This is a genomic window from Sphingomonas sp. UYEF23 (genome assembly GCF_040546165.1).
Lineage (GTDB): Bacteria > Pseudomonadota > Alphaproteobacteria > Sphingomonadales > Sphingomonadaceae > Sphingomonas > Sphingomonas glacialis.
The window spans coordinates 391511-448225 of record NZ_JBEPNG010000002.1; the positions used below are offsets into that span (position 1 = coordinate 391511).

At 66.2% G+C, this 56715-nt stretch carries 50 protein-coding genes and 1 riboswitch (2 of these 51 only partly in view); of the genes, 32 read left to right on the forward strand and 18 right to left on the reverse strand.

All coding sequences use genetic code 11. From position 1 onward, the window contains the following. The 3 genes from ABIB28_RS05140 to ABIB28_RS05150 all read right to left on the reverse strand — a co-directional run. On the reverse strand, positions 1 to 274 hold the 5' portion of the coding sequence (locus tag ABIB28_RS05140; protein ID WP_133189583.1) for a hypothetical protein. Its footprint begins 32 nt before the window's first position; only the first 274 of its 306 coding nucleotides appear in the window; it begins with the start codon at positions 272 to 274; the stop codon falls past the left edge of the window. 56 nt (positions 275 to 330) lie between these two features. Then, positions 331 to 1110 carry a transglutaminase-like domain-containing protein gene (locus ABIB28_RS05145; RefSeq protein ID WP_354286835.1) on the reverse strand — a complete coding sequence of 260 codons (780 nt, stop codon included), beginning with the start codon at positions 1108 to 1110 and terminating at the stop codon, positions 331 to 333. Between the two features lie 75 nt (positions 1111 to 1185). Further along, entirely contained in the window at positions 1186 to 1920 is a 735-nt protein-coding gene (locus ABIB28_RS05150) for a Bax inhibitor-1/YccA family protein (protein WP_133189579.1), read from the reverse strand. A gap of 257 nt (positions 1921 to 2177) precedes the next feature. Between ABIB28_RS05150 and ABIB28_RS05155 the strand changes: the two genes are divergently transcribed. Further along, the gene (locus ABIB28_RS05155) at positions 2178 to 3737 is read left to right on the forward strand and encodes a spinster family MFS transporter (RefSeq protein WP_133189577.1); all 1560 of its coding nucleotides are present in this window, start codon (positions 2178 to 2180) and stop codon (positions 3735 to 3737) included. A 3-nt stretch (positions 3738 to 3740) separates the two neighbouring features. Here ABIB28_RS05155 and ABIB28_RS05160 read toward each other — a convergent pair whose 3' ends face one another. From ABIB28_RS05160 to ABIB28_RS05175, 4 genes are all read right to left on the reverse strand, one after another. After that, positions 3741 to 4274, reverse strand: coding sequence for a superoxide dismutase family protein (locus ABIB28_RS05160; protein WP_133189575.1), 534 nt, complete (start codon positions 4272 to 4274; stop codon positions 3741 to 3743). Between the two features lie 128 nt (positions 4275 to 4402). Continuing rightward, positions 4403 to 5422: a ferritin-like domain-containing protein gene (locus ABIB28_RS05165; protein ID WP_133189573.1), complete on the reverse strand. Its 1020-nt coding sequence runs from the start codon at positions 5420 to 5422 to the stop codon at positions 4403 to 4405. 32 nt (positions 5423 to 5454) lie between these two features. Beyond that, complete coding sequence (locus tag ABIB28_RS05170) at positions 5455 to 6450, reverse strand: ferritin-like domain-containing protein (protein ID WP_133189571.1); 996 nt, start codon at positions 6448 to 6450, stop codon at positions 5455 to 5457. 219 nt (positions 6451 to 6669) lie between these two features. Continuing rightward, positions 6670 to 8424 (reverse strand): aspartyl protease family protein, encoded by a 1755-nt coding sequence (locus ABIB28_RS05175; RefSeq protein WP_354286839.1) that lies wholly within the window; start codon positions 8422 to 8424, stop codon positions 6670 to 6672. Positions 8425 to 8745: 321 nt separating this feature from the next. On the opposite strand from ABIB28_RS05175, the gene acnA reads away from it, so the two are divergent. The 5 genes from acnA (at position 8746) to ABIB28_RS05200 (ending at position 16993) form a co-directional block, all read left to right on the forward strand. Continuing rightward, positions 8746 to 11418 (forward strand): aconitate hydratase AcnA, encoded by a 2673-nt coding sequence (acnA, locus tag ABIB28_RS05180; RefSeq protein ID WP_354286841.1) that lies wholly within the window; start codon positions 8746 to 8748, stop codon positions 11416 to 11418. Between the two features lie 492 nt (positions 11419 to 11910). Beyond that, positions 11911 to 13296, forward strand: coding sequence for a helix-turn-helix domain-containing protein (locus ABIB28_RS05185; RefSeq protein WP_354286843.1), 1386 nt, complete (start codon positions 11911 to 11913; stop codon positions 13294 to 13296). 130 nt (positions 13297 to 13426) lie between these two features. After that, a complete protein-coding gene (locus tag ABIB28_RS05190) occupies positions 13427 to 14209 on the forward strand; it encodes an SDR family oxidoreductase (protein ID WP_354286845.1) in 783 nt (260 codons plus the stop codon). Between the two features lie 150 nt (positions 14210 to 14359). Beyond that, positions 14360 to 15955 (forward strand): isocitrate lyase, encoded by a 1596-nt coding sequence (locus ABIB28_RS05195; RefSeq protein ID WP_354286847.1) that lies wholly within the window; start codon positions 14360 to 14362, stop codon positions 15953 to 15955. A 213-nt stretch (positions 15956 to 16168) separates the two neighbouring features. Beyond that, positions 16169 to 16993, forward strand: coding sequence for an ATP-grasp fold amidoligase family protein (locus ABIB28_RS05200; protein ID WP_354286849.1), 825 nt, complete (start codon positions 16169 to 16171; stop codon positions 16991 to 16993). Between the two features lie 11 nt (positions 16994 to 17004). Here ABIB28_RS05200 and ABIB28_RS05205 read toward each other — a convergent pair whose 3' ends face one another. Genes ABIB28_RS05205 through ABIB28_RS05215 form a run of 3 tightly spaced genes read right to left on the reverse strand, consistent with a single transcriptional unit; the run spans position 17005 to position 18463 of the window. After that, on the reverse strand, positions 17005 to 17955 hold the full coding sequence (locus tag ABIB28_RS05205; protein ID WP_354286851.1) for an aldo/keto reductase: 951 nt from the start codon (positions 17953 to 17955) through the stop codon (positions 17005 to 17007). After that, the gene (locus tag ABIB28_RS05210; RefSeq protein ID WP_354286853.1) at positions 17952 to 18161 is read right to left on the reverse strand and encodes a hypothetical protein; all 210 of its coding nucleotides are present in this window, start codon (positions 18159 to 18161) and stop codon (positions 17952 to 17954) included. Before ABIB28_RS05210 ends, ABIB28_RS05205 begins: the two co-directional genes overlap by 4 nt. Further along, entirely contained in the window at positions 18161 to 18463 is a 303-nt protein-coding gene (locus ABIB28_RS05215) for a hypothetical protein (RefSeq protein ID WP_133189555.1), read from the reverse strand. The genes ABIB28_RS05210 and ABIB28_RS05215 overlap by 1 nt, the downstream gene beginning before the upstream one ends. Positions 18464 to 18619: 156 nt before the next feature. Here ABIB28_RS05215 and ABIB28_RS05220 point away from each other — a divergent pair, with 156 nt between their 5' ends. From ABIB28_RS05220 to ABIB28_RS05240, 5 genes are all read left to right on the forward strand, one after another. Further along, positions 18620 to 19579, forward strand: coding sequence for an ArsR/SmtB family transcription factor (locus ABIB28_RS05220; RefSeq protein ID WP_189675306.1), 960 nt, complete (start codon positions 18620 to 18622; stop codon positions 19577 to 19579). Further along, on the forward strand, positions 19576 to 20520 hold the full coding sequence (metF, locus tag ABIB28_RS05225) for a methylenetetrahydrofolate reductase [NAD(P)H] (RefSeq protein ID WP_354286856.1): 945 nt from the start codon (positions 19576 to 19578) through the stop codon (positions 20518 to 20520). The genes ABIB28_RS05220 and metF overlap by 4 nt, the downstream gene beginning before the upstream one ends. Before the next feature lie 127 nt (positions 20521 to 20647). Then, the gene (locus ABIB28_RS05230) at positions 20648 to 21694 is read left to right on the forward strand and encodes a homocysteine S-methyltransferase family protein (protein WP_354286858.1); all 1047 of its coding nucleotides are present in this window, start codon (positions 20648 to 20650) and stop codon (positions 21692 to 21694) included. A 158-nt stretch (positions 21695 to 21852) separates the two neighbouring features. Continuing rightward, a complete protein-coding gene (gene metH, locus ABIB28_RS05235) occupies positions 21853 to 24564 on the forward strand; it encodes a methionine synthase (protein WP_354286860.1) in 2712 nt (903 codons plus the stop codon). A gap of 160 nt (positions 24565 to 24724) precedes the next feature. Then, complete coding sequence (locus ABIB28_RS05240) at positions 24725 to 25654, forward strand: right-handed parallel beta-helix repeat-containing protein (protein ID WP_354286861.1); 930 nt, start codon at positions 24725 to 24727, stop codon at positions 25652 to 25654. A gap of 165 nt (positions 25655 to 25819) precedes the next feature. Here ABIB28_RS05240 and ABIB28_RS05245 read toward each other — a convergent pair whose 3' ends face one another. Further along, on the reverse strand, positions 25820 to 27466 hold the full coding sequence (locus tag ABIB28_RS05245) for an alkaline phosphatase family protein (protein WP_354286863.1): 1647 nt from the start codon (positions 27464 to 27466) through the stop codon (positions 25820 to 25822). A 75-nt stretch (positions 27467 to 27541) separates the two neighbouring features. Between ABIB28_RS05245 and ABIB28_RS05250 the strand changes: the two genes are divergently transcribed. The 5 genes from ABIB28_RS05250 (at position 27542) to ABIB28_RS05270 (ending at position 33801) form a co-directional block, all read left to right on the forward strand. Continuing rightward, positions 27542 to 29581, forward strand: a complete 2040-nt coding sequence (locus tag ABIB28_RS05250) for a protein-disulfide reductase DsbD family protein (protein WP_354286865.1) — start codon at positions 27542 to 27544, stop codon at positions 29579 to 29581. Then, the gene (gene bla / locus ABIB28_RS05255; RefSeq protein ID WP_354286867.1) at positions 29578 to 30429 is read left to right on the forward strand and encodes a subclass B3 metallo-beta-lactamase; all 852 of its coding nucleotides are present in this window, start codon (positions 29578 to 29580) and stop codon (positions 30427 to 30429) included. The genes ABIB28_RS05250 and bla overlap by 4 nt, the downstream gene beginning before the upstream one ends. Positions 30430 to 30519: 90 nt before the next feature. After that, positions 30520 to 32013, forward strand: a complete 1494-nt coding sequence (locus tag ABIB28_RS05260; protein WP_189675300.1) for a circularly permuted type 2 ATP-grasp protein — start codon at positions 30520 to 30522, stop codon at positions 32011 to 32013. Between the two features lie 40 nt (positions 32014 to 32053). Continuing rightward, positions 32054 to 32989 (forward strand): alpha-E domain-containing protein, encoded by a 936-nt coding sequence (locus tag ABIB28_RS05265; RefSeq protein ID WP_354286869.1) that lies wholly within the window; start codon positions 32054 to 32056, stop codon positions 32987 to 32989. After that, on the forward strand, positions 32989 to 33801 hold the full coding sequence (locus ABIB28_RS05270; RefSeq protein ID WP_354286871.1) for a transglutaminase family protein: 813 nt from the start codon (positions 32989 to 32991) through the stop codon (positions 33799 to 33801). The genes ABIB28_RS05265 and ABIB28_RS05270 overlap by 1 nt, the downstream gene beginning before the upstream one ends. A gap of 13 nt (positions 33802 to 33814) precedes the next feature. Here ABIB28_RS05270 and ABIB28_RS05275 read toward each other — a convergent pair whose 3' ends face one another. Next, entirely contained in the window at positions 33815 to 34618 is an 804-nt protein-coding gene (locus ABIB28_RS05275; protein ID WP_133189532.1) for an arginyltransferase, read from the reverse strand. A gap of 220 nt (positions 34619 to 34838) precedes the next feature. Next, positions 34839 to 36077 (reverse strand): threonine ammonia-lyase, encoded by a 1239-nt coding sequence (locus ABIB28_RS05280; RefSeq protein ID WP_354286873.1) that lies wholly within the window; start codon positions 36075 to 36077, stop codon positions 34839 to 34841. Positions 36078 to 36131: 54 nt separating this feature from the next. On the opposite strand from ABIB28_RS05280, the gene ABIB28_RS05285 reads away from it, so the two are divergent. The 5 genes from ABIB28_RS05285 (at position 36132) to ABIB28_RS05305 (ending at position 40430) form a co-directional block, all read left to right on the forward strand. Continuing rightward, the gene (locus ABIB28_RS05285; protein WP_354286875.1) at positions 36132 to 37793 is read left to right on the forward strand and encodes an amidohydrolase; all 1662 of its coding nucleotides are present in this window, start codon (positions 36132 to 36134) and stop codon (positions 37791 to 37793) included. A 71-nt stretch (positions 37794 to 37864) separates the two neighbouring features. Then, complete coding sequence (locus tag ABIB28_RS05290) at positions 37865 to 38827, forward strand: IS1595 family transposase (protein ID WP_354286877.1); 963 nt, start codon at positions 37865 to 37867, stop codon at positions 38825 to 38827. 152 nt (positions 38828 to 38979) lie between these two features. Next, positions 38980 to 39786, forward strand: a complete 807-nt coding sequence (locus ABIB28_RS05295) for a hypothetical protein (protein ID WP_354286879.1) — start codon at positions 38980 to 38982, stop codon at positions 39784 to 39786. Next, the gene (locus tag ABIB28_RS05300; protein ID WP_354286881.1) at positions 39779 to 40303 is read left to right on the forward strand and encodes a type II toxin-antitoxin system VapC family toxin; all 525 of its coding nucleotides are present in this window, start codon (positions 39779 to 39781) and stop codon (positions 40301 to 40303) included. The genes ABIB28_RS05295 and ABIB28_RS05300 overlap by 8 nt, the downstream gene beginning before the upstream one ends. Beyond that, positions 40284 to 40430, forward strand: coding sequence for a hypothetical protein (locus ABIB28_RS05305; protein WP_354286883.1), 147 nt, complete (start codon positions 40284 to 40286; stop codon positions 40428 to 40430). The genes ABIB28_RS05300 and ABIB28_RS05305 overlap by 20 nt, the downstream gene beginning before the upstream one ends. 252 nt (positions 40431 to 40682) lie before the next feature. Here the strand turns inward: ABIB28_RS05305 and ctrA are convergent, their stop codons facing one another. The 3 genes from ctrA to ABIB28_RS05320 form a co-directional block, all read right to left on the reverse strand. Then, positions 40683 to 41387, reverse strand: coding sequence for a response regulator transcription factor CtrA (gene ctrA, locus ABIB28_RS05310; RefSeq protein ID WP_133189526.1), 705 nt, complete (start codon positions 41385 to 41387; stop codon positions 40683 to 40685). A 107-nt stretch (positions 41388 to 41494) separates the two neighbouring features. Beyond that, entirely contained in the window at positions 41495 to 42559 is a 1065-nt protein-coding gene (locus ABIB28_RS05315; RefSeq protein WP_354286885.1) for an AI-2E family transporter, read from the reverse strand. Then, on the reverse strand, positions 42556 to 43461 hold the full coding sequence (locus ABIB28_RS05320; RefSeq protein ID WP_133189522.1) for a LysR family transcriptional regulator: 906 nt from the start codon (positions 43459 to 43461) through the stop codon (positions 42556 to 42558). Before ABIB28_RS05320 ends, ABIB28_RS05315 begins: the two co-directional genes overlap by 4 nt. A 125-nt stretch (positions 43462 to 43586) precedes the next feature. On the opposite strand from ABIB28_RS05320, the gene ABIB28_RS05325 reads away from it, so the two are divergent. Further along, positions 43587 to 44285, forward strand: coding sequence for a pirin family protein (locus ABIB28_RS05325; RefSeq protein ID WP_354286887.1), 699 nt, complete (start codon positions 43587 to 43589; stop codon positions 44283 to 44285). Positions 44286 to 44423: 138 nt separating this feature from the next. Continuing rightward, positions 44424 to 45026 carry an NAD(P)H:quinone oxidoreductase gene (gene wrbA / locus ABIB28_RS05330; protein WP_354286889.1) on the forward strand — a complete coding sequence of 201 codons (603 nt, stop codon included), beginning with the start codon at positions 44424 to 44426 and terminating at the stop codon, positions 45024 to 45026. On the opposite strand, the gene ABIB28_RS05335 is transcribed toward wrbA, so the two are convergent. Continuing rightward, complete coding sequence (locus ABIB28_RS05335) at positions 45016 to 45834, reverse strand: M15 family metallopeptidase (protein WP_354287128.1); 819 nt, start codon at positions 45832 to 45834, stop codon at positions 45016 to 45018. The two genes, wrbA and ABIB28_RS05335, sit on opposite strands and share 11 nt — an antisense overlap. A gap of 55 nt (positions 45835 to 45889) precedes the next feature. On the opposite strand from ABIB28_RS05335, the gene ABIB28_RS05340 reads away from it, so the two are divergent. The 9 genes from ABIB28_RS05340 to ABIB28_RS05380 all read left to right on the forward strand — a co-directional run bounded on the left by ABIB28_RS05340 (position 45890) and on the right by ABIB28_RS05380 (position 56623). Further along, complete coding sequence (locus ABIB28_RS05340) at positions 45890 to 46582, forward strand: RluA family pseudouridine synthase (RefSeq protein WP_133189514.1); 693 nt, start codon at positions 45890 to 45892, stop codon at positions 46580 to 46582. 32 nt (positions 46583 to 46614) lie between these two features. Further along, positions 46615 to 46724: riboswitch (TPP riboswitch) on the forward strand. A 30-nt stretch (positions 46725 to 46754) separates the two neighbouring features. Further along, positions 46755 to 49058: a TonB-dependent receptor gene (locus ABIB28_RS05345; RefSeq protein WP_354286891.1), complete on the forward strand. Its 2304-nt coding sequence runs from the start codon at positions 46755 to 46757 to the stop codon at positions 49056 to 49058. Between the two features lie 4 nt (positions 49059 to 49062). Beyond that, positions 49063 to 50205, forward strand: a complete 1143-nt coding sequence (locus ABIB28_RS05350; protein WP_354286893.1) for a phosphotransferase enzyme family protein — start codon at positions 49063 to 49065, stop codon at positions 50203 to 50205. Continuing rightward, positions 50205 to 50762 (forward strand): nicotinamide riboside transporter PnuC, encoded by a 558-nt coding sequence (gene pnuC, locus ABIB28_RS05355; RefSeq protein ID WP_354286895.1) that lies wholly within the window; start codon positions 50205 to 50207, stop codon positions 50760 to 50762. The genes ABIB28_RS05350 and pnuC overlap by 1 nt, the downstream gene beginning before the upstream one ends. Positions 50763 to 50951: 189 nt before the next feature. Then, positions 50952 to 51317 (forward strand): CsbD family protein, encoded by a 366-nt coding sequence (locus ABIB28_RS05360; RefSeq protein ID WP_133189506.1) that lies wholly within the window; start codon positions 50952 to 50954, stop codon positions 51315 to 51317. A gap of 4 nt (positions 51318 to 51321) precedes the next feature. Continuing rightward, positions 51322 to 52854, forward strand: a complete 1533-nt coding sequence (locus ABIB28_RS05365) for a PAS domain S-box protein (protein WP_354286897.1) — start codon at positions 51322 to 51324, stop codon at positions 52852 to 52854. Beyond that, the gene (locus ABIB28_RS05370) at positions 52851 to 53024 is read left to right on the forward strand and encodes a CsbD family protein (protein WP_354286899.1); all 174 of its coding nucleotides are present in this window, start codon (positions 52851 to 52853) and stop codon (positions 53022 to 53024) included. Before ABIB28_RS05365 ends, ABIB28_RS05370 begins: the two co-directional genes overlap by 4 nt. Before the next feature lie 36 nt (positions 53025 to 53060). After that, entirely contained in the window at positions 53061 to 53939 is an 879-nt protein-coding gene (locus ABIB28_RS05375) for a hypothetical protein (RefSeq protein ID WP_189675288.1), read from the forward strand. Between the two features lie 422 nt (positions 53940 to 54361). Continuing rightward, positions 54362 to 56623 carry a glycoside hydrolase family 3 C-terminal domain-containing protein gene (locus tag ABIB28_RS05380; protein ID WP_354286901.1) on the forward strand — a complete coding sequence of 754 codons (2262 nt, stop codon included), beginning with the start codon at positions 54362 to 54364 and terminating at the stop codon, positions 56621 to 56623. A 69-nt stretch (positions 56624 to 56692) separates the two neighbouring features. Here the strand turns inward: ABIB28_RS05380 and ABIB28_RS05385 are convergent, their stop codons facing one another. Then, positions 56693 to 56715, reverse strand: partial view of a hypothetical protein gene (locus ABIB28_RS05385; RefSeq protein WP_354286903.1) — the final stretch only. It continues 142 nt past the right edge of the window; only the last 23 of its 165 coding nucleotides appear in the window; its start codon lies off the right edge, out of view; the stop codon is at positions 56693 to 56695.

Here is a 56715-nt window from a genome sequence, read left to right on the forward strand (position 1 = left end):
CGTCCGAGTCATAGCCCGAAGACTTGGGCGCAGCGCCATTGTCGCCCGGCTGGGTGTTCGAGGGCGGATCCGATGCGTCCATCGACTCGTCGAGCGCATTGTCGAGGGCCGCATCGGGGCTGTCGGGATTGCGTTCGAGCCGCTTGGCGATCGACTCGTCCTGGCCAGCATTCTGCCGCGGATCGTGAATATCCTTGGCATCGTCGGGGTTGCCGGGCGCGACCGACAGGCTGTCGAGCGCTTTTTGATCAACCAGTTTGGTGTCTTCGGTCATTTTGGCTCTCCTGAATAACAGAAAGCCCCAACACTCGAGCGCGCTGCGGTGTTCCCTCAGGACAGTTTCGTGACCGCAACATTCTGCCAGTTGAGCGTAGCGGTGCCGAACACGGTCATGAACGCGATATCGGTGGCATCGCGCCCCACCGCGACGCGGGCAAGGTCGGCGCACGATGCCATTCCGGTCGCGTCGATCAAGTGCCAGCCGCCATCGATCCACAATTCTGCGACGGCGTGGAAATCGGGCGGATCGACGCCGCGCGCATAGGCCGAGACGCAGCGCGCCGGGATGCCGCCAGCGCGCGCGAGCGCGACGAGCAAATGTGCGTAATCGCGACATACGCCGCGGCGTTCGGCAAAGGTCATCATCGCGGTGGTGGTGCCGGTCGATGTCCCGCAAGCGTAGGTGAGATGATCGCCGACCCACTGCGTCAGCGCGATCGCGAGCGGCCCGGCCGCAAGACCTGGAAATTCCTGATGGACGAAGCCCTCGAGCCGGTCGGATTCGCAATAGCGACTCGGGAGGAGATACGGGATCGTCTCGCCCGGCATCAGTCGGATCGGCGTATCGCCGAGCGTCGCGAGGTCGATCGGCGTTCGGGCGATTTCGACGATCGCCTTGTATTCGGCGCGGAACGGACCGTCGCCGCGCGCCCAGCAGCGCTGGCCGATCCCGGCTTCGCCCGGCACCGCGCGGAGCGGGGTGTCGGTGTAGACTCGCATGTCCTGCAGTTCGAGCCGCTGGTCGATGCCTTTTGCCGCCTCGATCAGCAGCAGCACATCGGCCGCGCCATCGATCGTATAATCGAGCGTCACATCGATCCCGAGCCGCATGCTGGTCTTTCGCGCAAAAGAAAGGGCCCGACGGAGCGGTCCGCCGGGCCCTGTAAGATGGTATCCCTGATACGCTTAGTTGCGGTTGCCGAACAAGCGCAGGATGAACAGGAACATGTTGATGAAGTCGAGATAGAGGCTGAGCGCCGACATGATCGTCACGCGCTGTTCGTCCGACGTGCCCGCGACCTGCGCGTAGAGGCTCTTGGTGCGCTGCGTGTCGTAGGCGGTGAGGCCCGCGAACAGCAGCACGCCGACCAGGCTGATCACGAAGCCGAGCGGGCCCGACTGCAGGAACATGTTGAGGATGCTCGCGACGAACAGGCCAACGACGCCCATGATCAGGAAGGTGCCGAACGCCGACAGGTCACGCTTGGTGGTGTAGCCGTAGAGGCTCAGCGCGCCGAACGAAGCCGCCGTCGCAAAGAACGCCTGCGCGATCGCGACGGGCGAGTAGACCAGGAAAATCGTCGAGAGCGACAGGCCCATCGCGACCGCGAAGCCCCAGAACATCGCCTGCAGCGTGCCGTTGGTCATGCGTGCCTGGCCAAAGCTCATGCCGAACACGAAGCCGAGCGGGGCGAGCGAGATGACCCACTTCAGGATGCCGGGGCCACCGAAGACCTGCGCGGCAAAGCCGCTGGCGACGAAACCGAGCGCGACGATACCCGTCAGCAGCACGGCCGACGCCATGTAATTATAAACAGAGAGCATGTAGCGCCGCAGACCCGCGTCATACGCGTCGGTGCGCGTGGTCCCGGCCGTCTGGAATGCCGAGGCATTCGAACGGGGATCAGACCAGTTTGCCATTGCGAAAAGCTCCTAATGACCGGCCAAGTGCCGGATGACAGCAATATCGGCCTTCACCCGGACCATTTCAAGCGAATCCGCAGAGCGTGAGCGGTAGCGTTTTGTGGCAGCAGCACTTTGTTACAAACGCGCTTCCCCGGCGTGTGTGCGATCGTCCGGTCGCACACACGCCGAGGACGTGCGAAAATCGCTTTCGTATTTCGGGTATGGTCTGCTAGGTCCATCGGCAGAGCAGAAAATGCCGAGAGGATCGATTGATGGCGACCATTCCGGGTTCCGCGCCGACGCGCGCGCCGGCCTATGCCTGGTATGTGCTCGGCATCCTTTTCCTCGTGTACGTGCTCAATTTCGTCGATCGGCAGATCATTTCGATCCTCGCCGAAGACATCAAACGCGACCTGCATTTGAAGGACGAGGATCTCGGCTTTCTGTACGGGACGGCGTTTGGCGTGTTCTATTCGTTGTTCGGGATTCCGCTCGGCCGGCTCGCCGACAATTGGCACCGCGTCCGCTTGATGACGCTCGGGCTCGCCTTGTGGTCGGCGATGACCGCGTTTTCGGGGATGGCGCGCAGCGGCGGGATGTTGGCGACCGCGCGGATCGGCGTCGGCATCGGCGAGGCCACCGCCAGCCCGTCGGCCTATTCGCTGATCTCGGATTACTTCCCCAAGCGGCTGCGCGCGACCGCGCTCGCGATCTATTCGTCGGGCCTGTACGTCGGCGGCGGGCTGTCGCTCGGGATCGGCGGGCTGATCGTCCAGCGCTGGAACCACGCCTATCCCGATGGCGGACCGTTCGGGCTGCACGGCTGGCAAGCGGCGTTCATGATCGTCGGCATTCCGGGTCTGGTGCTCGCGCTCGTGATCGCGACCTTGCGGGAGCCGATCCGCGGCGCGGTCGAAGGCCTGCCCGAGCCGCCGGCGCATCCCGCGCCGTTCAAGGAATTCCTCGCCGAGCTCGTCACGATCCTGCCACCACTGACGCTGATCGGCGCGGCGATGGGCGGGGGCAGGGCGCTGCTGGTCAATCTGCTCGGGCTGGGCGTCGTGGTCGGCGCGGTGACGCTGTTGATCGCGTTCGGCGAGCCCTGGCCGCAATGGGTCGCGATCGGGATCGGCGCCTATGCGGTGTTTTCCTGGGCATGTGCGCTCAAGCGCCGCGATCCGCCGACCTTCCGCTTGATCGTCGGCAATCCCGCCTTCCTGTGCGTCGTCATCGCGTACGGCCTCAACGCCTTTGTCAGCTATGCGGTGAGCTTCTGGGCATCGCCCTATGTCCTGCGCACGCTGCACGAGACGCCGGCGATGGCGGGGCTGTTGGTCGGGTCGAGCGGGGCGCTCGGCGGGTTTCTCGGCGTGACGCTTGGCGGCATCGCGGCCGACCGCTTGCGGCGGCGCAACCCGGCGGGGCGGTTGATCGTCGTGCTGTTCGGGGCGACCGTCCCGCTGCCGTTCGTGATGCTGGCGTTCACCGCGACGTCGACGATGGTGTTCTATCCCGCGGTATTCCTGTCGGGGATCTGCGCCAGCACCGCGCTCGGCGCGGCGGGGGCGACGATGCAGGATCTCGTGCTGCCACGGATGCGCGGCACCGCGACGGGGACGTTCTTCATCGGCACCACGCTGCTCGGGCTGGCGATGGGGCCATATCTCGCCGGGCGGATCTCGACGCTGTCGGGAAGCCTCTCGACCGGCGTGCTGTCGCTGCTACTCGTCGCGCCGATCACGATCGCCGCCGCCATCGGCGCGTACAAGCTCGTCCCGCGCGCCGAGGCCAATCGTGAGGCCTGGGCGCGCGCGGCAGGGGAAGCGATCTAACGGCTAGCTCGCGGCGAACACGCCGCAGGCGATCCGCCCGCCGCTATTGCCCGATGGGTCGGTCATCAGATCGTCGGGCTTGTCGTGAATGACGATCGCGGCGCCATCGGCATCGAGCAAGGCCGCCATCGTCGCGGCGGGCAGCACCGCGCCGATCGTGCCGCGCCCGTTCGCCCCGACGATCAGATTGGGCATGTCGCCCTCATGCGGGCCTTGCGGGTTCATCGACCCATGCTTTGCGCCAAGCGGATTGAAGTGGCCGCCCGCGGTGGCGAAATCGGGGGCGTCGCAGCGCCCAACGGTGTGGATATGCGCGCCGTGCGTGCCCGGCGGCAGGCCCTGCAGGTCGAGCGTCACACGCAGCCCGCCGGTGACCTCGGTCACCGTCGCGCGCCCGACATCGGCGCCATCGGCAGTGCGCAGCATGGCGACCGCACGCGCGCCTTGCGCGATCGGCGCGCCGGTCTTGCCGGGGTGCTCGGTATTGCAGGCTGCCAGGCCCAGCAGGGCCGTCGTCGCGATCATCACCTTACGCATCGGATCCTCCTTGTTCAGGGCTGCTTGCTGCGCGCGAACGCCGGGTTGCGCAACCGCGCACGACGTCGCCCACGAAAAAGGCCCGCGCGACAGGTGTCGCGCGGGCCATGAACGTGCGGTGCGGCGGTTTAGTTCGCTGCGCTCGTCCGGATATTGCCGTTGATGCCGTTCGGGAAGAACCCGCCACCGACCAAAGCCGACTTCGACAGATAGACGATGTTGAGCACCTGGCCCGTCGTCCGGCTGTAGGCGAGGCCGTTGGCATCGGTCGGCACGATGTTCGACTGGCTCGCGTCTGGGCCAGCGATGCCCTGATCGTCGTCGCTTGCGCCATCGAGGCTGTCGCGCGCATCGCTGATCTTGCCGGCCGCGGTGACGAGCGACGGCGTCGCCAGACCCTTGGCATAGAGCACCGTGCGGACGAGGCCGGCGTGATAGGCCTCGGCCGCGAGGATGCCAGCGGCCGCCTCGAGATAGGTCTTGTTGGTGATCAGCGGCGACGCGCCCTTATAGGCCGACACGCCGACGTCTTCGAAGATGAAGGCGCCGAGCAGGAAGTTGACGTCGCTGGCATAGGGATCGAACGTGCCGGCGGTGTTGTCGATCGCGCCGCTCGCGTTGGTCGCGATCCCGGCAGCGCGCGCCGCCATGGTGAAGGCGCCATTGGCACCGCCGTCGATATTGATCGCCGGTTGCGCCACCGCTGCCGACCCAAGCGCCGAGCGCAGGAAGGTGACGTGCGCCGCTTCGTCGGCCGCGATTTCGCGGGCGTATTGGGCGACGACCGGGTCGGTGAAGGTGACCTGGCGGCCGCCGACGACGGCGCCCTGCGTTCCCGTGCCGGTCAAGGCCGACGCCGGGAGGCCCTGGCCGTACACCGCGTTCACGTAGAATTGCGCCTCGAGATATTCGAGGTTCAACGCGAAGTTGAGCACGTCGAGATCGGTCTGCATGCTCGACGATGTCGTCGGCGTTGGGGTCGGGGTGGGCGTGGGTGTCGGGGTCGTGCTGTCGTTGCACGCTGCAAGCAAGGACAGGCCACCGGCCGCTACGGTCGCGGTTGCGGCGGTGCGCATGAAGTGACGACGCTCCTGGCGGCGGCGTTCACCGGCCTCGAGGACTTGCGCGAGTATGGTCTGATCGGTCATGTCGATATCTCCCCAAATGGGAACGGCGCGGCTTAGTTCGCGGCGCTCGTCTTGATGTTGCCATTCACGCCAGCCGGGAAGAACCCGCCCATCGTGACCGAAGCATTGTTCAGATAGACAATGTTGAGCACCTGGCCGGTGGTCCGGCTGAACGCGATGCCGTTACTGTCGAGCGGCACGATGTTCGATGCAGCGCCGCCGTTGATCGTCGTCGGGGAGATGCCTTGATCGAGGTCGGTCGCCCCGTCGAGCGAATCGCGGGCGTTCGAGATCGCATCGGCTGAAGTGCGCAGCGACGGCGTCGCAACGCCGCGCGCATAGAGCGCGGTGCGCACGAGTGCGGCATGATACGCCTCGACCGCGAGGATACCGGCGGCCGCCTCGATATACGTCTTGGTGAGCAGCGGGGCAGCGCCCTTGTACGCGGTGACGCCGACGTCTTCGAAGATGAACGCGCCAAGCAGGAAGGCGTCGTCGTTCGCATAAGGATCGAACACCGAAGTCTGCGCGGTGCCGGCAGGGGCGGAGGCGATCAGGCCTGCGGCGCGGGCGGCCGAGCTGAATGCGCCGGTTGGCGTAATGCCGATGTCGATCGCGGGCTGCGCGACCGCCGAACTGCCGAGGGCTGTACGCAGGAAGGTCACGTGCGTGATTTCATCCGCCGCGATTTCCTTGGCATAGGCGGCGACGAGCGGGTCGGTGAAGACGACCTTGCGGCCACCGACCGCGGCACCTTGCGTACCGGTGCCGGTCAGCATCGATGGCGACAGGCCGACGCCGGTAACGGCCACGCTGTAGAACTGTGCCTCGAGATATTCGAGGTTGAGCGCGAAGTTGAGGATGTCGGGATCGGTCGGGGTGGTCGGGTCGGCTGCCGAGGCGCGGCTGCCCATCGACATCGCGCCGATGCCGGCGCCTGCGACGGCTGCGGCGCCAAAGGCGGTCTTGAAGAAATCACGGCGTTCGTTGCGGCGTTCGACACGCCGATCCAGAACGTCGATCAGTTGCTTGCTTACATCGTCGGTCATCGGTTCAGACCTCCCCTGCTGCGAGTGCATCGTCGAACCACGACCGCGACGTCTCCGTGGCGGACCTTGATTTGCGATGTCACCGCTTCGCCTACACACGACAGGACGCTAACCGCCGCGAGACCGCTTTGGCTGTTCTTGTCGGCGCAGGTACGAGCGCAAGCGTGCGTAAGACGCACGCGGCATGAACAAATTTGCAGTTTGTCGGGCGTTGCCCGGTCAGAGGCCGATCTTGCGCGCGCGCTCGACCACGTTGGGGTCGAGGCTCAGCGCCAGCGCGCGGTCGCTCTCGGCTTTTACCGTATCGCCGCTCTTCGCCGCGACAAGGCTGCGCATGTACAGCGTCCAGGGGTTCTTGGGCGCGACCGCCAGGGCGGCGTCATAATCGGCGAGCGCCTGGCGGAGCTCACCGCGCCGCAGCCGGATCAGCCCGCGACTGTCGAGGTACGACGGGTTCTTGGGCTGGATCCTAATCGCGGCGTTGCAATCCGACAGCGCCTTGTCGGTCTCGGTCCCGAGCAAGCCGCGCGCCCAGCAGCGCCCGTTGAGCGCCGATGCGCGACCGCTGTCCTCCGGATGGCTGGCGAGCCATTGATCGTAATTGGCAAGCGCGGCGGCGGGTTCGTCGAGCCGGTCGTACAGGCTCGCAACGGCGAGCCGCTTGTCCGACGAGGGGGCGATCGCGCGATCGGCGGCTTTGACGTCGTCGAGCACCTCGGCGCGTGGCGCGATCGAGACTTTCAGCCGCGCCCGCGCGATCCGTGCGTCAGGGTCGCCCGGCGCGAGCCGGATCGATTCGGCGAGATCGCCGAGCGCCGCGTCGCGCTGGCGATTGGCGAGCCGCGCCATCGCGCGCTGATAGAAATAGCGGCCCTCGGTCGGGGCGAGCGCGCACGCCTTGGAGAAATCGAGCAACGCCTCGGTAACGCGGTGGTTGGAAAACAAGACCGCGCCGCGCCGGCTATATTCCTCGGCAGTGGTGGGTTCGGGGGCGGTGTTGGTCAAGTTTAGCGCCTTGCCCTCGGCCGACATCGCGCCCTTCGGCGTCAAGTTGAACACCGGGCCACCCTCATAGGTGATGAACAGCGCGCGATTGGCGTTCGAGACGAACATGCGGTGCGTCAGGAAGAAATCGGCACCGACCAGCATGTCGATATCCTGCATCCCGATCTCGGAAATGGTCAGGCGAGGGCGGCGGATCGCCTCGCCGCCAATGTCGATCGTGTCGAACGGCGCGAGCCACGCCGGCACCTGCCGCGCGCCGAGGCCGCGGCTGAAGCCTGTCCGGATAACACCGGGGGATTCAGGCGTTACCCCCGCGCGCTTGGCCGCGGCGAGCGACACCAGCGAGCTTTGCGCACCACTGTCGAACATCGCGCGGATCTTGACGCCGTTGAGCAGGATCGTGCCAATCGTGTGCGGCTTCCACGGCCCCGGACCCGGCGCGGCGAGCGGGACCATCGTGCTGGGCTTGTCGCCTGCCCAATACGCCAGGTTGGCCTTCGCGCAGCCGGTCACCTTCATCAACCGGACAGCGCCATGCGGCAAATCATATTCGACATCGCCGATGCCGAGGACGTTCTGACCAAGCAGCCCCGCGGTCCCGGTGTCGCTACCGGCCACGACAAAATCGGCTTTCGGGATGGCGATCCCGCCTAGCGAGAAGTCCTTGGCGGTGATGAAGGCGGCAGAGGCATCGCCGCCAATGCCCGTGATCCGGAAATAGCTCGGCAGGGGCAATACGCGTTCGCCGAACTCGGCGGCGTTCGCCCGCGAGATCGTGCTGTAGAAGGCTCCGCTGTCGAGGATGAAGCGCGCATCCTTGGCGCCGAATTTGGCGAGCACCATCGGTGATCGGCCGTTCATCGTCACGGGAAGCTCGAGCATTTTGGCGATCTGACACCCCGCCGGCGTTCTGGCGAATGCCGGCATCGGTGCGATCAGCGCTGCCGCAGGAAGGATAAGGCGCAACATTTGCATCGACGGCCCCCTCGTATCGCAGTCTCGAGCTGTTGCGCCGGAGCGAAAATCTCCAGTCTGCTCAATGCTAAGCCGCCATTCGGCCCGCCCGAGACGTAGCGCGCCCGGCGCCTGCGAGAATAGTGAAAAAGCGCTCATGCGCCGAAGATTGCGCGCGTCGCGCCTGCGCGCGGCCGTCACGCCCTTCCCCAAGCGACACCTCGCTGCTATCGGCCTCCCGACTCTCGCATTCGCATAGTCGGTCGCGCCCGCGCGGAACCTCCAAGGTTTCGCCTCCCCGCCGCGGCCTGACGCAAAGGGAAGGACCCGCTGCTTATGACCGCCATCGGCCAGGATACCCTCGGTACACGCACCACGCTCGACGTGGGTGGCGTGCACTACGACTATTACAGCCTCGCCACGGCGGCCGAGAAGCTCGGCGACATCAGCCGTCTGCCGTTCTCGATGAAGGTGCTGCTCGAAAATCTGCTGCGCTTCGAGGACGGCAAGACCGTCACCACCGAGGATCTCCAGGCGATCATCGACTGGCAGCAGGAGCGCAAGTCCGACCGCGAAGTCCAGTATCGCCCCGCGCGTGTGCTGATGCAGGATTTCACCGGCGTGCCTTGCGTCGTCGATCTCGCCGCGATGCGCGATGCGATCACCAAGCTCGGTGGCGACGCCGCCAAGATCAACCCGCTCGTGCCGGTGCATCTCGTGATCGATCACTCGGTGATGGTCGACGAATTCGGCACGCCCAAGGCGTTCGAGGATAACGTCGAGCTCGAGTACCAGCGCAACAACGAGCGCTACGAGTTTCTCAAGTGGGGCTCCAAGGCGCTCGACAATTTCAAGGTCGTGCCCCCCGGCACCGGCATCTGCCACCAGGTCAATCTCGAGAACCTCGCCCAGACGGTGTGGTCCTCGGCCGCGCCCGACGGCAAGACGATCGCGTACCCCGACACCTGCGTCGGCACCGACAGCCACACGACGATGGTCAACGGCCTCGGCGTGCTCGGCTGGGGCGTCGGCGGGATCGAGGCCGAGGCCGCGATGCTCGGCCAGCCGGTGTCGATGCTGATCCCCGAAGTCGTCGGCTTCAAGCTCCACGGCTCGCTCGCCGAGGGCATCACCGCGACCGACCTCGTGCTCACCGTCACGCAGATGCTGCGCGCCAAGGGCGTGGTCGGCCGCTTCGTCGAGTTCTATGGTCCGGGCCTCGATGCGCTGTCGCTCGCCGATCGCGCGACGATCGCCAACATGGCGCCCGAATATGGCGCGACGTGCGGCTTCTTCCCGATCGATGACGCGACGCTCACCTATCTGCGCCTGACCGGCCGCAGCGAAGAGAACATCGCGCTGGTCGAGGCCTATGCCAAGGCACAGGGCATGTGGCGTCTGGCCGATGCGCCCGACCCCGTCTTCACCGACACGCTCGAGCTCGACATGGCCAATGTCGTGCCGTCGCTCGCCGGTCCGAAGCGCCCGCAGGACAAGGTCATCCTCACCGAGGTCGACGACACGTTCAACGCCGACCTGGCGAAGATCTATCATCATTCGACCGCCAAGCGCGTTCCGGTCGAAGGCCGTGACCATGACATCGGCGACGGCGACGTGGTGATCGCCGCGATCACCAGCTGCACCAACACGTCGAACCCGTCGGTGCTCGTCGCCGCCGGCCTCGTCGCGCGGAAAGCCAATGCGTTCGGTCTCAAGCCCAAGCCTTGGGTCAAGACCTCGCTCGCGCCGGGTTCGCAGGTCGTCACCGACTATCTCGACAAGGCCGGGCTGACCGAAGACCTCAACGCGGTCGGCTTCAACCTCGTCGGTTATGGCTGCACCACCTGCATCGGCAATTCGGGCCCGCTCGCACCCGCCATCTCGGCAGCGATCAACGGCAACGACATCGTCGCTGCCTCGGTGCTGTCGGGCAACCGCAACTTCGAGGGCCGCGTCTCGCCCGACGTGCGCGCCAATTTCCTCGCTTCGCCGCCGCTCGTCGTCGCCTATGCACTCAAGGGCACGGTGACCGAGGACTTCACCACCACCCCGATCGGCCAGGCAACCGACGGCACCGACGTCTATCTCAAGGACATCTGGCCGACCAACGCCGAAGTCCGCGACGTGATGGACGCGAACATCGACCGCGGCATGTTCCAGTCGCGCTATGCGAGCGTCTTCCTCGGCGACAAGAAGTGGCAGGCGATCGCGATCGAAGGGTCGGACACCTATGCCTGGCCGCCGGCATCGACCTACATCGCCAACCCGCCGTACTTCGAGGGCATGTCGATGACCCCGGCGCCGGTGCAGGACATCATCGAGGCGCGTCCGCTCGCGATCCTCGGCGATTCGATCACCACCGACCACATCTCGCCGGCCGGCTCGATCAAGGCAGATTCGCCTGCGGGCGCGTGGCTGATGGAGCGGCAGGTCACCCGCGCCGACTTCAACTCGTACGGCGCGCGTCGCGGCAACGATAACGTGATGGTCCGCGGCACCTTCGCCAATATCCGCATCAAGAACGAGATGGTCCCCGGCGTCGAGGGCGGCATGTCCTCGTACAAGGGCGAGACGATGCCGATCTATGACGCAGCGATGCGCTTCAAGGCCGATGGCGTTCCGCTGATCGTCATCGCGGGCAAGGAATATGGCACCGGCTCGTCGCGCGACTGGGCGGCGAAGGGCACCAATTTGCTCGGCGTGCGCGTCGTCATCACCGAGAGCTTTGAGCGCATCCACCGCTCGAACCTGGTCGGCATGGGCGTGTTGCCGCTGCAGTTCGCCGAAGGCGTCGATCGCAAGACGTTGAACCTGGATGGCTCCGAGAGCTTCACGATCATGAAGGTCTCGGAAATCCGTCCGCGCCAGGACGTCGAGGTCACGATGACCCGCGCCGACGGCACGGTCGAGACGTTTATGACGAAGTGCCGGATCGATACCGTCAACGAGCTGGAATATTTCCTCAACGGCGGCATCCTGCAGTACGTGCTGCGCAAGCTCGCGGCCTGATCTGCGGGGACTGAAGAGGGGACGGGTGGCGCTGCCGCCCGTCCCTTTTTTGTGTCTGGGGTTTAGAAACTCCCTCTCCCTGCGGGAGAGGGAAGGGGCCCGCTCGGCGAAGCCGGGTGGGAAGGGTGAGGACAGCGCGCTCCAGCGATGGGTGCTGCCCTCACCCGACCTCGCTTCGCTCGGCCACCCTCTCCCGAAGGGAGAGGGGTAGAAACAGGAAATGCCCGCCGCGCACGAGGCGCGGCGGGCATCCTTTCCTCCCCAGGAAACTCTCAAAGCCATTCAAACTGTGGCGCTTTTTACAAGCCTGCTCACCAGTCGTGGCGCCACTAGGAGCGATTGCGTGCCAACCGCCAGCGGGATTCGGCTGCGGTATCGGTAAAGGCGTGACCAATCCTGACGCAAACTCGAGTGATCTTGTAAAGATGTGACAGTTAGGGTCATGTACGCCTGCGACTCCGCCGGAGCGCCGAGCAGATCCGAGGACGTGTCATGGCCGATCGCAAACTCTTCGCTGGCCACGCCATCCGCCGCTTGCGGCGTCAGGCGGGGCTGACCCAGGCGGCGATGGCCGAAGTGCTGACGATTTCGCCGAGCTATCTCAACCTCGTCGAGAAGAACCAGCGCCCGTTGTCGGGATCGCTGATCGTCAAGCTCGCCGAGAGTTTCGACTTCGATCCGCGCGCGCTCGCGGCAGGCGAGCCGGGTGGGGGCGAGGCCGCGCTCAGGCGGCGGCTTGCCGATCCGATGTTCGCCGATCTCGAGATCGACCGCAACGAACTCGAGGAATGGCTCGCCGGCGCACCCGGCGGCGCCGAAGCCTTTGCGCGCGCCTTCGACCGGATCGGCGCGGGCAGCGCGGCCGCGCCCGGCGCGCTCGATTCGGTCGGCGAGGTACGCCGCGAGATCGAACGCTGGCGCGGCTATTTTTCGGATCTCGACACGATCGCGGAGAAACTCGCCGACGAGTTGCGGCTTGGAGCCGGCGATCTCTACGGCGCGATCTCGGAGCGATTGCGCGTCAAGCACCAGCTGACGATCCGCGTGCTGCCGGTCGACGTGATGCCCGACCTGCTGCGCCGTACCGATCTCCACGCGCGGCAATTGCAGGTGTCGGAAATCCTCGACCCGGCCTCGCGCACGTTCGCCGTTGCCTATCAGCTCGCCGAGATCGAGGCGCGGAGCGAAATCGACGGGCTGGTCAAGGGCGCGGGCTTTACCGATCGCGCCGCCGAGCGGCTCTACCGCCGCCACCTTGCCAGCTATTTCGCCGCAGCGGTGATGATGCCGTACGCCCGCTTCCTGCGCGCGTGCGAGGCGACGGGATACGATATCGAGTTGCTCCAGCGCCGCTTCGGTGCCGGGTTCGAGCAAGTCGCGCACCGGCTGACGACGTTGCAGCGCGTGGGCGCGCGGGGGCTGCCGTTCTTCTTCGTGCGGATCGACCGCGCGGGGCAAGCGTCGAAGCGCTTTTCGGGCGCGAGTGCGTCGCCACTGGCGGAGGCCGAAGGGCGCTGCCCGTTGTGGCAGATTCACGCCGCGTTCGATCGGCCGGGCAAGCTCGTCGTGCAGCTCGTCGAGCTCGAGGATGGTGCGCGCTGGTTGACGCTCGCGCGGACGGTGGCGCCACAAGGGCGTCGCTTCGGCGCGGTGGCGGCCGAGTTCGTCGTCGGGCTGGGCGTGGCGGCGGAGCATGCCGGGGCGCTGGCGATCGCGCGCGGAGTCGATCTCAAGGGGGAGGCGACCCCGATCGGCCTCGGGTGTCGCGCGTGTGGGCGCGGGCATTGTCCGCAGCGTTCGCTGCCGCCGGCGGGGCGTGCGCTGGTGCTCAACGATCGCGAGCGTGGGGTAAGCGCGTTTACCTTCGGCGGGGATTGAACTGGGATTTGCCGCCCGTCATGCCAGCGGTTAGACTGCACGGCCAACTGGAGTGAGATCGATGAACACGCAGCCGACTGCCTGACCATCCTGCCGCCCGAGCGCGGCCTCTCATCTCTGGAATTCTCGCGTGAAACGATTGGAAGACAAACTGTGCGTCGTGACCGGCGCAGGGCGCGGCATCGGCGCGGCGATCGCGCGCGCGTTCGCGGCACAAGGCGCGCGCGTCGTGGTGACCGACAAGGATGGCCCGCGGGCGCAGGTGCTCGCCGCCGAGCTCGACCAGGCCTGGGCCTTGCTCGACGTTGCGCTTGAAGCGGATTGGGCGCGGTTCGCGGTGGCGTGGCCAGCGATCGACGTGCTGGTCAACAATGCCGGAGTCACCGGGTTCGAGGACGGCGTTGCCGCGCATGATCCCGAACATGCCACGCTCGAGGATTGGCGGGCGGTCCACCGCGTCAACCTCGACGGCACCTTCCTCGGCTGTCGCTATGCGATCGGCGCGATGCGGGCGAAGGGTGCTGGGTCGATCATCAATATCTCTTCGCGTTCGGGGATGATCGGGATCCCGGCCGCGGCAGCCTATGCCTCGTCAAAGGCGGCGATCCGCAACCACAGCAAGACCGTGGCGCTCTATTGCGCGCAACAGGGGCTGGCCATTCGGTGCAACTCGATCCACCCCGCGGCGATCCGCACGCCGATGTGGGATCCGATGCTGGGTGACGGGCCGGATCGTTCGGCGCGCGCGGCGGCGCTGGTCGCAGACACGCCGCTGCGCCGCTTCGGCGAGCCCGAGGAAGTTGCCGCACTCGCGGTGCTGCTGGCAAGCGATGAGGCGCGCTACATGACGGGGACCGAATTGACGATCGACGGCGGCATTCTCGCCGGGTCGGCGGCAAGCCCAGCGCGATAGCAGCCGCCCGGTGTGGTGTGATATTTACAATATTACATTGCTCCGGCGACGGGTTTTACAGGATAACGCGGTAGTCAGTCGATGAACGGCTTACAGCGCTGTCAATTCATGTACCTATCTCGCCATACACACAGAGCGAGGGGCACCCCCATGACCTACCAGACCGACATCGCCCAGACCAAGAGCCTGATCCAGCGCTACAACGGCACCTGGGATGGCATCGATGCCGAGAGCGTCGCGCGGATGCGGGTGCAGAACCGGTTCCAGAGCGGGCTCGACATCGCGCGCTACACCGCCGCGATCATGCGCAAGGATATGGCGGCGTATGATGCCGACCCGTCGGCCTACACCCAGTCGCTCGGCTGCTGGCACGGCTTTATCGGCCAGCAGAAGATGATCAGCATCAAGAAGCATTTCGGCTCGACCGAGCGCCGCTATCTTTACCTCTCGGGCTGGATGATCGCCGCGTTGCGGTCCGAATTCGGCCCGCTGCCCGATCAGTCGATGCACGAAAAGACCAGCGTTCCCGCGCTGATCGAGGAGCTCTACACCTTCCTGCGCCAGGCCGATGCACGCGAGCTCGGCATGATGTTCCGCGATCTCGATGCGGCTCGCGCCAGCGGCAACCAAGTCGAGGAGCAGCGGCTGCTCAACGCGATCGACGGCTATCAGACGCATGTCGTGCCGATCATCGCCGATATCGATGCGGGCTTCGGCAATGCCGAGGCGACCTATCTGCTCGCCAAGAAGATGATCGAGGCGGGCGCCTGCGCGCTCCAGATCGAGAATCAGGTGAGCGACGAAAAGCAGTGCGGCCATCAGGACGGGAAGGTCACCGTGCCGCACGAGGACTTCCTCGCGAAGGTCCGCGCGTGCCGCTACGCCTTCCTCGAACTCGGCGTCGAGGACGGGATCATCGTGACGCGCACCGATTCGCTCGGCGCGGGGCTGACCAAGCAGATCGCTGTGTCGAAGGAACCGGGTGATCTCGGCGACCAGTATAACAGCTACCTCGATTGCGAGGAGATCGACCCGGCGACCGCGCGCAACGGCGACGTCATCCTCAACCGCGACGGCAAGCTGCTGCGCCCGAAGCGGCTCGCATCGAACCTGTTCCAGTTCCGCGCCGGCACCGGCGAGGACCGCTGCGTGATGGATTGCATCGCTTCGCTGCAGAACGGCGCCGACCTGCTGTGGATCGAGACCGAGAAGCCGCATATCGAGCAGATCGCGGGCATGGTCGACCGCGTTCGCTCGGTCATCCCCAACGCCAAGCTGGTCTACAACAATTCGCCGAGCTTCAACTGGACGCTCAACTTCCGTCAGCAGGTCTATGACGCCTGGGCGGGCGAGGGGAAGGATGTCTCGGCGTATGACCGGGCGCGGCTGATGTCGGTCGATTATGACGGGACCGAACTGGGCGACGAGGCCGACGAGCGGATCCGCACCTTCCAGAAGGACGCCGCCGCGCGTGCGGGGATCTTCCATCACCTGATCACGCTGCCGACCTATCACACCGCGGCGCTGTCGACCGACAATCTCGCCAAGGAGTATTTCGGCGATGCGGGGATGCTCGGCTATGTGAAGGGCGTCCAGCGCAAGGAAATCCGCGAGGGGATCGCCTGCGTCAAGCACCAGAACATGTCGGGCTCGGACATCGGCGACGATCACAAGGAGTATTTCGCGGGTGAGGCGGCGCTCAAGGCGGGCGGCGCGCACAATACGATGAACCAGTTTGCGGCCTGACGCAGCCGGCGGAGCGAAGCTCCGCCGCGCCCGCGGCAGGCCCGGCCGGCGGGGCCTGCAGCCCCGTCCGACGACGCGGCTTTGCCGCGGCGGGGTTTGAGCTCCCCCTCGAGCCCGCCGCAGCTTTCGGCCGGTCCGGAACCAACAGCATCCATCGCGGCTTGTGCTGCGATGGATGTTGCGTTTCCGGCCTCAGCGCCTCGACTTGCCAGGGTGCGCGCACGGTGGCGGATCTACCTGACCTATTGGTGGCGACACGGGCGCTGGCCCGCGCTCGATGATTCGCGCACCTTCACCGAGCTGGTCCAGGCGCGCAAGCTGGCCGGCGCCGACCCCGCGATGGTGCGAATGGCGGACAAGCTGGTGGCGAAGACGATCGTGACCGAGCGGCTCGGCGCCGACTGGGTCATCCCGACGCTGTGGCAGGGGACCGAATTACCCGAGGCACCGGCATGGCCCACGCCATTCGTCGTCAAGGCGCGGCACGGCTGCAACCAGACCGCCTTCGTCTTCGACGATGGCGCCAACTGGGCCGATATCCGCAGGCGTGCGGCCGGATGGATGCGATCGACCTATGGATATTGGCTCGATGAGGATCTCTACGCGGGCATCCCACACGGGCTGATGGTCGAGCCGTTCATCGGCGCGCCGCCGGTGCTGCCGATCGACTATAAATTCTACGTGTTCGGTGGGCGCGTCCGCTACGTCCAGGTTCATCTCGGTCGCGGCGGACGGCATCGCTGGATCCTGTTCGACCGTCACTGGCAGCGCGTGTCGTCGGCAAGCGCCGATCCCGACCCAACGCCGCCGGTCACGCTCGGCCAGATGATCATGGCCGCCGAGCGCCTGTCCGACGGGCGCGATTTCGTGCGGGTCGATCTCTACGAAATCGACGGGCGGCCGTTGTTCGGCGAAATGACCTTCTATCCGGGTTCGGGGCTCGATCCGTTCAGCCCCGTCGCGCTCGACGCCGAGCTTGGCGCGCACTGGCTGCGCGCCAAGCTTGCCATGCTCGAACCGCTACGCGCGGTTGCCTGACGCCTGGGCGTTCAGGCGCCCGCAACCGCCAAGCGCTCGATCTGCTCCGGGCTCAGCACGAGGTCCATCGATCCCAGCAATTCCTCGACCTGCGCGACACTCGTCGCGCTGGCGATCGGCGCGGTGACGGCGGGCTGTTCGGCGAGCCATTTGAGCGCGATCTGCGCGAGGCTCGCGCCGGTTTCCGCAGCGATCGCGTCCATCACGGCAAGGACGGCCGGTCCGCTGCCGTCGAGGAACGCCTGCATCCGTCCGCCGCGCACGCTCTTGCCGAAATCGTCGGCGCTGCGATATTTGCCCGTCAGGAAGCCCGAGGCGAGCCCGTAATAGGGCACCACGCCGATATTGTACTCGACGCAATACGCCTGGAGCTCGCCCTCGAACTTCTGGCGGCTGACGAGGTTATATTCGGGCTGGAGCACATGATAATGCGGCAGTCCGTGCGCCTTGGCGGCATCGTTTGCCGATTTCAGCCGCGCGGCGTGGAGGTTCGATGCGCCGAGCGCGCGGATCTTGCCCGCGTCGATCAGCTTGCCGAACGCGGCCAGCGCGTCTTCCTGCGCGACCACGTCGTCGTCCTGATGTGCGAAATACAGGTCGATCGTCTCGACGCCGAGCCGCTTGAGCGAGGCGTCGCAGGCAGCGGCTATCCGGGCCGGCGCGAGCTTTTCGCCGCCTTCGCCCGGCAGCATGCCGACCTTGGTCGCGATCTGCACCTGGTCGCGCTTGCCCGATTGCTTGAGCCACGCACCGATCACGGTCTCGGACTCGCCGCCTTTGTGGCCGGGAACCCAGGCGGAATAGACGTCGGCGGTATCGATCATCGTGCCGCCACCCGCGACGAAGGCGTCGAGCACGGCGAAGCTGGTCGCCTCGTCGGCGGTCCAGCCGAAGACGTTGCCGCCGAGCACGAGCGGGGCGATGCGGAGGTCGGTGGCACCCAGGCGGCGAAGAGTGGTCATTGCGGCTGGTCCTCATTGCCGGGCGCGTCGTCATTGACGATCACGGCGGCGTTGGTGTCGGGGGAATTGGCGTCGAGCGAAGCGGCCGCCTCGTCGAGCGCCTGGTCCTCGCCCGGCGGTGCGCCGGTCGAGGAGGTGCCGCGCGAGCAGGCGGCGAGCAGCAGCAACGAGACGAGCAGGGCGCGTCGCTTGAAACCGATACGCATCAATCGCGGATGTCGTTGCCGAAGTCGGAAATTGCGGCCCCGGCGCGGTCGGCCGCGCGATCGGCCTTGTCGGACAGCCGGTCGGCCTTGTTGCTGAGCACCGCACCGGCATTGTCGAGTCGCGTTTCGGCAGCACCCAGCGCCGCGTCGGTATCGTCGACAGCCTTGGCGCCGGTCGCGTTTGCGTCGGCGGCGACGCTGTTGGCGGCCTCGCCGATATCGTTCTGCGCCTTGGGGCTGCACGCGGCGAGACCGATGGCGGCGACGATCGTGAGCGGCAGCAGGATGCGGGTCTTGATCATGATAGGTCCTTGGCTCCCAGCAATGGGCGCACGCTAGAGGATGGGGTCGGGGGCTTCAACTCCGCGGACGGCATGTTGTTGCGCTGCCAGTCTCGGAATAGGGGCGTTCGAACCGCGTTGACCTCATATAAAGATATCTTTATATGTGATGCCACAATGACCATTGCCCTCGATATCTTTCGCGCGCTTGCCGACGCCACGCGGCTGCGGATCGTCGCCTTGTTGCGGACGATGGAGCTGTCGGTCGGCGAACTCGCGCAAGTGCTCGGGCAGAGCCAGCCGCGCGTTTCGCGGCACGTGAAAATCCTGTGCGACGCGGGGCTCGCCGAGCGGCGCAAGGAAGGCAGCTGGGTATTCGTCGCGCTCGGCAGCGGCGCCACCGTCGGCCCGATCGCGACCGCGCTCGATGCGTGGGGCGAGATCGAGCCCGATCATTGGCGGGTCGCCGATGCGGCGCGGCTCGCTGCGGTCCGCGCCGATCGCGCGGCGTCGGCGGCAAGCTGGTTCGAGGCCAATGCCGGGCAGTGGGACGCGATTCGCTCGCTCCACATCGCCGAGAGCGAAGTCGAGGCGGCGATGTCGGCAGTGCTTGGCGACGCACCGATCGGCCAGTTGATCGACATCGGGACCGGGACCGGGCGGATGCTCGAGCTGTTCGCGGGACGGGCAGGGCAAGCGCTCGGGATCGATCGCAGTTCCGAAATGCTGCGGCTCGCGCGCGCGAAACTGTCCGAGCGCGGGCTGAGCAATGCCGAACTGCGCCAGGCCGATCTCTATGCGCTGCCGCTCGGCGACGACGCGGCGGACGTCGCGATCGTCCACCACGTGCTGCACTTCGCGCAGCAGCCGGGCGCGGCGATCGCCGAGGCCGCGCGCGTGCTGAAGCCGGGCGGGCGGTTGCTGATCGCGGATTTTGCGGCGCATGACCGCGAGGATCTGCGCGCCAAGGATGCGCATACCCGCCTGGGCTTCGCGGACGATCAGATCGAAACGTGGTTCGCCGCGGCGGGGCTGGCGCCGGCCCGGATCGAGACGCTCGAGGGCGGGGAATTGACGGTCAAACTGTGGCTCGCCCGCAAGGTCGGCCAACGCGTAGCAGAGGTGAAGGCGGCATGACGGTTTCGGTAAAGCAGATGCAGGAGGCGCGGCTCGCGCTCGCAGCGCCGTTGTTCGCCGATATCGCGGGCGACGCGCGGGTGAGCTTCGAATTCTTCCCGCCCAAGACCGAGAAGATGGAGGAGACGCTGTGGGAGTCGGTTCAGACGCTCGCGCCGCTCGGCCCGCGCTTCGTCTCGGTCACGTACGGCGCGGGCGGCACGACGCGCGAGCGGACGCATGCGACGGTCGCCCGGATCGCGCGCGAGACCGACATTCCGGCAGCGGCGCACCTCACCTGCGTCGATGCGACGCGCGAGGAGATCGACGCGATCGCCGATGAATATTGGAAGGCGGGGGTGCGCCACATCGTCGCGCTGCGCGGGGATTCGCCCGTCGCGGGTCAGAAGTTCCAGTCGCCGGTCGGTGGGTATGAGAATGCCGCAGCGCTCGTCGCGGGGCTGCGCAAGCTCCACCCGTTCGAGATTTCGGTTTCGGCCTATCCCGAATGCCATCCCGATTCGGCGAGCGAGGCGGCCGATCTCGACAATCTCAAGCGCAAGCTCGATGCCGGCGCGACGCGCGCGATCACGCAGTTCTTCCACGAGGCGGAGACCTTCTTCCGCTTCCGCGATGCCGCCGCCAAGGCCGGGATCGACGCCGAGATCGTTCCGGGGATCATGCCGGTGATGAACTTCGGCGCGGTGCAGCGCATGTCGGCGATGTGCGGCACGGTGGTGCCCGACTGGATGGGGACGCTGTTCGACGGGCTCGACGATCGTCCCGCCGCGCGCCAGTTGGTGTCGGCGACGATCGCGGCCGAGCTGTGCCGGCGCTTGTATGCGGGCGGGGTGCGAGACTTCCACTTCTACACGCTCAACCGGGCCGAGCTCAGCTACGCGATTTGCCATCTGCTCGGCATTCGCGCGCAGCCGGCGTTGGTCGCGGCGCAAGCGGCGTAACGGATTTCACCCCTCCCCTTCAGGGGAGGGGAAGGGGGTGGGGGATGTCTCACCGAGCCATCGGCTTGCCGGACTTCCCCACCCCAACCCCTCCCCTGAAGGGGAGGGGCTTAGAAGGAATAAGATCATGACCACCCGCCAGACCTTCCTCGCCGAAGCCGCCAAGCGCATCCTGATCACTGATGGCGCATTCGGCACCGAGATCCAGAACTGGAAGCTGTCCGAAGCCGATTATGCGGGCGATCTCGGCCTCGCCAAGGACCAGAAGGGCAACAACGACATCCTCGCGCTGACCAAGCCCGAGGTGCCAGAAGCGATCCACCGCGCCTATTTCGAAGCCGGCGCCGATATCGCCGAGACCAACACCTTCTCGGCCAACCGCATCAGCCAGGCCGATTATGCCGCCGAGCATCTCGTGCGCGAGATCAACGTCGAGAGTGCCAAGCTCGCGCGCCGGCTGGCCGACGAGTTCCAGGCGAAGGACGGTCGCCCGCGCTTCGTCGCGGGCGCGGTCGGGCCGACCAACAAGACGCTGTCGCTCAGCCCGGACGTCAACGATCCGGGCTTCCGCGAGATCGACTTCGATTATCTGAAGGACGTGTACCGCGAGCAGGTCGACGCGCTGCTCGAAGGCGGCGCCGATTTCATCCTGATCGAGACGGTGTTCGATACCTTGAACGCCAAGGCCGGGATCATGGCGGTGCTCGAAGCGGCCGACACGCTCGGTCGCGACGTGCCGATCATGCTGTCGATGACGCTGACCGATCTTTCCGGGCGGAACCTGTCGGGGCACACCGTCGAGGCGTTCTGGCACGCGGTGCGCCACGCCAAGCCGGTGACGATCGGGCTCAATTGCTCGTTCGGCGCCGAGCAGTTGCGGCCGCATGTGCGCACGCTGTCGGACATCTGCGATACGCTGATCATGGTGTATCCAAATGCCGGGCTGCCCAACGAGCTCGGTGAATATGACGAGCAGCCGTCGACCACCGCGGGGCTGGTGCGCGAATGGGCGGCGAACGCGCAGGTCAACGTGCTCGGCGGCTGCTGCGGATCGACCCCGGCGCATATCGCGGCGATCGCCAAGGCGGTCGGCGAGCTGCCCCCGCGCGCGCTGCCGGTGCCGCCGGTGGTGACGCGGTTGGCGGGGCTCGAGCCGATGACGATGGCGGCTTAGCCGCGAGCGAACTGCCTTCTTCCCCTCTCCCGTTTGCGGGAGAGGCCGGGGGAGGGCCTTCTTCTACTGCCTATTCAATTGGGTCCTGCATCGAGCAGAAGAAGACCCTCACCCCGACCCTCTCCCGCGAAAGCGGGAGAGGGAGTTAGAAAGCACAGATGACCGCGACCATCTCCACCGCCCAGTTCGTCAACATCGGTGAGCGCACCAACGTCACCGGATCGGCGCGCTTCAAGAAGCTCATCATGGCGGGCGATTACCCCGCCGCGGTCGAGGTCGCGCGCCAGCAGGTCGAGAGCGGCGCGCAGGTGCTCGACGTCAACATGGACGAGGGCCTGCTCGACGCCGAGTACGCGATGACGACCTTCCTCAAGTTGATCGCCGCCGAGCCCGACATCGCGCGCATCCCGTTCATGGTCGACAGCTCGAAATGGTCGGTGATCGAGGCGGGGCTCAAGTGCGTCTCAGGCAAGCCGATCGTCAATTCGATCAGCATGAAGGAAGGCGAGGACCAGTTCCTCGCCCAGGCGCGCAAAGTGATGAACTACGGCGCCGCGGTGGTGGTGATGGCGTTCGACACCGTCGGCCAGGCCGACACGCGCGCGCGCAAACTCGAAATCTGCGGCCGGGCGTACGATCTGCTGATGGGCATCGGCTTTCCCCCTGAGGACATAATCTTCGATCCCAACATCTTCGCGGTCGCGACGGGGATCGAGGAGCATAACAACTACGCGGTCGACTTCATCGAGGCGTGCCGCGACATCAAGGCGCGCTGCCCGCACGCGCATATCTCGGGCGGTCTGTCGAACCTGTCGTTCAGCTTCCGCGGCAACGAGCCGGTGCGCCGCGCGATGCACTCGGTGTTCCTCTATTACGCGATCCCCGCCGGGCTCGACATGGCGATCGTCAATGCGGGGCAACTCGACATTTACGACGCGATCGACCCCAAGCTGCGCCAGGCGTGCGAGGACGTCATCCTCAATTCCGATGACGGCGCGACCGAGCGGCTGATCGCGATGGCCGAGAGCTTCAAGGGCACCGATGCCGTCGCCGAGAAGGCCGCCGCCGAATGGCGCAGCCTGCCGGTAACCAAGCGGCTCGAATATGCGCTGGTCAAGGGCATCGATGCGCATGTCGTCGACGATACCGAGGAATGCCGCCAGCAATTCGCGCGGCCGATCGAAGTGATCGAAGGCCCGCTGATGGACGGAATGAACGTCGTCGGCGACCTGTTCGGATCGGGCAAGATGTTCCTGCCGCAGGTGGTGAAGTCGGCGCGCGTGATGAAGAAGGCGGTGGCGCATCTGCTCCCCTTCATCGAGGCGGCGAAGGAGCCCGGCGCGCGCGGCAAGGGCAAGATCATCATGGCGACCGTCAAGGGCGACGTGCACGATATCGGCAAGAACATCGTCGGCGTCGTCCTGCAGTGCAACGGCTTCGACGTGGTCGACATGGGGGTGATGGTGCCGTGGTCGGACATCCTCAAATCCGCCAAGGAGAATGACGCCGACATGATCGGCCTGTCGGGGCTGATCACGCCGTCGCTCGACGAGATGGTGACCGTTGCCGAGGAAATGAAGCGCGCCGGGATGACGATGCCGCTCTTGATCGGTGGCGCGACCACCTCGAAGGTCCATACCGCGCTGCGCATTGCGCCGGCGTATGATGGGCCGGTGGTGCATGTGCTCGACGCGAGCCGTGCGGTGGGTGTGGCGTCGACCTTGGTCAGCGATACGATCCGCGACGATTTCGTCCAGAAGACCGCCGACGAGTATGAAGCGGTGCGGATCGCGCGCGCCAACAAGGGGCAGAGCGAGCTCATCCCGATCGAGGCGGCGCGCGCCAATGCGTTTCCGGCCGACATGGCGTTGAAGCCCGAAGCGCCGAAGCAGCCCGGCGTGCATGTGTTCGAGGATTGGGATCTCGCCGATCTGCGCGAATTGATCGACTGGACGCCGTTCTTCCGCGCGTGGGAGTTGGCGGGGAATTACCCGGCGATCCTGACCGATTCGGTGGTTGGGGAGAGCGCGACGTCGCTCTTCGCCGATGCGCAGAAGATGCTCGACCAGATCATCGCCGAGAAATGGCTGACCGCCAAGGGTGTGGCGGGGCTGTGGCCGTGCCGGCGCGAGGGGGACGACGTGGTGATTTCCGCAAAGCCCTTCCCCTTCAGGGCAGGGGTGGGGGTGGAGCCGTCCAGCGCGTCCGCCGCCGACAGTCTCGGTGAGACGTCCCCCACCCCCAACCCCTCCCCTGAAGGGGAGGGGCTTGAAGACGTCCGCATGCCCTTCCTGCGCCAGCAGATCGCCAAGCGCGAGGGGCGCGCCAACATGTGTCTTGCCGATTTCATCGATCCGGCAGGCGACTGGATCGGCGGGTTCGCGGTCACCGCAGGCCACGGCATCGACGCGCACCTTGCGCGCTTCAAGGCGGATAACGACGACTATTCGGACATCCTGCTCAAAGCGCTCGCCGACCGTCTCGCCGAGGCGTTCGCCGAACGCCTCCACCAGCATGTCCGCACCGAATTGTGGGGCTATGCCGAGGGTGAGCAGCTGACCAACGAGGCGCTGATCCGCGAGCAATATCGCGGTATCCGCCCGGCACCGGGTTATCCGGCGTGTCCCGACCACAGCGAGAAGCCGATGCTGTTCGAGCTACTCGGCGCGACCGACGCGACCGGCATCACGCTGACCGAAAGCTTCGCGATGCTGCCGACCGCAGCGGTGTCGGGCTTCTACTTCGGCCATCCGCAGGCCGAGTATTTCGGTGTTGCGCGCGTCGGGCCCGACCAACTCGAGGAATATGCCGAGCGGCGTGGTGTCGATCTGGCGACCGCGACCCGCTGGTTGCGGCCCAATCTGGACTGACCCAACGTCATGCCGGACTTGATCCGGCATCCATGCGAGTCATCGGCCGTCTCGTATGGACCACGGACCATGTCCGGGGTGACGGTGCGAGGTTAACCCTCAATTAGCCTTCCCACCGGGGCTCCCCGCGGGCATCGTGCCGCGCAAAGGAGCCAGCCCCATGCGTCGCATTCTACCCCTGCTCGCCATCGCGATCGCCGCACCCGCCGCCGCGCAGCAGCGCGCGCCCTTCACGATCGAGGGGACGGGCCAAGGCTTCCAGACGATCGACGAGGCGGTGCAGTCGATCCGCATGGGCACCGCGACGATCCTGATCGCGCCCGGTGTCTATCACCAGTGCACGATCCAGTCGGGCGGGCACATCACCTTCAAGGCGGTGACCCCGGGCACGGCGATCTTCGAGGGGACGGCGTGCGAGGACAAGGCGGCGTTCGTGCTGCGCGGGCAGAGCTCGGTGGTCGACGGCATCGTCTTCCGCAAGATCGCGGTCGGCGACGGCAATGGCGCCGGGATCCGCAGCGAAGTCGGCGATCTCGTCGTGCGCAATTCGATGTTCCTCGACAATCAGGAGGGCATCCTCGGCGGCCAGCCCAGCGGGCAAAAGATCACGATCGACCATTCGACCTTCGCGGGTCTCGGGCAGTGCGACATCACGCCGAGCTGCTCGCACAGCATCTACCTCGCCAATCTCGGATCGGTGACCGTCACCAATTCGCGCTTCGAACGCGGCACCGGCGGGCATTACGTCAAGCTGCGCACGCCGCGCGTCACGATCACCGACAACAGCTTCGACGACACCAAGGGCAGCAAGACCAACTACATGATCGACCTGTCGCAAGGCGCGACCGGGCTGATCGCACGCAACACCTTCGTGCAGGGCGCGCGCAAGGAGAATCACAGCGGGCTGATCGTCGTCTCGGCCGAGGCGAAGACCTACAGCGCGGCGGGCCTGCGGATCGAGGATAATGACGCGAGCCTCGCGCCGGGTGCGCCGACCAATCCGGCGTTCGTCGCCAATATGAGCGGGGATCAGCTTGCGATCGGCGCGAATCGGTTGGGGGCTGGGATCCGATCGTACGAAGTGCGGTGAATATCTCCCTCTCCCTCTGGGAGCGGGAAGGGAGGGCAGCTATTCTAGCCTGCCCTCACCGGACCTCGCTGCGCTCGGCCACCAGCATCGGGTAAACAGCGCCCCGCGCTGTTTAGGTCATGCCGGGGGCATGACCGACCCGATGCTCCCGGTGGGAGAGGGATTTTAGCGGCAGGGCGCTCCGCCAGCATTTAGATCGAGGCACCGCCCATCGACCTTCGGCGCTGTCAGCGGCAGGCCGATCTGGTGCGCAAGCGTCGGCGCGATATCGACCGTCTCGACGCCGCCGGTATGTTCGAACCCGCTCATGCCCTTGCGCCAGAACAGGACCGGGACGCGGCGATCGTAATCGTACGGGCTGCCATGCGTCGCCACATAGCCGCCCGCCGCGCTCGGGATCGGGGTGACGCGCGGCTGGAGGAAGACGAGCAAATCGCCCGACCGCCCGGCCCGGAACGACGCACGCGCCCGCTCGAGCATGGTCCACTTCTCGGGCGGTCCCTTGGGGCTCGGCGTTGCGCGGATTTGTGCGGCGGTGAACACCTCGGCGACTTGCGGTGACGCCTTGTAATAGGCAATCGCCGCGGCCTCGACCGCCTTGTGCTGCGCGGTCGTCAGATCCTTGGCGATATAGACGTCGCCATTGGGGATGTCGCCAAACAGCACCGGCTTGGCGATGCCGAGCTTGGTCGCGATCTCTTTCCCAGCGATCGCGGGGGCGAGCATCACCTTGGCGCGCTGCGCGGCAGGCAGCCCGGCATCGACCTCGCGTTCGGGAAGGTCGTTGCCGCCATGGTCCGCGGTGAGCACGACTTCATAATCGACCCCGGTCGAATCGAGCATTTGGAAGAACGAGCCGAGCGTCGCATCGAGCTGCTGGAGCTGGATGCACATCTCGGCGCCTTCGGTGCCATAAGTGTGGCCGATATAATCGGTCGCCGAGGCGCCGACGTCGATGATGTCGGTGGTCGGCCCTTGCCCGAGCTTCATGTCCTGCACGAGCCCCGCCGCCAGCGCGACGATCGCGCCGTCGAACGCGGGCGAGGCGCGGAACGCCGAAGCGCTCCCCGCGGCGCGCTCGAAATGTCCTGCGCCGACGGTCTTGCCGCCACCGACTTGCACCGCGCGATCGTGCGGCTTGCAGACCCCGGGCACGTCGAGCGCGGCTTGCGGCGCGGCGATGTTCGCGGCGGTAGCGGCATTGGCGCGCGCGACGACCGCGGGGGTGGCGCGGCCGGCATAGCTGACGAATGCCTTGCCGTTCCACCACCAGAGCTCGTCGACGTTGTGGCCGCCCATCATCACCGCAGCGCGATCCTTGCCCGCGACCGAGACGACGCGGATCGCCGGATTGGCGGCCTTCATCCGTTCGCCGAGCGTGGGGACGAGGAGGTGCTTGTCGGACACGGTGTACTGGCCGTCGTGCGTCGTGCCGGGGACGGTTTCGTCCTCGGCGCAATAGACCACCTTGTCGGCGCGCGCGACGCTGAGGTCGGTCCAGGTGTTGGCGATGATGCCGGTATGTTCGGGGCGCAAACCGGTCAGGATCGTCGAATGGCCGGGGCAGGTCTCGGTCGCGGCGTGGCTCTGATAGCCGCTCGGGAAGACGCCACCCTGCTGCAACCGCGCGAAGCCGCCGGTGAAGGACTTGCGATATTCGTCGAACAGGTCGGCGGAGAATTGATCGACCGAGATGACCACGATCAGCTTCGGTGCGCTCGCGGGCGGGGTGAACGGCGCGGGTTCCTTTGCCGAGAGCGGGGCCGAGAGCAGCGCGAGCGCCATCGCCACGAGGGAAGCCTGTCGTTTCATCGGTGATCTCCGCGCCATATACTTGACCCCGCGCGAGCTATGCCCTTGGTGCGCGTGACCTACAAGGATGTGCGAATGCGCTGGTTTCATTTCGGCTTGATGACGGTTCTGGCGATGCTGACGGCAAGCGCGGCGCAAGCCGATGGCGGCCCGATCGGCGCGCCGGGCGCGCATCACCTCGCGATCACGCTGGTGGCGGAGAGCACGACGCCGGCGGCGGGGTCGACCGTCACGGTCGCGCTGGCGACGGTGCCCGAGGCTGGCTGGCACGGCTATTGGGAAAATCCCGGCGATGCGGGCTTCCCGGCCAAGCTCGAATGGAAACTGCCCAACGGGGTGACCGCAAGCGATCCGGTCTATCCGGTGCCGGGGCGGCTCGTCGTCGCCGATCTGATGAACTATGTGTTCGAGAAGCCCTATGCGCCGCTCGTCACGCTGAAGGTACCAGCTGGCCTCGCCGCCGGGACCGCGCTGCCGATCACGCTCCACACCACCTATCTCGTCTGCTCGGCGACGGTATGCGTGCCTGAAGCCGCCGATCTGTCGCTTTCGCTGACCGTCGGCGACGGCGCGATTGCGCCCGACACGCAAGCGCGCTTCGATGCGTGGCGGCGCGCAGTGCCCAAGCCGCTCGATGCGAAGGGCGTCTTCCAGAGAAGCGACGGTCGCATCCGCATCGCGATTCCTTATCCGGCCGGTGCTGCGCTCAAGGATGCCTATTTCTACCCGGTCACGACCGGGCTGCTCGATTACAACGCGCCGCAGAGCGTGAGCCAGGACGGCGACCGGCTGGTGGTCGAGACCAAGGCCGGTGCGGCCGGCGGGGCAGGGCCGCTGGTCGGCGTCCTGCAAATCGGCGCGCAGCAGGGGCTGCGCGTCACCGCCAACGCCGGCACCGTCGCTGCGACCGCGGCGACATCGACGGTGCCTACCGGCGGCGTACTGATGGCGACGCTGATCGCCTTTGCCGGCGCGATGCTTGGCGGGTTGATCCTCAACATCATGCCGTGCGTCTTCCCGATCCTCAGCCTCAAGGCGCTGAGCCTCGCGCGCGGCCATCTCGACGAGGGCGCGGCGCGGCGTGAGGCGCTGGCCTATACCGGCGGCGTCGTCGCGGTGTGCGTCGGCCTGGGCGCGGCGATCCTGGCGCTTCGCGCCGGCGGGACCGCGGTCGGCTGGGCGTTCCAGTTGCAGGATCCGCGCGCGATCGTCGTGCTGCTGCTGCTGACGGTGGCGCTGTCGCTCAACCTTGGCGGGCTGTTCGAGATCCCGACGCCGCAATTCGTCAATCGCTCGGGCGGGGCAGGGGGCGCGTTTGCGACCGGCGCGCTCGCGGCGTTCATCGCGACGCCGTGCACCGGGCCGTTCATGGGCGCGGCGCTAGGCGCGGCGCTGGTGCTGCCATGGCCGGCGGCGCTGGCGGTGTTTGCGGGGCTGGGGCTCGGGCTTGCGATCCCGTTCCTCGCGCTCGGCTTCGTGCCGGCGTTGCGCAAGCGGCTGCCCAAGCCCGGCGCGTGGATGGAGACCTTCCGCCATATCCTGTCGGTGCCGATGTGGCTGACCGCGCTCGCGCTCGCCTGGGTGCTCGGGCGGCAGGCGGGGGTCAACGGGCTGATCCTCGGGCTCGGCGCGGCGCTGTTTGCAGGCTTTGCGTTGTGGATCGGCGGTCGCCGCCAGGCACGCGGGCTGGCGTTCGGCTGGGGCGCGCTGATCGCGCTGCTCGTCGTCACGATCGGCGGCGCGGCGCTCGTGTCGCGCGCACCGGCGAAGGCCGCGGTCGCCGAGGCGGGTAGCGAGCCCTTCACCGAAGCGCGGCTCGACACGTTGCGCAAGGCGGGGCGACCCGTGTTCGTCTATTTCACCGCCGACTGGTGCCTGACGTGCAAGGTCAACGAGAAGGCCGCGATCGAGACCGATGCGACACGCAAGGCCTTCGCCGATCACAAGGTCGCGGTGCTGCTCGGCGACTGGACCAATGGCGATGCGACGATGGGCCGCTTCATCGAGGCGCATAACCGCGCGGGCGTGCCGCTGTATCTGTATTATGCGCCGGGCGCGGCCGAACCGCGCGTTCTCCCGCAAGTCCTGACGCCGGGGATATTGGCGGCGTTATGATCGCGCGCGCGCTTGCCGGCTTCGCCGCGCTGGTCCTCGGGGCAGGCGCGGCGAGCGCGCAGAACCCACCCGCCTGGTCGCGACCGACAGCGCCGTTCCACATTGCCGGGCCGGTCTGGTATGTCGGGACCGAGGGGCTCGGCGTCTATGCGATCGTCACCCGCGCGGGAACGATCCTCGTCAGCGGCCCGCTCGCGCAGAGCGCCGGTCTCGTCGAACGCAACCTCGCGACGATCGGGGTGCAGCCACGCCAGATCAAATGGATCCTCAATTCGCACGCGCATTTCGACCATGCCGCTGCGTTCGCCGAACTGCGCCGCTGGAGTGGCGCCAAGCTCGTCGCCTCGGCCGGCGATGCCTCCGCGCTGCGCCGTGGCCGACACGAAGCCGACAATGCGAACGGCCACACCCGCTTTGCGCCGGTTACGGTCGACCGAATCGTCCGCGATGGCGAGCAAGTCCGCGTCGGGACCGTCGCGCTGACCGCGGTGCTGACACCGGGACATACGCCGGGCTGCACGACCTGGACGCTGCCGGTGGTCGAGCGGGGGCGGCGCTTAAACGTCGTATTCCCGTGCAGCGTGACCGTGGCGGGCAATCGCCTGATCGGCAATCGCGCCTATCCCGGCATCGTCGCCGATTATCGCCGCAGCTTCGATCGGCTGGCGACGCTGCCCGCCGACATCGTGCTGCCGATGCACCCCGATCAGGTCGATCTGCTCGGACAGGCCAGGCGCCACGACGCCGGCGCGGTGGACGCCTTCGCCCATCCCAGCGCGCTCCCGCATTTGGTGGCGGAAGCGCAGCGCGATTTTGCCAATGCGCTGGCGCAGGAACGCGCGCGCTAGACAGCAGATTTCTTTTCGGCGACGCTTGTGCGGCGCAACAATCCATCGCAGCATGGAACCCAAGACGTATTTGGGGGCTTTACCTTCTCGATGGGGACACGACCGGCGTTTGACGAAATCATGGGGCAGGCAGGGTCGACGACCCCGCGGGACGAACTTGCCGCCTTGGGCGCCTGGATCGAGACCACCCCCGACGCCGAGCTTCGCCGGCGCCAGCAATCGGCCGAGGCAACTTTCCGTCAATTGGGCATTACCTTCGCCGTCTACGGCGAGAGCGATGCGAGCGAGCGGATCATCCCGTTCGACATCGTCCCGCGCATCTTCCTTGCCGACGAATGGGAGCGGCTCTCGGTCGGCCTCGTCCAGCGTGTCGAGGCGATCAACGCCTTCCTCCACGATATTTACGGCGAGCGCCGGATCCTTGCCGAAGGCGTGCTGCCGCCCGACCTGATCTTCGGCAATCCGCAGTTCCGTCCCGAGATCGCCGGCATCCGCCCGCCGCACGACATCTGGGCGCATATCTGCGGGATCGATCTGGTGCGCACGGGACCCGACGATTTCTTCGTGCTCGAGGACAATGCGCGGACCCCGTCGGGGGTAAGCTACATGCTCGAGAACCGCGAAGCGATGCTGCGGCTATGCCCCGAGCTGTTCCGCGATTTCCACGTCGCGGCGGTCGATTCCTACCCCGATCGCTTGCTCGAGACGATGAAGTCGGTCGCGCCGGTCGGCGTCGCCGCGCCGGTCTGCGTTGTGCTGACGCCGGGGCACTATAATTCGGCCTATTACGAGCACAGCTTCCTCGCCGATTCGATGGGGATCGAGCTGGTCGAGGCGGCCGATCTGGTCGTCGATGATGACGTCGTGTGGATGCGCACGATTGCGGGGCGCGTGAAGGTCGATGTCATCTATCGCCGGATCGACGACGATTATCTCGACCCGCTCGTTTTCCGCCCCGACTCGATGCTCGGCGTGCCGGGGCTGATCGCGGCCTATGCCGCGGGCAACGTCGCGTTGCTCAACGCGCCGGGCAACGGCATCGCCGACGACAAGGCGATCTATTCGTACATGCCCGAGATCGTGAAATTCTATTCGGGCGGTGACGCGAAGCTGCCCAATGTCGAGACATGGCGCTGCCGCGAGCCGCAAGCGCTGAAATATGTGCTCGAAAGATTGCCCGAGCTGGTGGTGAAGCTGGTCGACGGGTCGGGCGGATACGGTATGCTCGTCGGCCCGACCGCGACCAAGGCCGAGATCGAGAGCTTCCGCGCCGCGCTGATCGCCGAGCCGCACCGCTACATCGCGCAGCCCACGCTGGCGCTGTCGACGGTACCGACGCTTGCCGCGGCAGGCCTGGCGCCGCGCCATGTCGATTTCCGGCCGTTCGTGCTGACGGGCTCGAAGGGCGTCCAGGTCGTTCCCGGCGGGCTGACGCGCGTCGCGCTGAAAGAGGGATCGCTGGTGGTCAATTCATCGCAGGGCGGTGGTACCAAGGACAGCTTCGTCCTGATGGACAATGGCGCGGGCGCGCAACCGTCGCACCCGCTCCAGTCGCAGACGCAATCGCAGGAGCAAGTCTCGTGAGCGGCGCGCTGCGGCCCTTGCCATGCCGCGGAGCATCGCGATGCTGAGCCGTACTGCATCGTCGCTGTACTGGCTCGGCCGCTATGTCGAGCGGACCGACTTCATCGCGCGGCTGGTCGAAGCGACCGTCAGGCTCGACGTCCTTTCACCGCGCCCGGCGGGCGAGGCGGCGTGGGCATCGGCGCTGGCGGTGACCGAAACCGACCAGGCCTTCGCCAAGACCGGCAAGGACATCTCGCAAAGCTCGGTCGCGCGCTTCCTCACCGTCAACACCAGCCATCCGGGCTCGATCGTCCGCGCGCTCGACATGGCGCGCAACAATGCGCGCGCGGTGCGCACCGCGCTGACCAAGGAAGCCTGGACCGCGATCAACGGCGCCTGGCTGATCTTCGACAATCGCTCGAGCCCCGGCGGCGCGATGGCGACGCTCAACCTGGTGGAGGCGGTAAAGGCCGAGACGCGCGGGTTCGAGGGCGCGGTGCACCGCATGCTGCGCAACCAGACGACGTGGTTCATCCGACTGGGCCAAGCGATCGAACGTGCCGACAACACCGCACGGCTGCTCGACGTCAAATATCATATCCTGCTGCCCAAGGGCGAGTCGGTCGGCGGCGTGGTCGATCGCGATCAATGGACGACGATCCTGCAGACGGTGTCCGCAGTCACCGCGTATCGCTGGCTCTATTCGGAAGGGTTGAAGCCGGCGAACGTCATCGACTTGCTGATCGCGCGCTCCGAACTGCCGCGCAGCCTGGCCGCCTCGGTCGAGGAAGCCGTCGAGATCCTCAATTTGCTCGCCAAGCGTACCGGCCTGCACGGCGAGGCCGACCGGATGGCGCGCATCCGCCAGCAGCGCTTGGCTCGCACCAAATCGGGCGAAGTGATCGCGCGCGGGCTGCACCAATATCTGCAGGGCTTCATCGCCGAGAACGACAATCTCCACATGGCCGTCGGCCGCCAGTTCAAGTTCAGCTGATGCGGCTCGCGATCGATCACCGCACGACGTATCGCTTCACCAACCCGCAGGCGCGGCTGACCCAACTGCTTCGGTTGACCCCGGAAGATACGCACGACCAGTCGGTCGCAGGGTGGAACTTGCACGTCGATTGCGATGCACGGCTGCGCTATGGGCGCGACGGTTTCGGCAACCGCACGACGATGCTGTATGTCGAGGGACCGCTCGACAGCATCGAGATCCATGTCTCGGGCGAGGTGCTGACCAACCGCTCGCACGGGATCGTGCATGGCGGGCACGAGCCGTTGCCGCCCGAACTGTTCCTGCGCGAGACGGCGCTGACCAAGCCCAATGCCGAGATCGTCGGCTTTTCAAGCGCGATCAGCGAGACCGATCCGGTCGCGCGGCTGCATGCGCTCAATCTGGCGGTGCACAGGCGCTTCGCGCTGTGTCGCGGGCGTCCGGTCGCAGGTCGCACCGCAATCGAGGCGTTCGCCGAAGGGAAGGTCAGCGCGCGCGATCTGGCGCAGGTGTTCGTCACCGCGGCGCGGACGCTCGGCGTGCCGGCGCGTTATGTCTCGGGCTACAGCCCGTCGTGTATCGAGATCGGGGATGGTCGCCCCGCGCCGCACGGCTGGGCCGAGGCGCATGTGGCAGGGCTCGGGTGGGTAGCGTTCGATCCGTGCACGGGCCTCTGCGCCGACGAAGCCTATGCGCGCGTGGCCGTCGCGCTCGATTCGGCAGGGGCCGCACCCGTCGCCGGATCGCGGCTGGGCGAGGGCAACGAGGTGCTCGACGTCGACCTCCATGTGGATCGCGCGGCGGGGCAATAACCCCGCGATCGGATCAGCGCGTCGTTACCATCTGCTCGGCCATGATCGCGTATTTCTCGGCAGGGGGCGAATAGACCGCATCCTCGTCGACTAGCAGCCCCCAGCCTTGCGGGCCGAGCACTTCGATCGGACGATAGCGGATCTTGTACGCCATCCGCGGCGAGCCCTTCACCCAATAGCCGAGATAGACATAGGGCAGCCCGACGGCACGTGCGCGCAGGATGTGATCCATGATGATCATGTTGCCGAGCCCCGGGCGATCGGTGCTGTCGGAGTCGAAGAAGCTGTAGATCATCGAAAGGCCGTCGGCGTGCTGATCGGTGAGGCATGCACCGATCAGCTTGCCGCGCTCGCCGTGAAGCGACGGCTCGCGATATTCGACGATGAAGCTGTTGACCGGCGAATGCTCGACCATGTCGGCATAATCGCCTTCGTCCATTTCGGCCATGCCGCCGCCGGGATGGCGCGAGGCGAGGTAGCGGCGCAGCAGCTGGAATTGTTCGTCGGTCGCCCACGGCCGGCACGCCGAGACTTCGAGGTCGGCATTCTTGCGCAACTGCTTGCGCTGCGTCGCATTCGCCTCGAAGTCCGAAACGACGACGCGCACCGAAACGCACGCGGTGCAGCCCGAGCAGCTCGGGCGATACGCGACCGACTGGCTGCGGCGAAAGCCGATCCGGCCAAGCGCATCGTTAAGATCGCTCGCTTGCTCGCCGCGCAACTCGGTAAACACCTTCCGCTCCTGGCGACCGGGCAAATACGGGCAGGGCGACGGGCTGGTGACGAAAAATCGTGGAAAGCGGAATGGCGCTGTCACCGCGGAGGGTCCCTTGAATAAGCGTGTCCTGCCGCCCCGGCGGCCAGTTCGCACCGCCGTTATGAATCTTCCCGAACGTGATGAAAAGCGGCTTTACCAATATTGGTGGTTAATGCCGCATTTGCTGAATCGATTCAGCGCGCTGGCAATAAAATGCACCGATCCGGGCCCCTGCGATAGAGTCGCGGGACTCGGTTGGCCGCACGCCAGATTCGTTTCGTCACGCGAGTTCGACGGTACTCACTTCATAGCCCCCGGCGCGCAAAGCGGCGATGAGCCGGTCGAGATGCGCGCGGTCGCGCGTCTCGCACTCAACATCGGTGATCAGGCCCTTGGCGGGGAGCGTCGTGAAGACCCGCTGATGATAGATCTCGATGATGTTGACGCGTTCGGCATCGAAGATCCGCGCGACGTTGAACAACGCGCCGGGCTGATCCTGCAGCCGGATCCGCAACCGCGCGAGCCGGCCCGAACGCGCGAGATCGCGCAGCAGGACGTTGGCGAGCAGCCGCGTGTCGATATTGCCGCCGCACAGCACGACGCCGACGGTCTTGCCGGCGAAGCGCTCGGGATGCTGGAGCAGCGCGGCGAGGCCGGCTGCGCCGGCACCCTCGACCACGGTCTTCTCGATCTGCAGCAACAGGCTGACCGCGCGTTCGAGATTGCGCTCGCTGACCAGCACGATGTCGTCGACCAGCGCCTTGACCATCCCCGAAGTGATCCCGCCGGGCTCCTTGACCGCGATGCCCTCGGCGAGCGTATCGCCCGCGCACGGCATTGCGGTGCCGTTGATGCGGTTGAACATCGACGGGAACAACTCGGCCTCGACGCCGACGACTTCGATCGGATGGTCGGCCGCCGCAGCGACCACCGCCATGCCCGAGATCAGGCCGCCACCACCGATCGGGGTGAGGAAGGTGTCGATGCTCGGCACATCCTGCAGCATCTCGATCGCGCACGTGCCCTGGCCGGCGATCACGCGGACGTCGTCGAACGGATGGACGAAGGTCAGCCCGCGCTCGCCTTCGAGCTCGCGGGCGTGCGCATAGGCCGCGTCGAACGTGTCGCCGAACAGCACGACGGTCGCGCCGTGGCCCTCGGTCTGCGTCACCTTCACCGTCGGCGTGTTGGTCGGCATCACGATCGTCGCCGGGATGCCGAGGCGATTGGCGTGATAGGCCAGGCCCTGCGCATGGTTTCCGGCCGACGCCGCGATCACGCCGCTGGTGCCCGCGGGCAACTGCAACAGCGTGTTGAGCGCGCCGCGCTCCTTGTACGCCGCGGTGAATTGCAGGTTCTCGAACTTGAGATAGACCGTCGCCCCGGTCAGCTCGGACAGCGTCTTGCTGATGAACGTCGGCGTCCGCACGATCTGATCGGCGATCCGCGCGTGCGCGGCATGGACATCGGCGAGGGTGACGGGGAGGGTTTCGGGCGCGGGGCGGGGATGAGTAGCCATGCCGCCGCCTAGACCATCTGGCGCGACGAAGGAACATTGCTTATCGCATTGCGCATGCAGACCAAGTTCTTCGCCCGTCGCGCCGCATTCGTCCTCGCGGCGCTCTCGCTCCCGAATGCTGCCTTTGCCGATGGGTTGATCGACAATGTCACCGGCATCACGCTCGACAAGGACGGCAAGGTCCTGCGCTTCACCGGCCTGCTGATCTCGCCCGAGGGCAAGGTCGTCAGGCTGCTCGCCGACAGCGAGAAGCGCCCGGTCAAATTGGATTGGCGCGCCGACGAACATGGCAAGGTGCTGCTCCCCGGTTTCATCGACGCGCATGGGCATGTCATGGAATTGGGCTTCCGCGCGCTCGAGCTCGATCTGTCGGGCACCAAGTCGCTCGACGAGGCCAAGGCGCGGATCGCGGCATACGCCGCCGCCAACCCCGAGAAGAAGTGGATCATCGGCGGCGGGTGGAACCAGGAGGTGTGGGCGCTCGGCCGCTTCCCGACTGCCGCCGATCTCGACGCGGTGGTGAGCGATCGCCCGGTCTGGCTCGCCCGCGCCGACGGGCATGCGAGCTGGGGCAACAACGCCGCGCTCAAAGCGGCGGGGGTCACGGCCAAGTCGGTCGCCCCCGCGGGCGGGCGGATCGAGAAGACCGGCCCGCTACCGAGCGGCGTGTTCGTCGATGCGGCGCAATCGCTGGTCGAGAAGGTCGTGCCGCAGCCGCAGCCCAAGGAGCGCGACGTCGCCTTCCTCAAGGCGCAGGAGATCCTGATGTCGTACGGCATCACCGCGACCGCCGACATGGGCACGAGCATGGACGACTGGCTGGCGTATCGCCGCACCGGCGACGCGGGCAATCTGCGCGTGCGGATCATGAGCTATGGCATGGGGGTCGATACCGCGGTGCGGATCGGCGGCGCCGGGCCGACGCCGTGGCTCTATGGCGATCGGCTGCGGATGGGCGGGGTCAAGCTCTATGCCGATGGCGCGCTCGGGTCGCGCGGCGCTTGGCTCAAAAAGCCGTATAGCGATGCGCCGGGGCAAACGGGGGCGGGGTTCATGTCCGACGACGTGATCCGCAATTACATTAGCCGCGCCGCGCTCGACCATTACCAAGTCGCGGTCCATGCGATCGGCGACCGCGCCAATGCCGAGGTCCTCTCGGCGATCGAGGACATGGCCGATACGTACAAGGGCGATCGCCGCTGGCGGATCGAACATGCACAGATCGTCGATCCGGTCGATCTGCCGCGCTTCGGGAAGAACGGCATCATCGCCTCGATGCAGCCGACGCACCAGACGAGCGACCGCGCAATGGCCGAGGCGCGGCTCGGGCCCGATCGGCTTGTCGGCGCCTATGCGTGGAACTCGATGCTGAAGAACGGTGCGACGCTCGCCTTCGGGTCGGACTATCCGGTCGAGAAGCCCGATGCGTTCGCCGGCTGGGCGGCGGCGTTCACGCGGCAGGATGTCGATGGGCAGCCGTTCGGCGGTTGGCGCCCCGAAGAGCGCATCACGCGCGAGCAGGCGTGGTGGGCGTTCACTGGGGGCGCGGCCTATGCCGGCTTTGCCGAGGACAAGTTCGGGCGCCTGGGCGTCGGGCAGCGCGCCGACTTCATCATCGTCGACCGCGACCCGCTGCTCGCCTCGCCGACCGAATTGCGCGCGACCAAGGTCGAGCAGACCTGGATCGGCGGCGCCAAGGCATGGAGCCGCAAGTAAAGAAAAGGCGATTACGTATTTGACAAACCCAGCGCATCGGCTAGGGTGAATGGCATAGGAGCAATGCCGTTATGTCCGTTCTTTGCCAGCCCCGCTTCCACGACGAAGCCGCAGCCTTCGCCTATCTCGAAAGCCTGATCTGGGCGGACGGCAAGGTCTGCCCGCATTGTGGCATCGTCAACGGCCGCATGTACGATCTGGCTGGCGTTCGCGGCAAGCCGAGCAAAAAGAGCCCGGAGGGCGCGCTGCGTCACGGCCTCAAGAAGTGTGGTGAGTGCCGCAAGCAGTTCACGATCAAGGTTGGCACGGTGTTCGAGGATGCCAAGCTACCGCTGCACATCATGCTACAGGCTGTGCATCTAATGATGTCGAGCAAGAAGGGCATCAGTTCGCATCAGCTGAGCCGCATCCTCGAAATCCAGTATAATTCGGCGTGGTTCCTTTCGCATCGCATTCGCGAGGCCATGCGCTCGGGCGACCTCGCGCCGTTCGGCTCGGGTGGCGGCATCGTGGAAGTGGACGAGACGTTTATCGGTCGCATCAAGGGCGCGCCGGTCAAGCGCGCGTTCCACCACAAGATGAAGGTGCTGGCGCTGGTAGATCGCGACAGCGGCAAGGCTCGCACGATGGTCGTGGATAACGTGACCGCTGCGACGCTGATGCCGATCGTTCGCGCCAACGTCGCCAAGGAAGCGACGATCATGACCGACGAACACAAGGCCTACAGCAAGATCAGCGCTCACTTCGCGGGTCATGGGACCACGAACCACAGCGCCGGTCAGTATGTCGATTACGCCGACCGCGCGATCCACAGTAACACGGTGGAGGGCTATTTCTCGATCTTCAAGCGCGGTATGAAGGGCATCTACCAGCATTGCGGCGAGCAGCACCTTCACCGCTACCTCGCGGAGTTCGAGTTCCGGTATAACAATCGACTCGCGAACGGCGTTGATGATCGCGCGCGCGCCGACAACGCGCTGTTGGGGATCGTCGGTAAGCGCCTGACCTACGCAGCACCTAACGGGAACGCCTAGGAGCAGCGCCAAGGCTGTACGATGGAAACATGGCCGCTGGCGATGTAAGCCGCACCGCAATGGCAGCTAGCGCGCCGCGCATAAACTAGTAGTTTACAGGTTGAGGACCGGCCCCTAGAATCTCCTACGGAGATTTTAACGACGGGAAAATAATGTCGCGGCTGCGCGTCCGGTTGGTGTTGAATGAGGGTGGAGAGGGTGCACCTCTTGGCCAGATCATCGACATTAGCCGCGAGTTCGAGCGCTTCCTCAGGCTGCTAGCCGAGGACTCGGGCATTGCCGTAAACCGCCGTGACTGGGTGGCTCGCAAGTTTGAAAACAAGTCAGTGCGCTTCGACGTTGAGGCCCCGACCGGCTCCGACGAGACCGCAATCGAAGAGTTCAATTCAAAATTTGCTGCCGTCGATAGCTTCGACCCGGCGGCTCAAAAGCTGCCTACCGGCGTCCGGTTTGCCACGGTGTTGCAATACGCGAAGGCTGCCGAGGCGCTTGCCGCGCACGAAAATGTCAGTTTCGGGCTCTACCGGTCGGATGGTGACAAGCCCTTCACCTACAAACGGCTGTCCAAATTACGTGCGAACGAGCTTCAGCAAAGGCTCAATGAAAAATTGGTTTTCAAGACCACCGTGCAAGGCATTATGCACAATGTCGGCATCGAAGAGCATTATTTCCAATTACGCGAAAGAAAGAGTCAGCGCCTTTTGCGATGTGACTTTCCAGCCGCGCTTTATGATGAGGTTCATGCGGCAGCTGCCCTCCCTGAAACCTTGGTTTATGTTCGGGGCCACGTCTCGGAGCGTCGGGTAGATCGCTTTGTTGAGAGCGTGAAAGTGGAGAAAGTACGCGCCGCGCCAGCTATTCCCGATCTGCTTGGCAAGCTCTTCGGTCACGTGCCAGATTATACTCAGGGAATGAGCACCGAAGAGTTCACTGAGAGCAGCTGGGGTGAGGATGAGTAAGCCGGTTATCTACCTAGACACTTGCCCGATTATCGACCTGGTGAAGGTGAAGCGCGGTATTGAGGTCGAAGCGGGTAGAGGTAACGAGGCTTGGTTTACCGAGCGCCTCATCGCGACGGCGCGCGCTGGGCATATCCGATTAGTATCGTCCGCCATAATCCTCATAGAGGGCACTCACGTAAGCGAGGGGATGCCAACCCCCGACGAAACCAAAGACCTCTTCAACGACTTTCTATGGTCGGGCGTGATAGAGATGGTCGCTGTCGATCCGTTCGTATGTGAACGGGCGCGCGACTTTCGGTGGAGAGATGGAGTCGTGCTGGGCAATGCAGATGCGATTCACGTCGCTACGGCGTTGATGGAAAACGCAGTCGAATTTCTCACTACGGACGGCAAACTAGAGCGCAAGCTGAAGCATCTCGACGTCGTCACGCGCAGCGCCGGGCTGGTGATGACCGATCCGAGCAAGACCGCGCATCTGCCAGAGGAGTTTCGTAGTGCCGACTTCTTCGGATAAAACCCAACTCGACAAGTTCAAGGAAGCCGCGCGCGACCTCGAAACCGACGACGACGAAGCGCGCTTTGACGAGCGGATGAAAAAGCTGGTGAAGCATAAACCTGCACCAGAACGGCAGGAGAAGTAATTTGCCGAAGCGCAACCCAGTGCGCAAGTGGTTCGGGCGAGGCTATCTGCCGGGACACCGCACTTGGGTTCCGAGGACGTGGGAGGGCGAACTCATCTTTTTTGCCGTTTTGCTTACGCCGTTCGCAATCGCGATATTTCGATCGTTTTGACCGGGTTTGTCAAATACGTAATCGCCAAAGAAAAGGCCGCGACGTCCCCCGATGTCGCGGCCTGTCTCCCGCCGCAGCGGGAGCGGTAAACTGTTGGGCGATCAGGCGACGGCCGCGGGTGCCATCATCTCGTCGGCCTCGCGCAGCACATAGCCGCGGCCCCAGACGGTCTCGATGTAATTCTCGCCTTCGCAGGCGAGCGACAGCTTCTTGCGCAGCTTGCAGATAAAGACGTCGATGATCTTGAGTTCGGGTTCGTCCATCCCGCCATAGAGGTGGTTGAGGAACATTTCCTTGGTTAGCGTGGTGCCCTTGCGCAGGCTCAGCAGCTCGAGCATCGCATATTCCTTGCCGGTCAGATGGACGCGGCTGCCATCGACTTCGACCGTCTTGGCGTCGAGGTTGACCGCAAGCTTGCCGGTGCGGATGACCGATTGGCTATGGCCCTTCGAGCGGCGCACGACGGCGTGGATGCGCGCGGTGAGTTCTTCGCGGTGGAACGGCTTGGTGACGTAATCGTCGGCGCCGAAGCCGAAGCTGCGGACCTTGCTGTCCATCTCGTTGATGCCCGACAGGATCAGCACCGGCGTCTGGACGCGCGCGACGCGGAGCTTTTTCAGCACGTCGTAGCCGTGCATGTCGGGCAAATTGAGGTCGAGCAGGATGATGTCGTAATCGTAGAGCTTGCCGAGATCCAAGCCTTCCTCGCCGAGGTCGGTCTTGTAGACGTTGAAGCCTTCGGCCGTCAGCATGAGCTCGATCGCCTTGGCGGTCGTCGGCTCGTCCTCGATCAACAATACGCGCATCTGGCGGTCCCCATTGCTTACCAGACGATCGGAGCTCCCTGCGGCCCGATATGCCTGACACAAACCATTAACCTGATCAGTGATGAAGGCAAAAGGTTAATTTCGCATTAATCGGCCTGAATCCGCGATTCGCGGGGTGATTCGGCATCGTCTGTGAGGTCCTCGCCGAGCACCTCGCGCAGATACAGGCTGCGCACGAGCGAAAATCCGACCACCAGCAGTCCTGCCGAAAAGAAGAGCCCGAACAGCCCGAACACGAAGCCGATCGCAATGATCGCGAACACCGTGATCGCGGGCGGGATGTCGATCACGCGGCTTTGGACATAGGGCGTGACGAAGTTGGTCTGGATCACGCGGACGATCGCATAGGTGATCAGCGTGCCCATCAACGGCGCCGTACCCGCGGTCGCGGCAAGCCCGAGCGCGGGAAGCATTGCAGCGGTAGGCCCGACATAGGGAATGAATTCGCTAAGGCCCGCCAGCAGCCCGAGCGCCCACGCCGAGGGCACGCCAGCGATCCACAGCCCCGTGCCGACGAGCAGCCCCATCGAGGTCATCCCGATCAGCTCGGCGCGCAGCCACAGCCGCAGCGTCGTGCCGACATCGACCAGCGCATCGGCAAACGCCGGGCGCACCGATGGCGGCACGAGCAGCAACGCGCCGCGCTGATAGACGTCGGGGTCGGCGGAGAAGAACAGGGCGCCGACGAGGAGGAGGATGCAGTTGAGCAGCAACTGGCCGCTGCCGCTCAGCAGGCCCCCGATGTCGCTGGCGACGCGCGATCCGGCGAATGCCGCCTTGACCGCTTCGACGATCTTCGCACCGACCGGCGATTGCGACATCCAGTGCGAAAGCTGGTCGAGCAGATGCGGCAATTGCGAGACGAGCTGGTTGATCTGCTGCGCGAATTCGACGCCGAACAGCCAGCCGAGGAACCCGATCACCGCGAGCACCGTGGTCACCGCGAGCGGCATCGTCGCGCGTTGCGGGACGACCCTGCCATAGAGCTCGGCAATCGCGCGGATGGCGACCGCGCCGAGCATCGAGCCGAACGCGAGGATCAGCAGATTGCCCGCACGCCATACCGCCGCAGTGAGCGCGACGATCAGAATGACGATCAGGACCCGGCGGATGAACCGGGCATCGTCGGCATCGGGGGCAAGGCGCTTCACCCTTCGCGAACGCAAGGGTTGCGAACTTTCTCCGTCAGAAAATCCATCAGCGCCTCGACGCGCGCGGGCCGCAGTGCACTTGGCGGGGTCACCAGATGCAGCGCGATCGGCGGTCCGTGCCAGTCGGCGAGCACGACCTCGAGCTTCCCCGAGGCAAGGTCGGGGCCGACAATGAAGTCGGGCAGCAAGCCGATGCCGAGTCCAGCGCGGAGCGCCGGGAGCAGCGCGTCGCCGCTGTTCGCCGATAGCGGGCCTCTCGGCCGCACGGCAGCTTCTGCACCACCAGGGCCGAAGAAGCGCCACGGTCCGGTGACGTTGGTATAGCCGAAACAGGCATGTTCGCCGAGTTGCGCGGGATGGGTCGGTCGGCCCTCTCGCGCGAAATACTCAGGCGAGCCGACGATATGGATGGCGATCGGCCCAAGCCGACGCGCGCGCAGCGAACTGTCGGGCAGGTCGGCGATCCGCAGCGCGATATCGAACCCTTCGGCAACGATATCGACCTTGGCGTCGGACAGGATCAGCTCGATCTCGATGCCGGGATGGAGCAGCAGGAACTCGGCGACGAGCGGCGCGACGATCGCGAGGCCGAGCGTCATCGGTGCGCTCAGCCGTACCAGCCCGGTCGGGGTCGTCGCGGCATCGTGCGCGGCTTCCTCGGCGGCGATCGCCTCGGCGAGAATCCGGGCGGCATGTTCCGCCAGGCCCTTGCCGGTCTCGGTCAAGGTCAACCGGCGCGACGTGCGGTGGAACAGCGATTGCCCGAGATGCGCCTCGAGCCGCGTCACCGCTTTCGACACCGTCGCCTTCGAAACGCCGATCGAATCGGCGGCTCCACTGAAGGAGCGGTGTTCGACCACACTGGCGAAAATCGCCCAGGCTTCGAGATCGGGAAGACGCATTTGGTACAGGGCTCCAGGCGACGCGTTTCCTTACATGTCGAAACGATCGGTTTCCAGTGTTTCCATTTACCGCGCAATCCAAACGCCTATCTTGGTGCCAACGCAATTCCTTCGGGAGATCCGCAATGATCGAGAAACGTTCGTTCGAGAGCCTCGGCCATGCCGAGCATGGCTGGCTCAACGCCCGCCACCATTTTTCCTTCGCCAATTATTACGAGCCCGCTCGGATGGGCTGGGGCGCGATCCGCGTGTGGAACGACGACGAGATCGCCGCGAACAGTGGCTTCCCGCCGCATCCGCACCGCGACATGGAAATCGTCACCTATGTTCGCAAGGGCGCGATCACGCACAAGGATTCGATGGGCAATGAAGGCCGCACCGGGGCGGGTGACGTCCAGGTGATGAGCGCCGGGACCGGCGTGCGCCATGCCGAATATAACCTCGAGCCCGAGCAGACGACAATCTTCCAGATCTGGATCGAGCCGAGCCGCAAGGGCGGATCGCCGAGCTGGGGTGCCAAGCCCTTCCCGAAGGACGATCGCTCGGGGCAGTTCGTGACGCTGGCGAGCGGCTTTGCCGAGGACACCGATGCGCTGCCGATCCGTGCCGAGGCGCGCGTGCTCGCAGCACTCGTGCGGGCTGGCGAGACGATCACGCACGAAGTCGGCCCCGGGCGGCACGCGTATCTCGTGCCAGCGACAGGATCGGTCGAGATCGACGGCCAGACCTTCAAGGCGCGCGATGGCGCGGCGATGGATGGCGGGCAGACCGTGACGATCACCGCGCTCGAAGATGCCGAACTGGTGCTCGTCGACAGCCAGTAGCGTACGCGTATCCCCCTCCCGCTTGCGGGAGGGGTTAGGGGAGGGGCGTGCCTCGGGCGCTAACCTCTCCGTGTCAGACTTCCCTCCCCCAACCCCTCCCGCAAGCGGGAGGGGAGCTAGCAGAAGAAGGACTATCCGATGACCAAAGTTCTCGTGCTCTATTACTCGTCCTACGGCCATATCGAGCAGATGGCCGACGCCGTCGCCGAAGGCGCGCGCGCCGGTGGTGCCGAGGTCGACATCCGCCGCGTCGCCGAAACCGCGCCGCAGGCAGTCGTCGAAGCGGCGCACTTCAAGACCGATACCGCGCACGAAGTGATCTCCGGCCCCGACGCGCTCGCTGACTATGACGCGATCATCGTCGGCGCACCGACGCGCTTTGGTCGCATGCCGAGCCAGATGGCGTCGTTCTGGGATACCACCGGCGGGCTGTGGTTCGGCGGCAAGCTGATCGGCAAGGTCGGCGGTGCCTTCACCTCGACCGCGAGCCAGCATGGCGGGCAGGAGACGACGCTGTTCTCGATCATCACGAACCTGATGCATCACGGCATGACGATCGTTGGCCTCGACTACGGCTTCCAGGGCATGACCGGCGTCAAGGAAGTGGTCGGCGGCACGCCGTATGGCGCATCGACGATCGCCGATGGTGACGGCAGCCGCCAGCCGCATGCCGAAGAGCTCGCCGGCGCGCGCTATCAGGGCAAGCGCATCGCCGAGACGGCGGCCAAGCTCAAAGCCTGAACCATTTGCGCCTCCGCCGCTCGACCGGAGCGATGATCGGCGGAGGCAGCAATTGCGGGAGCATGACCGGTGGCGGCACCGACGGTGGCTTGAGCCAGAGGTCGGATATGTCGGTCACCCGCGGGCTCGCCGGGTAGCTCGCGCGCGCGCGGCCGACCGCCAGGCGCGCGCGCGTCGCGCCAGGCACCTTCAGATTGGCGCCGACCCAGCGCCAATGCCACGGCTCCCACGTGACGCCTTGCGCATTGCCGATCGGGAACGACAGTTCGAAACCGAAGTCGGGCGCGTGGCTGATCAACCAGCGACCCGCGGGGGTCGTCGCGATGCAACTGTCGACATCTGCGCATCCCGCAGACGGCCGAATCGCGAAGTCGATCGCATAGCCCGTTGCGTGCTCGCTGAACCCCGGCGGCGCGACCGTCAGCGCGCGCATCGCCGGGTCGCCGCAATGGCCGCGTCTGCGATTGTGGCAAAAGACCGCGCGCTGGTGCGCAATCGAGCGGAAGCACGACAGGCCGCGGAGCGTCTTGCCTACGCTGGGCGTCAGCGCGGCGGCGGTCAGCATCCGCGCAAGGTCGGGCGCGGCATCGCGATTGATCACGCAAGGCTGGCCGACCGCGAAACCGGGCGGCGCCGCAACCAGATCGCCGCTTGCGACTTCAGAATAGGGCAGGTGGCCAAGCATGCGTCCGTCGGCCATCGCGGCGGGGAGGTCGCCGGGATAAAGGCCAGCCGGAACAGCCGTTTGGGCGAGCGTGGGGGAAGCCGCCCACGGCGCCAGCGCGATCCCCATCGCCCAAGTTCGCATCGCTCGCACGGCGCGGGCTCTGGCATGTCGGCGCTTGCGGTGGCAAGGGGGTGGGATGCTAGCCAATCATGTTCTTTTCCTCGACGGCGAGGCGCTTGTCATCGACAAGCCCGCCGGTCTCCCGGTCGATCGTCCGCGTGACGGATCGCTCTCCCTCGAAAACCATCTCGACGGGCTGACCTTCGCGTTCAAGCGCTGGCCGGTGCCGGTGCATCGGCTCGATCGCGACACGTCGGGCTGCCTGCTGCTGTCGCGCAATCCCAAGGCGCACGCCCGCCTGCAACAGGCGTTCGAGCAGGGGCTGGTGCGCAAGCGCTATCTCGCGGTGCTCGAGGGCGTGGTCGAGGGTGAGAGCGGGCTGATCGATCTCGCGCTTGCGAAGGTCAGCACCGAAGAGACCGGCTGGCGGATGGTCGGCGATCCGCTCGGCGCCAAGGGCAGCAAGGCATCGCGGACCGCGTGGCGCGTGCTGTCGATCAAGGACGGGCGCAGCTTCGTCGAGTTCATCCCCGAGACCGGGCGGACGCACCAAATCCGCGTCCATGCTGCCGAGGCGCTCGGCGCTGCGGTGGTCGGCGATCCGATTTACGGCAACGGCACCAAGGCGAACGGCGCCGCGACGCTGCTCCACGCCGCCGAATTGATGGTGCCACGGGCGGGCAAGGAGCCGATCATCGCCAAGGCGCCGCTCCCCGAGCGCTTCATCGCGGCGGGATTTACCGAAGCTGATGCCGCGCCCGCGCAATAGCGCTTTCCTCGCGTGACCTGACCGACTAAGCCCCGCGCTCCCCGGGGGGCCGCTTATGCGCGGCTGAGAGGTGGGCTGCAGCCCACGACCCGCTGAACCTGATCCGGTTGATACCGGCGTAGGGAGGGCTGGCGGCAGACTCCGTTACCCCTCCGTGTAGGAGTGACGACGGATGACGCGAAGGCTTTTCACGACCGACGGCATCGCGCGCAGCGCGCTCGGCTTCGCGCTGCTGTCGAGCGCGATGCTCGCGGTCCCGGCGTTCGCCGACGAAAAGGATCCGCCCGGCGATATCGTCGTTACCGGCCATCCCGATCCCGAAGGCCTGCTGCCCGACCAGCACGCGCCCAAGGCGCAAAGCGCGATTTCGGCCGATTTCATCACCAAGCAAGCGCCCACGCTCAACGCTTTCCAACTCATCGGCCTGCTGCCTGGCGCAAACGTCTCGTCGAGCGACCCCTACGGCCTGTCGACCAGCTCTAGCCTGACGCTGCGCGGGCTCGGGCAGGACGAGATCGGCGTGCTGCTCGAAGGCGCGCCGCAGAACGACATCGGCTATTATTACGCCTATCCCGCGCAGTTCGCCGATGCCGAGAATCTCAAGCAGATCACGCTCGCGCAAGGTGCGGTCGATCTCGATTCGCCGACCGTCGGCGGGGCGGGGGGGCTGCTGTCGCTGACGCTCGACGATCCCAAGGCGAGCCCGCAAGCGCTCGTCAATCTCTCGCTCGGATCGTACGCCGCGCGGCGCGCCTTCGTGCGGGTCGATACCGGCACGATCGGTCGGACCGGGCTCAAGGCGTTCGTGTCCTACTCCAATATCCGCGCCGACAATTGGCGCGGGGCGGGGTTCGACACGCGCCAGCATATCGACGCCAAGCTGCTCAACGAATGGGGCAACGGCAACCGCGCGAGCATCGCCGTGTCGTTCAACGATGCCAATTCCTCGACCTATCCCAGTCCGACGCTCGCCGACTGGAACGCCCAGGGGCGGGGGTTCAATTATGACCGCAACTATAGCGCCGGGAATACGAATTACTGGCGGCTCCATCGCGCGCCGTTCCGCAACGTCTATCTCGCGGCACCGCTGCATCTGGCGCTCAGCGACCGGCTGACGCTCGACACGACGAGCTATCTCCAGTTCGGCTACGGCAACTCGCCCTACGGCACGGCGCTCTCGACCACCGGCAATTACCTCGGCACCGAGGCGCTCGGGCCGGTCGCGCTGCCCGGCGCGGTCGATGGCGCGGCGACCGTGCTCGGCAATTATACCGGCGACCAGTTCCGCGGCGGCACCGTCGCCAAGCTCACGCTGGCCGCCGGAGCGCACCGGATCACGGCTGGCCTGTGGTTCGATTACGGCAAGGACCGCGTGCTGCAGACCTATGGCGCGGTGCGCGCGGACGGGCGCCCGGTCGATCCGTGGGGCTATCAGGAGACGGCGATCCGCACTGCCGATGGCCGCCTGCTCGCCTATGAGGATAAGCGCACGCTCACGGTGACCAAGGGTTTCTTCCTCGCCGACAGCATAACGCTCACGCCGCGGCTGACCATCAACGTCGGGTTCAAGGGCGTCGATCTGCTGCGCAACGGGCGCAATTATTTGCCCGGTCCGCAATCGGTTGTACGCCGCGACAGCTTTGCCGCACTGCCGCGTGCGGCGGTCCATTATCAACTCGACGACCGGCAGCAGTTGTTCGCCAACGTCACCACCAACTTCCGCGGCCCCAACGAATTCACGCTCTACAACAGCTATTATGGCGGTGAACTCAGCACGCAGGGGACGAACGCGCTCAAGAACGAATATTCGGTCTCGCAGGAGCTTGGCTATCGCTACATCGGCCCGAGCCTGTCGGCGTCGGTGACCGCCTTCCATTACCATTTCCGCAATCGCCAGCTCGCCACGCTGGTCGATGTCGGCGGCGCGCAGGTCAATTCGACGCTCAACGCCGGCAGCCAGACGTCGTACGGCGTCGATGGCGAAATCGACTACCGCCCCGCCGCGGGGGTGAGCCTCTACGTCTCGGGCGAATATCTGCGCGCGCGGCTCGACAACGACCTGCCGGTCGGCGCGGATTTCCTGCCGACGCGTGGCAAGCATGCGGTATCGAGCCCGACCTTCCAGGCAGGGCTCGGCGGGACGTATGACGACGGCCGCTTCTTCGGCAGCAGCGCGCTGAAATATGTCGCGCGCCAATATGCCACCTTCGTCAATGACGAGAGCATCCCCGGCTATGCGACCCTCGACCTGTCGGTCGGCGTGCACCTGGCGAAGTGGCTCGACGGCAAGCGTACCGATCTGCGGCTCAATGCGATCAACGTCACCAATCCGCGCGTGCTGTCGGGCGTGGCGGCAGTGACCCCCAACGCGCGGGACACGATCGGGCGTCGCGGGAGCGTCATCGCCGGGGCAGCGCCAGCTTATTATGTCGGGAGCGGCGCGGCGCTGATCGCGACGCTGTCGCGCGTGTTCTGAGGCAATGGCCGCGAGCGCCCCGCATCTCGTCCACGGCATGGGCACCACGCTCGAGCCGCCGACCTGGCCTGCCATCACGCATGATGACGCGGCTGCTGCGCTCTTGCGCTTCCCTGCGGCCGGTCGGCTCGAAGCGCTCGAATGGCATTCGCCGCGGCCCTTCTCGGCGGCGGCGCGGGTGCGCACGACGCGCGGCATGTTCGTGCTCAAGCGGCACCATCCGGCGGTGCGGACGCCTGCCGGCCTGGCGGAGGAGCACGCCTTCATCGCGCATCTCGCCGCGGCCGGGATACCGGTGCCCGAAATCCTGCTGACCGACGCCGGGACGAGCGCGATCACCGTCGGCGACTGGACCTATGAGCTGCACCGCCAAGGCGCGGGGCTCGACCTGTATCGCGAGCGGCTTTCCTGGACCCCGTACCTCGCGGCCTCGCACGCGCATGCGGCAGGTGCGTCGCTCGCACGGCTACACGCAGCATCGCGCGGTTTCGCAGCGCCGGCGCGCGCGGTGCAGCCCTTGGTTGCGAGCTTCAATATTCTTCCCAGCACCGATCCGTTGGCGGCCACCGAGGCCTATGTCGCGGCGCGGCCGGCACTAGCGGCATTCCTCGAACCGCGCGTCTGGCGGCCGGCGGTGGCGCGACTGTTTGCCGAGCTCGGCCAGGGTGTGCCGGCAGCGCTGGCGGGGCGCGAGGCGCTGTGGACGCATAACGACTGGCATCCCTCGAACGTGCTGTGGAACGCGGACGGGCAGGTGGAGACGGTGTTCGACTTCGGTCTCGCCGACCGCACCTGCGCGGCGCACGATCTCGCGACCGCAATCGAGCGCACTGCGATCGACTGGTTGGCGTTGGGGCAGGGGAGAGACGCGACGATCGGCCATCCCGAAACCGCGCAAGCGCTGCTCGCGGGGTATGCGACGGTGATCCCGCTCGACCGCGGCGAGGTGGCGGCGGTGCTGCGCGTGCTGCCGCTCGTCCATTTCGAATTCGCGCTGTCCGAGATCGACTATTTCACGGGTGTCGTCGGGGATGACGAGCAGGCGAGTGTGGCGTGGGACCAGTATCTGCTCGGCCACGCCGAATGGTTCATCGCGCCACACGGACAAGCTTTCCTGAACACCATCGAGCATGGGCCACTCGGCTGATGTCCGCGCTCGAGATCGTCGCTGTCATCGTCAGCTTTCTGGGGATCTGGCTTACCGCCGTGCGGCGGATGCTGTGCTGGCCGATCAACCTGCTGGCCTGTGCGCTCTACTTCAAGCTGTTCCTCGACGTTCGGCTCTATGCCGACATGGTGCTGCAAGCGCTGTTCGGCATCGCCATCGTGTATGGCTGGATCGTCTGGGCGCGCGGCAAGGAAGATGATGGCGACGTCGTGGTCGAGCCGCTGCGCGCGGGGCCTGCGGCAATCGCGCTTGCGGCGGGCGCGATCGGGGCGGTCACGATCGGGTGGGGCACGAGCCACTATACCGATGCGGCACTGCCGTGGATCGACTCCGCGCTGAGCAGCTTCAGCCTCGTCGCGCAATATTGGACGGCACGGCGCCATCGCGAAAGCTGGCTGCTGTGGGTCGCGGTCGACGTAATCTATGTCGGCATGTTCGTGTTCAAGGGGCTGATGCTCACCGCCGGCCTCTATGCCGCGATGATCGTCCTGGCAGGGCTTGGCTATCGCCGCTGGCGGACCGCGCAGCGCGTTTGACGCTGCGACGGCGGGTAGTTCTTACCTAGCGCATGGCGCAAAAATACTAGGAACCGCGCATCGACCTCGCCGTTATATGGGTCCGATCCGAGCACAATTCGGTGGTGTGCGATGCCGGGCAAGGGATGTTCCCTGCGCTGGGCACCACGCCGCGGTTGCGGATTTCTTCTTCGGACAAGGAGCGAGAAAATGAACAAGGACGAATTCCAGGGCGGTGCACGCTATATCGGCGGCAAGATCGAAAAGGCCGTTGGCGACACTGTCAACAGCCGCGACTGGCAAGTCGATGGCGTTGTCGATCAGGTCGCCGGTGGCGCGCAGAACCTCTACGGTCGTGCAAAGTCGGCGATCGGCGACGTCGTCGACGGCGCCCCTGAGCTTGCCGACAAGATCGGCAGCGAGGCGCGGGTCGCCGGTGATCGTGCGCTGGACGCCGCCAAGCGCGGTGCGCGGACGGCGCAGGACTCAGTCAAGCAGGCACCCGTGCTCTGGGCGCTCGGCGCGGCAGCGCTCGGCTACGGCCTGGCGTGGCTCGTGCACGGCCAGCGCGACTGATCGCGTGACCGTGGCCCCGGCCCTTAAGTCGCTGCGGGACTCCGCCGATCTGCGCCATTTGCGCCAGATCATCGCGGGGCTCGACGAAGGCGTCATCCTGGTCGACCCCGACCAATCGATCCTGTGGGCCAACGAAGCGGCGCTCGGGATGCACGGGGTCGACTCGGTCGAGGCGCTCGGGGCCACGGTCGACGATTATCGCCAGCGCTTCCAGCTGCGCTATCGCAACAACCACCGCTTGCGCGGCGCCGATTATCCGATCGAGCGCGTGGTTGCGGGCGAGGCCTTTTCCGAGGTCGTTGTCGAAGTCGCGGTCGCAGGCGAGGCCGAGCCGCGCTGGGTCCACCAAGTGCGCAGCCTGGTGCTGACCAACGCCGAGGACGAGCCCGAATGTCTCGTCCTGGTAATCCAGGACGTCTCGGCACGCTTCGAGGCGGAGGATCGGTTCGAACAGTCGTTCAACGCCAATCCGGCACCGGCGGTCATCTGCCGGCTGAACGACCTGCGCTTCGTGAAGGTCAATCAGGGCTTTCTCGACATGACCGGGCACGACCGCGACACCGTGCTCGCAAAGACGGTCTACGACATCGACGTTCTGGCGCGCGCCGAGAAGCGCGATCTCGGCAAGGAGCGGCTCTCCGAGGGGCGGACCATCCCGCAGATGGAGGCCGAACTCGACTTGCCCACTGGCGAGACGAAACTCGTCATCGTCGCGGGGCAGCCGATCGACATGGGCGATCAACCGTGCATGCTGTTCACCTTCGCCGATCTCGAACCGCGTCGGAAAGCCGAAAACGCGCTGCGGCAGAGCGAGGAGCGCTTCACGCGGACCTTCTCGCTTGCGCCCGTGGCGCTCGCGATCGGTGCGCTTGACGGGCATCGGCTGTGCGACGTCAACGCGGCCTTCACCGCGCTGACGGGCTATGCCGCCGACGAAATCATCGGGCGTCCGCTCGGCGAAGTCGGCTTGTGGGAGACCCCGGCGCTGCAACACGCGCTCGAGGGCGAGATCGATGCGGGGCATGCGCTGCGCGATCGCGAAGTCCGGATCCGTTTGAAGGACGGCGCGGTCATCGACGGTATCGTTTCGACCGAGCCGATCCTGCTGCGTGACGAAGCGTGCGTGCTGTGGGCGATGCGCGACATCAGCACGCGCAAGGCGTCCGAACGCGAACTGGTCGGCGCGATCGAGGCGGTGATGAAGGATACCAGCTGGCTGAGCCGCTCGATTATGGAGAAGCTGGCGCGGATCCGCGCGCCGCAGGCCGAGCCGAGCGGAGTCGGGCTCGATGAGCTGACGCAGCGCGAGCGCGAAGTGCTGGCGTTGATCTGTCGCGGGCTCGACGACAAGTCGATCGCGCGGACGCTCGATCTGTCGGGCAATACCGTGCGCAACCATGTCGCGCGGATTTATGCCAAGATCGGCGTCAATCGCCGCAACGCCGCTGCGGCATGGGCACGCGCGCGCGGCTTCGATGGCGACTCGATGTCGACATCGTCGACGAACGAACCGTCCGAACGGGAGGTGGCAGCATGAAGCAGCGCCGCGACAAGGGCCGCGCCCGCCAGGCGAAGGGCTCGGTCCAGGAAGCGATCGGCAAGATCATCGGCGACGCCGATGTCGAACGGCAGGGGCGGCGCGAAAGCGAAGCCGGAGCCGATCAGGCCCGGGGCGAAAGCCCCATGATTAAGGACGGCGACGACTGACGCCGGTCCGGCAATTTTCTACCAACAGGAGTGACTATGGCTACCAATCTGACACCCGGCTTCGTGCCGGTTGATGACGCGCGTCTGGTGAAGACGCCGACGCGCATTTCGTGGGGTGCAATCTTCGCCGGCGTCGTGCTGGCGATCGCGATCCAGCTCGTGCTCGGCATTCTTGGCACAGGGATCGGGCTCAGCCTCGTCAATCCGGTCGAGGGCACGACACCAGGGGCGACCGGCTTCGGCATCGGCGCCGGGTTGTACTGGATCGTTACGACCGTGATCGCGCTGGGTGCCGGCGGCTATGCAGCGGCACGCGTCGCTGGCGTGCACGATCGCTTTGATGGTCTGGTCCACGGCCTGGTCGTCTGGGGCGTCACGCTGATCCTGACGCTGTATCTGCTCACGTCGGCGGTCGGCGGGATCATCGGCGGCGCGTTCCGCACCGTCGGCGCGGTTGCAGGCGCAGCCGGTAGCGGGATCGGTGCGGCGGCTCCCAAGGTTGCCGACGTGGCTGGCGTCGATACGTCCGACGTCCGCAACGAAGCCGCTGCCTATCTGTCGACCGCACCGTCCGACCCGGCGCAGATGACGCCCGAGCAGGCGCAGAAGGAAATCGCCAAGCAGCTGCCCGCGCTCGCTCGCGGTGGCACCGACGGCGCGCAGGCCGAAAGCCGGATCGTCGACATCGTCGCCGCCCAGCGCAAGATCAGCCGTCCCGAGGCACAGGCCCAGGTGACGCAAGCCAAGGCGCAGTTCGTCAAGACCAAGAACGACGCGATCAGTACTGCCAAGTCGGCGACCGACACCGCCGCCGGTGTGGCAGCGGGGACGTCGTTCATGCTGGTGATCGCGCTTCTGATCGGCGCCGGTGCCGCCGGCTTCGGGGCGACCACGGCCACGCGCCGCCGTCTTTAACACGCATGCAGTGCCGCCCGGATCCCGGGCGGCATTGTCGTTACGCGACGTGTCCTGCGGCTCGGCCTTCAGCCGGTTGCCGCAGGACACCGACCAGACGGCCACACGCGCGCAGGTCGATCGGCCAGCGCCTACCCCCGCCGCAAGCTGTCGGCATCGATCCGACCTGTCTGGCAATCGATTGCGGCAGCATCGCGCGCTTGCCCGCGCCGCCGCATGGCCGCACCGGTTGCTGCGCAAGGCAGCGATACAGCATAACCAGCATCGGCGCCGCGAAAGCGCGATGCGGCGCTGGCCGAATGCCGGGCGCGAAACGCAGCTTCGCCAGCTGTTTACCTGTCAAAGACGCCCGCATATACGACGCCAGCGTCGGCGTTCGGTCCGGAGTCACGGCGCGACACCTACCGAGAGAGGATTTCTTGATGACGCTTCGTGTCGCCGCCATGCCCTTGCTGCTCGTCGCCGCCACCGCGTCCGCCCAAGTCGCCGCACCACCGCCGCCCGCGAAGGTCGCACCGGTCGCCGGGACGCCGGTGCTGCCCGCGTGGACCAAGCCCGCGATCCGCGGCGCGTGGAACGATGCGAAGCGCGCTCCCGATGCGCGTGCAAAGGCGCTGGTTTCGGCAATGACACGCGACGAGAAGCTCACCTTGGTGTTCGGCTATTTCGGGACGGATTTCCCGATCTTCCTCTACAAGGCTCCGGTCGAGGCGCATGTCGGCTCGGCCGGCTATGTCCCCGCGATCGCGCGGCTCGGTATTCCGGCGCAGCATCAAACCGACGCCGGCGTCGGTGTCGCGACGCAGGGGGGTGCCGCGGTCAAGCGCGAGCGGACCGCTTTGCCGTCGAACCTGGCGATCGCCGCGAGCTGGGACGTTGCGATCGCGCATGCCGGCGGCGCGATGATCGGTGACGAAGCGCGCCGTTCGGGCTTCAACGTCATGCTGGCGGGCGGCGTCGATCTGCTGCGCGAGCCGCGCAACGGCCGAAATTTCGAATATGGCGGCGAGGATCCGCTGCTCGCCGGGACGATCGTTGCCGAGCAAGTGCGCGGTATCCAGTCGAACCACGTCGTCTCGACGATCAAGCATTATGCGTTCAACGATCAGGAAACCGATCGCAACGCCGGCAATTCGATCATCGCGCACAGCGCCGCCCGCGTGTCCGACCTGCTCGCCTTCCAGCTGGCGATCGAGCGCGCCGATCCGGGGTCGATCATGTGTTCGTACAACCGCGTCGACGGCGCCTATGCCTGCGAGAATAGCTGGCTGCTGACCGATGTCCTGCGCACCGACTGGGGCTTCAAGGGCTATGTGATGAGCGATTGGGGGGCGACACACAGCACCGCGCCCGCCGCCAATGCCGGGCTCGACCAGGATTCGGGCTTTCCCTTCGACACGCAGCCCTTCTTCGGCGCGCCGCTGCGCCAGGCGCTCGATAGCGGAGCGGTGACGCCCGCGCGGCTCGACGTGATGACGCACCGGATCCTGCGCGCGATGTTCGCGCAAGGGCTGTTCGAGCGTCCGGTCAGCGAACAGCCGATCGATCTTCCCGCGCACGCCGCCGTCACGCGCGCCGCAGCGGAGGCGGGCGCGGTTTTGCTCAAGAATGACGGTGACGTGCTCCCGCTCGCCGCGACCGCAAAGCGGATCGTCGTGATCGGCGGCCATGCCGACAAGGGGGTGCTCGCAGGCGGGGGATCCTCGCTCGTCTATCCGGTCGGCGGCAATGCCGTGCCGGGGCTGCTGCCAAAGACCTGGCCCGGCCCGATCATGTATTATCCCTCGTCGCCGCTCGACGAGATCAAGCGCCGCGCGCCGGGCGCGGAGGTCGCCTTTGCCGATGGCAGCGATCCCGCGGCGGCAGCGGCTCTGGCGCGCGGCGCCGATGTCGTGATCGTCTTTGCGACGCAGTGGCAGGGCGAATCGTTCGACGTGCCGATGGCGCTCGACGGCGCGCAGGATGCGCTGATCGACGCGGTCGGCGCGGCCAATTCCAAGACGGTCGTCGTGCTCGAAACCGGCAGCCAGGTCGCGATGCCGTGGCTCGGCAAGGTCGGAGCGGTGCTCGAGGCGTGGTATCCCGGCACTGCCGGCGGCGCCGCGATCGCCAATCTGCTGTTCGGCACGACCAATCCGTCGGGGCGCTTGCCGATGACCTTTGCGAGCAGCGTCGATCAGCTGCCCGATCCGGCCAAGCCGCATGCCGGCGACGTCGTCTACAAGGAAGGCGCGACGGTCGGTTACAAATGGTTCGACGCGAAGGCGATCACGCCGCTCTTCGCGTTCGGCCACGGCCTGTCCTATACGCGCTTCGCCACCGACGGGCTGACCGCGACCGCCGCCAACGGCGCGCTGACCGCCAGCTTCACGGTGCGCAACACCGGTGCGCGTGCTGGCGCGACGGTGCCGCAAATCTATGTCGCGCCGGTCGCGGGTGGATGGGAAGCGCCCAAGCGGCTCGGCGGCTTCACCAAGGTCGCGCTCGCGCCCGGCGCGCGCCAGACGGTGGCGGTGACGGTCGATCCACGCCTGCTCGCGACGTGGGACGAAGCCGGGCATCAGTGGCGGATCGCGGGTGGTCGCTACAAGGTGATGCTCGCCGACTCGGCGACCGACATTCGCCAGACCGTGACGGTGAGCCTGCCAGCGCGGACCATGCCGGCGACATGGCGCGCGCGGTAAGCGGCGTCCCCTGTTTTCTCTCGGCCCCCACCGGGGCTCGACGAATGCCGCCCGCGCGACAGCTGTTCCTCACCCGCCGTCGATGACGTGGG

What these genes read in the sequence shown, in the direction of transcription:
- ABIB28_RS05145 (WP_354286835.1), bottom strand. Translation starts at nt 1,110, where the DNA reads ATGCGGCTCGGGATCGATGTGACGCTCGATTATACGATCGATGGCGCG.
- ABIB28_RS05150 (WP_133189579.1), bottom strand. Translation starts at nt 1,920, where the DNA reads ATGGCAAACTGGTCTGATCCCCGTTCGAATGCCTCGGCATTCCAGACG.
- ABIB28_RS05155 (WP_133189577.1), top strand. Translation starts at nt 2,178, where the DNA reads ATGGCGACCATTCCGGGTTCCGCGCCGACGCGCGCGCCGGCCTATGCC.
- ABIB28_RS05160 (WP_133189575.1), bottom strand. Translation starts at nt 4,274, where the DNA reads ATGCGTAAGGTGATGATCGCGACGACGGCCCTGCTGGGCCTGGCAGCC.
- ABIB28_RS05165 (WP_133189573.1), bottom strand. Translation starts at nt 5,422, where the DNA reads ATGACCGATCAGACCATACTCGCGCAAGTCCTCGAGGCCGGTGAACGC.
- ABIB28_RS05170 (WP_133189571.1), bottom strand. Translation starts at nt 6,450, where the DNA reads ATGACCGACGATGTAAGCAAGCAACTGATCGACGTTCTGGATCGGCGT.
- ABIB28_RS05175 (WP_354286839.1), bottom strand. Translation starts at nt 8,424, where the DNA reads ATGTTGCGCCTTATCCTTCCTGCGGCAGCGCTGATCGCACCGATGCCG.
- acnA (WP_354286841.1), top strand. Translation starts at nt 8,746, where the DNA reads ATGACCGCCATCGGCCAGGATACCCTCGGTACACGCACCACGCTCGAC.
- ABIB28_RS05185 (WP_354286843.1), top strand. Translation starts at nt 11,911, where the DNA reads ATGGCCGATCGCAAACTCTTCGCTGGCCACGCCATCCGCCGCTTGCGG.
- ABIB28_RS05195 (WP_354286847.1), top strand. Translation starts at nt 14,360, where the DNA reads ATGACCTACCAGACCGACATCGCCCAGACCAAGAGCCTGATCCAGCGC.
- ABIB28_RS05205 (WP_354286851.1), bottom strand. Translation starts at nt 17,955, where the DNA reads ATGACCACTCTTCGCCGCCTGGGTGCCACCGACCTCCGCATCGCCCCG.
- ABIB28_RS05210 (WP_354286853.1), bottom strand. Translation starts at nt 18,161, where the DNA reads ATGCGTATCGGTTTCAAGCGACGCGCCCTGCTCGTCTCGTTGCTGCTG.
- ABIB28_RS05215 (WP_133189555.1), bottom strand. Translation starts at nt 18,463, where the DNA reads ATGATCAAGACCCGCATCCTGCTGCCGCTCACGATCGTCGCCGCCATC.
- ABIB28_RS05220 (WP_189675306.1), top strand. Translation starts at nt 18,620, where the DNA reads ATGACCATTGCCCTCGATATCTTTCGCGCGCTTGCCGACGCCACGCGG.
- metF (WP_354286856.1), top strand. Translation starts at nt 19,576, where the DNA reads ATGACGGTTTCGGTAAAGCAGATGCAGGAGGCGCGGCTCGCGCTCGCA.
- ABIB28_RS05230 (WP_354286858.1), top strand. Translation starts at nt 20,648, where the DNA reads ATGACCACCCGCCAGACCTTCCTCGCCGAAGCCGCCAAGCGCATCCTG.
- metH (WP_354286860.1), top strand. Translation starts at nt 21,853, where the DNA reads ATGACCGCGACCATCTCCACCGCCCAGTTCGTCAACATCGGTGAGCGC.
- ABIB28_RS05240 (WP_354286861.1), top strand. Translation starts at nt 24,725, where the DNA reads ATGCGTCGCATTCTACCCCTGCTCGCCATCGCGATCGCCGCACCCGCC.
- ABIB28_RS05245 (WP_354286863.1), bottom strand. Translation starts at nt 27,466, where the DNA reads ATGAAACGACAGGCTTCCCTCGTGGCGATGGCGCTCGCGCTGCTCTCG.
- ABIB28_RS05250 (WP_354286865.1), top strand. Translation starts at nt 27,542, where the DNA reads ATGCGCTGGTTTCATTTCGGCTTGATGACGGTTCTGGCGATGCTGACG.
- bla (WP_354286867.1), top strand. Translation starts at nt 29,578, where the DNA reads ATGATCGCGCGCGCGCTTGCCGGCTTCGCCGCGCTGGTCCTCGGGGCA.
- ABIB28_RS05260 (WP_189675300.1), top strand. Translation starts at nt 30,520, where the DNA reads ATGGGGACACGACCGGCGTTTGACGAAATCATGGGGCAGGCAGGGTCG.
- ABIB28_RS05265 (WP_354286869.1), top strand. Translation starts at nt 32,054, where the DNA reads ATGCTGAGCCGTACTGCATCGTCGCTGTACTGGCTCGGCCGCTATGTC.
- ABIB28_RS05270 (WP_354286871.1), top strand. Translation starts at nt 32,989, where the DNA reads ATGCGGCTCGCGATCGATCACCGCACGACGTATCGCTTCACCAACCCG.
- ABIB28_RS05280 (WP_354286873.1), bottom strand. Translation starts at nt 36,077, where the DNA reads ATGGCTACTCATCCCCGCCCCGCGCCCGAAACCCTCCCCGTCACCCTC.
- ABIB28_RS05285 (WP_354286875.1), top strand. Translation starts at nt 36,132, where the DNA reads ATGCAGACCAAGTTCTTCGCCCGTCGCGCCGCATTCGTCCTCGCGGCG.
- ABIB28_RS05290 (WP_354286877.1), top strand. Translation starts at nt 37,865, where the DNA reads ATGTCCGTTCTTTGCCAGCCCCGCTTCCACGACGAAGCCGCAGCCTTC.
- ABIB28_RS05295 (WP_354286879.1), top strand. Translation starts at nt 38,980, where the DNA reads ATGTCGCGGCTGCGCGTCCGGTTGGTGTTGAATGAGGGTGGAGAGGGT.
- ABIB28_RS05300 (WP_354286881.1), top strand. Translation starts at nt 39,779, where the DNA reads ATGAGTAAGCCGGTTATCTACCTAGACACTTGCCCGATTATCGACCTG.
- ctrA (WP_133189526.1), bottom strand. Translation starts at nt 41,387, where the DNA reads ATGCGCGTATTGTTGATCGAGGACGAGCCGACGACCGCCAAGGCGATC.
- ABIB28_RS05320 (WP_133189522.1), bottom strand. Translation starts at nt 43,461, where the DNA reads ATGCGTCTTCCCGATCTCGAAGCCTGGGCGATTTTCGCCAGTGTGGTC.
- ABIB28_RS05325 (WP_354286887.1), top strand. Translation starts at nt 43,587, where the DNA reads ATGATCGAGAAACGTTCGTTCGAGAGCCTCGGCCATGCCGAGCATGGC.
- wrbA (WP_354286889.1), top strand. Translation starts at nt 44,424, where the DNA reads ATGACCAAAGTTCTCGTGCTCTATTACTCGTCCTACGGCCATATCGAG.
- ABIB28_RS05335 (WP_354287128.1), bottom strand. Translation starts at nt 45,834, where the DNA reads ATGCGAACTTGGGCGATGGGGATCGCGCTGGCGCCGTGGGCGGCTTCC.
- ABIB28_RS05340 (WP_133189514.1), top strand. Translation starts at nt 45,890, where the DNA reads ATGCTAGCCAATCATGTTCTTTTCCTCGACGGCGAGGCGCTTGTCATC.
- ABIB28_RS05345 (WP_354286891.1), top strand. Translation starts at nt 46,755, where the DNA reads ATGACGCGAAGGCTTTTCACGACCGACGGCATCGCGCGCAGCGCGCTC.
- ABIB28_RS05350 (WP_354286893.1), top strand. Translation starts at nt 49,063, where the DNA reads ATGGCCGCGAGCGCCCCGCATCTCGTCCACGGCATGGGCACCACGCTC.
- pnuC (WP_354286895.1), top strand. Translation starts at nt 50,205, where the DNA reads ATGTCCGCGCTCGAGATCGTCGCTGTCATCGTCAGCTTTCTGGGGATC.
- ABIB28_RS05360 (WP_133189506.1), top strand. Translation starts at nt 50,952, where the DNA reads ATGAACAAGGACGAATTCCAGGGCGGTGCACGCTATATCGGCGGCAAG.
- ABIB28_RS05370 (WP_354286899.1), top strand. Translation starts at nt 52,851, where the DNA reads ATGAAGCAGCGCCGCGACAAGGGCCGCGCCCGCCAGGCGAAGGGCTCG.
- ABIB28_RS05375 (WP_189675288.1), top strand. Translation starts at nt 53,061, where the DNA reads ATGGCTACCAATCTGACACCCGGCTTCGTGCCGGTTGATGACGCGCGT.
- ABIB28_RS05380 (WP_354286901.1), top strand. Translation starts at nt 54,362, where the DNA reads ATGACGCTTCGTGTCGCCGCCATGCCCTTGCTGCTCGTCGCCGCCACC.